The organism is Rhabdochromatium marinum (assembly GCF_016583795.1).
Classification (GTDB): Bacteria; Pseudomonadota; Gammaproteobacteria; order Chromatiales; family Chromatiaceae; genus Rhabdochromatium; species Rhabdochromatium marinum.
The window spans coordinates 1-57,671 of record NZ_NRRS01000009.1; the positions used below are offsets into that span (position 1 = coordinate 1).

At 60.6% G+C, this 57,671-nt stretch carries 46 protein-coding genes (1 of these 46 running past the window's edge); 22 read left to right on the forward strand and 24 right to left on the reverse strand.

What is annotated here, in order from left to right; all coding sequences use genetic code 11:
* Nucleotides 1-94: 94 nt before the first annotated feature.
* The 3 genes from CKO36_RS04320 to cbiE form a co-directional block, all read right to left on the reverse strand.
* Complete coding sequence (locus tag CKO36_RS04320; protein ID WP_200281026.1) at nt 95-1,795, reverse strand: N-6 DNA methylase; 1,701 nt, start codon at nt 1,793-1,795, stop codon at nt 95-97.
* Nucleotides 1,795-4,356: a methyl-accepting chemotaxis protein gene (locus CKO36_RS04325; protein ID WP_200281029.1), complete on the reverse strand. Its 2,562-nt coding sequence runs from the start codon at nt 4,354-4,356 to the stop codon at nt 1,795-1,797. Before CKO36_RS04325 ends, CKO36_RS04320 begins: the two co-directional genes overlap by 1 nt.
* Before the next feature lie 104 nt (nt 4,357-4,460).
* Nucleotides 4,461-5,723, reverse strand: a complete 1,263-nt coding sequence (gene cbiE, locus CKO36_RS04330; protein ID WP_200281180.1) for a precorrin-6y C5,15-methyltransferase (decarboxylating) subunit CbiE — start codon at nt 5,721-5,723, stop codon at nt 4,461-4,463.
* Nucleotides 5,724-5,862: 139 nt separating this feature from the next.
* Between cbiE and CKO36_RS04335 the strand changes: the two genes are divergently transcribed.
* Together CKO36_RS04335 and cobM are read left to right on the forward strand one after the other, a co-directional pair.
* Complete coding sequence (locus tag CKO36_RS04335; protein ID WP_200281032.1) at nt 5,863-6,486, forward strand: precorrin-8X methylmutase; 624 nt, start codon at nt 5,863-5,865, stop codon at nt 6,484-6,486.
* A gap of 22 nt (nt 6,487-6,508) precedes the next feature.
* A complete protein-coding gene (gene cobM, locus CKO36_RS04340; protein ID WP_200281035.1) occupies nt 6,509-7,312 on the forward strand; it encodes a precorrin-4 C(11)-methyltransferase in 804 nt (267 codons plus the stop codon).
* On the opposite strand, the gene cobF is transcribed toward cobM, so the two are convergent.
* Nucleotides 7,309-8,082, reverse strand: a complete 774-nt coding sequence (gene cobF / locus CKO36_RS04345; protein WP_200281037.1) for a precorrin-6A synthase (deacetylating) — start codon at nt 8,080-8,082, stop codon at nt 7,309-7,311. The genes cobM and cobF overlap by 4 nt on opposite strands.
* Before the next feature lie 61 nt (nt 8,083-8,143).
* The gene (gene uvrB / locus CKO36_RS04350) at nt 8,144-10,165 is read right to left on the reverse strand and encodes an excinuclease ABC subunit UvrB (protein WP_200281040.1); all 2,022 of its coding nucleotides are present in this window, start codon (nt 10,163-10,165) and stop codon (nt 8,144-8,146) included.
* Nucleotides 10,166-10,312: 147 nt separating this feature from the next.
* Here uvrB and pufB point away from each other — a divergent pair, with 147 nt between their 5' ends.
* From pufB to CKO36_RS04365, 3 genes are all read left to right on the forward strand, one after another.
* Nucleotides 10,313-10,438 (forward strand): light-harvesting antenna LH1, beta subunit, encoded by a 126-nt coding sequence (gene pufB, locus CKO36_RS04355; protein ID WP_200281042.1) that lies wholly within the window; start codon nt 10,313-10,315, stop codon nt 10,436-10,438.
* Nucleotides 10,439-10,496: 58 nt separating this feature from the next.
* Nucleotides 10,497-10,667, forward strand: coding sequence for a light-harvesting antenna LH1, alpha subunit (gene pufA / locus CKO36_RS04360; protein ID WP_200281044.1), 171 nt, complete (start codon nt 10,497-10,499; stop codon nt 10,665-10,667).
* A gap of 167 nt (nt 10,668-10,834) precedes the next feature.
* Nucleotides 10,835-12,037 carry a pyridoxal phosphate-dependent aminotransferase gene (locus tag CKO36_RS04365; protein WP_207161387.1) on the forward strand — a complete coding sequence of 401 codons (1,203 nt, stop codon included), beginning with the start codon at nt 10,835-10,837 and terminating at the stop codon, nt 12,035-12,037.
* Nucleotides 12,038-12,044: 7 nt separating this feature from the next.
* Here the strand turns inward: CKO36_RS04365 and xseA are convergent, their stop codons facing one another.
* Nucleotides 12,045-13,346: an exodeoxyribonuclease VII large subunit gene (xseA, locus tag CKO36_RS04370; RefSeq protein ID WP_200281046.1), complete on the reverse strand. Its 1,302-nt coding sequence runs from the start codon at nt 13,344-13,346 to the stop codon at nt 12,045-12,047.
* Between the two features lie 113 nt (nt 13,347-13,459).
* Between xseA and CKO36_RS04375 the strand changes: the two genes are divergently transcribed.
* Nucleotides 13,460-14,197, forward strand: coding sequence for a response regulator (locus CKO36_RS04375; protein ID WP_200281048.1), 738 nt, complete (start codon nt 13,460-13,462; stop codon nt 14,195-14,197).
* On the opposite strand, the gene CKO36_RS04380 is transcribed toward CKO36_RS04375, so the two are convergent.
* From CKO36_RS04380 to pyk, 5 genes are all read right to left on the reverse strand, one after another.
* On the reverse strand, nt 14,194-16,494 hold the full coding sequence (locus tag CKO36_RS04380; protein WP_200281050.1) for a M1 family metallopeptidase: 2,301 nt from the start codon (nt 16,492-16,494) through the stop codon (nt 14,194-14,196). The two genes, CKO36_RS04375 and CKO36_RS04380, sit on opposite strands and share 4 nt — an antisense overlap.
* A 137-nt stretch (nt 16,495-16,631) precedes the next feature.
* Nucleotides 16,632-17,558 carry an Rpn family recombination-promoting nuclease/putative transposase gene (locus CKO36_RS04385; RefSeq protein WP_200281052.1) on the reverse strand — a complete coding sequence of 309 codons (927 nt, stop codon included), beginning with the start codon at nt 17,556-17,558 and terminating at the stop codon, nt 16,632-16,634.
* Between the two features lie 43 nt (nt 17,559-17,601).
* Nucleotides 17,602-18,420: a 4-hydroxy-tetrahydrodipicolinate reductase gene (gene dapB / locus CKO36_RS04390; protein WP_200281054.1), complete on the reverse strand. Its 819-nt coding sequence runs from the start codon at nt 18,418-18,420 to the stop codon at nt 17,602-17,604.
* A gap of 115 nt (nt 18,421-18,535) precedes the next feature.
* On the reverse strand, nt 18,536-19,456 hold the full coding sequence (locus CKO36_RS04395) for an alpha/beta fold hydrolase (protein ID WP_200281057.1): 921 nt from the start codon (nt 19,454-19,456) through the stop codon (nt 18,536-18,538).
* Nucleotides 19,443-20,891 carry a pyruvate kinase gene (gene pyk, locus CKO36_RS04400; protein ID WP_200281060.1) on the reverse strand — a complete coding sequence of 483 codons (1,449 nt, stop codon included), beginning with the start codon at nt 20,889-20,891 and terminating at the stop codon, nt 19,443-19,445. Before pyk ends, CKO36_RS04395 begins: the two co-directional genes overlap by 14 nt.
* 472 nt (nt 20,892-21,363) lie before the next feature.
* On the opposite strand from pyk, the gene CKO36_RS04405 reads away from it, so the two are divergent.
* A complete protein-coding gene (locus CKO36_RS04405) occupies nt 21,364-21,648 on the forward strand; it encodes an RNA recognition motif domain-containing protein (protein ID WP_200281063.1) in 285 nt (94 codons plus the stop codon).
* Between the two features lie 159 nt (nt 21,649-21,807).
* On the opposite strand, the gene CKO36_RS04410 is transcribed toward CKO36_RS04405, so the two are convergent.
* The 4 genes from CKO36_RS04410 to CKO36_RS04425 all read right to left on the reverse strand — a co-directional run bounded on the left by CKO36_RS04410 (nt 21,808) and on the right by CKO36_RS04425 (nt 26,278).
* Nucleotides 21,808-22,224 carry a hypothetical protein gene (locus tag CKO36_RS04410; protein WP_200281066.1) on the reverse strand — a complete coding sequence of 139 codons (417 nt, stop codon included), beginning with the start codon at nt 22,222-22,224 and terminating at the stop codon, nt 21,808-21,810.
* Nucleotides 22,225-22,232: 8 nt separating this feature from the next.
* Nucleotides 22,233-23,306, reverse strand: a complete 1,074-nt coding sequence (locus tag CKO36_RS04415) for a phytoene/squalene synthase family protein (RefSeq protein ID WP_200281069.1) — start codon at nt 23,304-23,306, stop codon at nt 22,233-22,235.
* The gene (locus CKO36_RS04420; RefSeq protein ID WP_200281071.1) at nt 23,287-24,843 is read right to left on the reverse strand and encodes a phytoene desaturase; all 1,557 of its coding nucleotides are present in this window, start codon (nt 24,841-24,843) and stop codon (nt 23,287-23,289) included. Before CKO36_RS04420 ends, CKO36_RS04415 begins: the two co-directional genes overlap by 20 nt.
* Nucleotides 24,844-24,955: 112 nt before the next feature.
* A complete protein-coding gene (locus tag CKO36_RS04425; protein WP_200281074.1) occupies nt 24,956-26,278 on the reverse strand; it encodes a TRZ/ATZ family hydrolase in 1,323 nt (440 codons plus the stop codon).
* Between the two features lie 126 nt (nt 26,279-26,404).
* On the opposite strand from CKO36_RS04425, the gene mtnA reads away from it, so the two are divergent.
* Nucleotides 26,405-27,475, forward strand: coding sequence for an S-methyl-5-thioribose-1-phosphate isomerase (gene mtnA, locus CKO36_RS04430; RefSeq protein WP_200281077.1), 1,071 nt, complete (start codon nt 26,405-26,407; stop codon nt 27,473-27,475).
* A gap of 26 nt (nt 27,476-27,501) precedes the next feature.
* On the opposite strand, the gene CKO36_RS04435 is transcribed toward mtnA, so the two are convergent.
* The 5 genes from CKO36_RS04435 to CKO36_RS04455 all read right to left on the reverse strand — a co-directional run bounded on the left by CKO36_RS04435 (nt 27,502) and on the right by CKO36_RS04455 (nt 32,335).
* Nucleotides 27,502-27,948, reverse strand: coding sequence for a hypothetical protein (locus CKO36_RS04435; protein ID WP_200281080.1), 447 nt, complete (start codon nt 27,946-27,948; stop codon nt 27,502-27,504).
* Nucleotides 27,949-28,095: 147 nt separating this feature from the next.
* A complete protein-coding gene (gene mtaB, locus CKO36_RS04440; protein WP_200281082.1) occupies nt 28,096-29,415 on the reverse strand; it encodes a tRNA (N(6)-L-threonylcarbamoyladenosine(37)-C(2))-methylthiotransferase MtaB in 1,320 nt (439 codons plus the stop codon).
* Between the two features lie 63 nt (nt 29,416-29,478).
* A complete protein-coding gene (locus tag CKO36_RS04445) occupies nt 29,479-30,054 on the reverse strand; it encodes an Hsp20 family protein (protein ID WP_200281084.1) in 576 nt (191 codons plus the stop codon).
* Between the two features lie 196 nt (nt 30,055-30,250).
* Nucleotides 30,251-32,065, reverse strand: a complete 1,815-nt coding sequence (locus tag CKO36_RS04450) for a sodium:solute symporter family protein (RefSeq protein WP_200281086.1) — start codon at nt 32,063-32,065, stop codon at nt 30,251-30,253.
* Nucleotides 32,066-32,077: 12 nt separating this feature from the next.
* Nucleotides 32,078-32,335, reverse strand: a complete 258-nt coding sequence (locus CKO36_RS04455; protein ID WP_200281088.1) for a sodium/substrate symporter small subunit — start codon at nt 32,333-32,335, stop codon at nt 32,078-32,080.
* A gap of 475 nt (nt 32,336-32,810) precedes the next feature.
* Here CKO36_RS04455 and thrC point away from each other — a divergent pair, with 475 nt between their 5' ends.
* From thrC to CKO36_RS04495, 8 genes are all read left to right on the forward strand, one after another.
* On the forward strand, nt 32,811-34,199 hold the full coding sequence (thrC, locus tag CKO36_RS04460) for a threonine synthase (RefSeq protein ID WP_200281090.1): 1,389 nt from the start codon (nt 32,811-32,813) through the stop codon (nt 34,197-34,199).
* A gap of 29 nt (nt 34,200-34,228) precedes the next feature.
* Nucleotides 34,229-35,821 carry an alpha-isopropylmalate synthase regulatory domain-containing protein gene (locus CKO36_RS04465; RefSeq protein ID WP_242469390.1) on the forward strand — a complete coding sequence of 531 codons (1,593 nt, stop codon included), beginning with the start codon at nt 34,229-34,231 and terminating at the stop codon, nt 35,819-35,821.
* Between the two features lie 61 nt (nt 35,822-35,882).
* The gene (locus CKO36_RS04470) at nt 35,883-36,266 is read left to right on the forward strand and encodes a DUF6394 family protein (protein ID WP_200281095.1); all 384 of its coding nucleotides are present in this window, start codon (nt 35,883-35,885) and stop codon (nt 36,264-36,266) included.
* A 41-nt stretch (nt 36,267-36,307) separates the two neighbouring features.
* On the forward strand, nt 36,308-38,020 hold the full coding sequence (locus CKO36_RS04475) for a potassium channel protein (protein ID WP_200281098.1): 1,713 nt from the start codon (nt 36,308-36,310) through the stop codon (nt 38,018-38,020).
* Between the two features lie 45 nt (nt 38,021-38,065).
* The gene (locus CKO36_RS04480; RefSeq protein ID WP_200281101.1) at nt 38,066-38,662 is read left to right on the forward strand and encodes a hemerythrin domain-containing protein; all 597 of its coding nucleotides are present in this window, start codon (nt 38,066-38,068) and stop codon (nt 38,660-38,662) included.
* Complete coding sequence (gene hemH / locus CKO36_RS04485) at nt 38,659-39,750, forward strand: ferrochelatase (RefSeq protein ID WP_200281104.1); 1,092 nt, start codon at nt 38,659-38,661, stop codon at nt 39,748-39,750. The genes CKO36_RS04480 and hemH overlap by 4 nt, the downstream gene beginning before the upstream one ends.
* Before the next feature lie 25 nt (nt 39,751-39,775).
* Nucleotides 39,776-41,608: a GspE/PulE family protein gene (locus CKO36_RS04490; RefSeq protein WP_200281107.1), complete on the forward strand. Its 1,833-nt coding sequence runs from the start codon at nt 39,776-39,778 to the stop codon at nt 41,606-41,608.
* A 74-nt stretch (nt 41,609-41,682) separates the two neighbouring features.
* Nucleotides 41,683-42,102, forward strand: a complete 420-nt coding sequence (locus CKO36_RS04495; protein ID WP_200281111.1) for a gamma-butyrobetaine hydroxylase family protein — start codon at nt 41,683-41,685, stop codon at nt 42,100-42,102.
* Here the strand turns inward: CKO36_RS04495 and CKO36_RS04500 are convergent.
* Nucleotides 42,099-43,322, reverse strand: a complete 1,224-nt coding sequence (locus tag CKO36_RS04500; RefSeq protein ID WP_200281114.1) for an argininosuccinate synthase — start codon at nt 43,320-43,322, stop codon at nt 42,099-42,101. The two genes, CKO36_RS04495 and CKO36_RS04500, sit on opposite strands and share 4 nt — an antisense overlap.
* Before the next feature lie 244 nt (nt 43,323-43,566).
* On the opposite strand from CKO36_RS04500, the gene CKO36_RS04505 reads away from it, so the two are divergent.
* From CKO36_RS04505 to CKO36_RS04525, 5 genes are read left to right on the forward strand one after another with little or no spacing between them, the layout of a single operon-like run.
* Nucleotides 43,567-45,780 (forward strand): phosphoketolase family protein, encoded by a 2,214-nt coding sequence (locus CKO36_RS04505; protein WP_200281117.1) that lies wholly within the window; start codon nt 43,567-43,569, stop codon nt 45,778-45,780.
* Nucleotides 45,781-45,782: 2 nt separating this feature from the next.
* Nucleotides 45,783-47,138, forward strand: a complete 1,356-nt coding sequence (locus tag CKO36_RS04510; RefSeq protein ID WP_200281119.1) for a four-carbon acid sugar kinase family protein — start codon at nt 45,783-45,785, stop codon at nt 47,136-47,138.
* Entirely contained in the window at nt 47,122-48,606 is a 1,485-nt protein-coding gene (locus tag CKO36_RS04515; RefSeq protein WP_200281121.1) for an FAD-linked oxidase C-terminal domain-containing protein, read from the forward strand. Before CKO36_RS04510 ends, CKO36_RS04515 begins: the two co-directional genes overlap by 17 nt.
* Before the next feature lie 22 nt (nt 48,607-48,628).
* Nucleotides 48,629-49,810 carry a glycolate oxidase subunit GlcE gene (glcE, locus tag CKO36_RS04520; protein ID WP_200281123.1) on the forward strand — a complete coding sequence of 394 codons (1,182 nt, stop codon included), beginning with the start codon at nt 48,629-48,631 and terminating at the stop codon, nt 49,808-49,810.
* A 23-nt stretch (nt 49,811-49,833) separates the two neighbouring features.
* Complete coding sequence (locus CKO36_RS04525; protein ID WP_200281125.1) at nt 49,834-51,159, forward strand: heterodisulfide reductase-related iron-sulfur binding cluster; 1,326 nt, start codon at nt 49,834-49,836, stop codon at nt 51,157-51,159.
* Between the two features lie 66 nt (nt 51,160-51,225).
* Here CKO36_RS04525 and CKO36_RS04530 read toward each other — a convergent pair whose 3' ends face one another.
* From CKO36_RS04530 to CKO36_RS04540, 3 genes are all read right to left on the reverse strand, one after another.
* The gene (locus tag CKO36_RS04530; RefSeq protein ID WP_200281127.1) at nt 51,226-53,460 is read right to left on the reverse strand and encodes a CAP domain-containing protein; all 2,235 of its coding nucleotides are present in this window, start codon (nt 53,458-53,460) and stop codon (nt 51,226-51,228) included.
* A gap of 139 nt (nt 53,461-53,599) precedes the next feature.
* Nucleotides 53,600-56,197 (reverse strand): ATP-dependent chaperone ClpB, encoded by a 2,598-nt coding sequence (gene clpB, locus CKO36_RS04535; protein WP_200281129.1) that lies wholly within the window; start codon nt 56,195-56,197, stop codon nt 53,600-53,602.
* Between the two features lie 171 nt (nt 56,198-56,368).
* The gene (locus CKO36_RS04540) at nt 56,369-57,457 is read right to left on the reverse strand and encodes an EAL domain-containing protein (RefSeq protein ID WP_200281131.1); all 1,089 of its coding nucleotides are present in this window, start codon (nt 57,455-57,457) and stop codon (nt 56,369-56,371) included.
* Nucleotides 57,458-57,558: 101 nt separating this feature from the next.
* On the opposite strand from CKO36_RS04540, the gene CKO36_RS04545 reads away from it, so the two are divergent.
* Nucleotides 57,559-57,671 carry the 5' portion of a hypothetical protein gene (locus CKO36_RS04545; protein ID WP_200281133.1) on the forward strand. The gene runs 2,437 nt beyond the window's last position, so only the first 113 of its 2,550 coding nucleotides appear in the window; the start codon lies at nt 57,559-57,561; the stop codon falls past the right edge of the window.

Consider the following 57,671-nt stretch of genomic DNA (forward strand, 5'->3'; position numbering starts at 1 on the left):
TTGAGCAAGTGCTTGAACGCATGCCTTGGCCGGCTTGGCCGGCTCGACGACGACCTCGACCGGCAAAGCGCCCCTACCTGATGCCTGTGGCGGCTTAGCAACAATGGACCAAGGCATGATCAAGGCCGAACTTCACATACAAATCATTCAGCCATTTTGGATTGCGCTCCTTGAGCTTCACCTTGCCGCCCGGCTCCTTTTTGTAATCCTCCATCAGCTGACCCATCCAGCCGGCGGAAATGCCACCTTCGCCCAAATAGGGTGGATTGCCGATCACACACATAATCGGCAAATCGCGTTTGATGGCATTCGCCCCCTTGGCCTCGCGAGTCAACCACTGACTGAATAACAGCGTCTGGTTGGCCGGTGCGCCTTCCTCCAAGGCATTGGTCAGGTACACCGACAAGCGCGGCGGACTCGGACTTGGCTGATAGCCTAATTCCGCCAAAATCATGTCCAGCTTCAGATGACACATGGCATAGGAGGCCATTAGGATCTCCAAGCCATGCAGACGCGGGATCAAATCCTGCTCAATATAGGCCGACCACATCCCCGGCGCGACATCCTTCACCTTGGGCGCAATCTGCTTGATCACCTCGGCGAGAAAAGTGCCAGTCCCGGTGGCCGGATCGAGCATCTGCACCCGATGCACCGCCTTTTTGATGGTCTGACGCCGCCCTTTTTTGTCGGTCTGGCCAGTGTCCCAGTCGATGGTAATCTTGGAGGTATCGGCCAAGCCATCGGCCAATCCAAACTCACGCTGCAACACCTCATCGACCGCCCGCACAATAAATTGCACCACCGGCTCCGGGGTGTACCACACACCGCGCGCCTTGCGCTTGGCTGGGTTGTAGGCGGCCAGAAAGGTCTCGTAAAAATGCAGGAAGGGATCCTGTTGACCGGTCAGCCGGCCGAAATTGGCCAGGATGGCTTTGACATCGGCGGCCTGGAACACATCGGCCAGATCATCAATGATCCAGGCAATGCGGTCATCCAGATCAATGCCGGCGATATAGCCAAACAACGAGCGCAGAAAAGGATTGGACTTGGGCAGCAGGGTCAGTGCCTGCTGGCGGCTGAAGCTGGTCAGATCGGTGTCGTGCAGACGCGCGGCGAACAACCCATAGGCGATGGTCTCAGCATAGAGATCAGCGAAATCCGCCGGCTGAATGTCCTCGATCAGATGCTCACGAAAGGCGTGATATTGGCCTGACAATTCATGCGCACCCTCAGTATCTGCACTCAGGGTGTTGTAGAGAATATCCTTGATCAGCATCGCCTTGCCGGCCATGCGCTCGGCCAGCTCGCGCGGGCTGGTGATGCTTTGCGGCTGCTGGGCGATGAAGTTGCGCAGCAGATGCTCCAGGGCCGCGAACTGATCCGGCTGCGGCTGCGGCTCGGGAGCCAGGGCGCCAATGCTGGCCGAGGCGATCCGCGCGCCATCGTGGTAAAAGTCCCAATCGAGACCGTTAGTGTAGATCAGATTCGGCAGTGCCTGGCGGTAGCGTTCCTGCTGGGCCTTGTTGGCGCCCTTCATGCCGCGCAGGGCAACGCCGAGATCCTTGGCCTCCAGATGGCCGATGACGATGTCGCCGCGCGAGATGATGAAATCTGGCGCGCCGCAGGCGACGCGCTTGGGCTCGTTGAGCGCGGTGATCTGATCATCAAGGGCATGCAACAATTGCTCAATGGCCGAGCGGTAAGAATGCTCGGTGGCCTGGCCGGTGCGGTGCAGACGTTGCACCTGATGGATAAAGGTCTGAATCGGCATCGGCATGGGTGTGTTGCCAGCCATTACACCTTAAACCGCCCGACGCGCTGGAGTTGATCGGCGGCCAGCTGCGCCAGCTCCTCGGCCGCATGGTTGATCTCGCGGGAGCCGGTGGCAATTTGTTCAATCGCTTGGGCGCCGCTGACCAGGTTGCGATCGACTTCCTCAGCCACTGCACTTTGTTCCTCGGTGGCACTGGCGATTTGCATGTTCATATCGCGAATACGCGCCACTGCCTCAGCGATGCTGACCAGTCCCTGAAGGGACTGCTCGGCCATCTCAGCATTTTTGTTCACCTGAGTGCGCGCCTGCTCCATGGCGTCGACCGCCTGGCCGCTGCCTTGCTGCAAGCGCTCGATCATGGTTTGGATTTCGGTGGTGGATGTCTGGGTGCGGCCAGCTAGGGTACGCACCTCGTCAGCCACCACCGCGAAGCCGCGGCCCTGGTCACCGGCGCGCGCGGCCTCAATGGCAGCATTGAGCGCCAGCAGATTGGTTTGATCAGCAATGCCGCGAATCACATCAAGCACTGAGCCGATGTTCTCGGCATCCTGCGACAGCCGGCTAACGGTGGTGGCGGTGGATTGAATCTGCTCAGCCGTGGCACGGATGAGCTGCGTCGCTTCGGTTACGCCGGTCTGGCCCTGCTGGGTGTCCTGGTCGGCGGCGCTCGCGGCCTCGGCGGCTTCGGCGGCGTTTTTCGCCACTTCGGCAACGGTGGCAGTCATTTCATTCATGGCCGTGGCGACCTGATCGGATTCCGACTGCTGGCGTCCGATCTGGTCGCTAGTGGCGCTACTGGTGGCGGTGAGCTGCTCAGCGGCCGTGGCAACGCGCTCGCTGGCACTGATCACCTGGGCGATCAGGTCACGCATGCGTTTTTGGAAGCGATTGAAGGCTTCGGCCAGCTCGGCGAGTTCGTCGTGCCCATCCTCGGGCAGATTGTTGGTCAAGTCGCCATCGCCATCGGCGATTTCGCGCATGGTAGCGCTGGTTGTTTTCACCCGGCGCACGATGGCAAGGGATAGCCAGGACATACCGGCTACACCGGCCAGCACACTGAGGATTGAGACGATCATCATCACCGCAGCGGCTTGCCGCGTCTTGGCCGCCGCCTCCTGCCCCATGGCGAGTGCCTTGGCCATTGGCACCTTTACCTGCACCGCCCAGGGTGTGGTGGCACGGCCAAACTCAATGGGTTCCAGGGTAAAGATTTCCTCTTCACCCGAGGGTAAGACGGAATTGATCTGTAGCGACTCGCCGCGCGCAACTGCCTGAGCAACCTGATCGCCTTTTCGGTGCAACGCTGAAATAGTCTTGCCAACCAGTTGCGGGTTGCGACTGCTCGCCACCAGCGTGCCATTGTGGGAAATAACCGCTACGCTGGCTGCACCATCGAAAAGATTCTGCGCCGCCTGCTCAACCATGCGCTGTAGCTCGTTCAGGCGCATATCGATACCCACCATGCCGCGAAAATCCCCCTCGAGCATTACAGGGGCGACCAGCGAGGAGATCATGGTCTCCTGCCCCTGGCTCTGCTCCGTACGTGGGTCAATAATCGCCTCTTGGCCAGTCTGCTTGGGAACCTGGTAGAAATCGCCCGCCCCAGGAGCGTCGTAATCGGTCACGGCGGCCAACACAGCGGCACCATTGGTGTCGCGAGTCCAAGCCGTCATGAAACGCCCGCTGTCATCCGTGCCCCGGGTATTGACATAGAACTCGTCCTGGGCATCGAAAGCATTTGGTTCCCAAACGGTGTAAACACTGACAAAATTCGGGTTTTCTTCCAATACAGATTTCAGCATCTGATTGATGTCTTTGCGCGAGTAGAAGGCGACGCGATGCGACCAGATTCCGGAACCGATCACCCAATTCCACTCCGGGATCAGGCGGCCAAAAGAAAGCTTGGGTTGGAGATCCGTGCTGCCCGGAAACGGCCAGCTATAGTGCACCCAGCCCTCGCCATCATCAGCGATTTGTTCATCCAAGGCGGCGAACAGATTTTGGTTGCGCCCCATGGCATTGTTCCACTTGGGATCATCCAGGATCTGACCCTCAAGCTGAGAGGCGTTTGGGTGCATCACCATGCGCGGCACCGGTGTGTGCCTGTCCTGTACCCAAAGATAATTGTCGTCTTCGTAGCGCATGGATCGCAGTATATCGAGTGCCGCCGCCTGCGCTTGCTCGCGCGTCATCTCGCCGCGCTGCTCGGCGGCGATATAGCGCCCGACGGTGGACTTGGCCAAATCCACTGCTGTTTCGAGCCGCTTGAAGCGATGGCGCAGCCGCTCCCAATCCTCATTGGTGAGTTTGTCATCGGCCGGACGCACCGCCGAGACATAGGCTTGCGCCAGCGTTCGAACCGCATCGAGTGGCACCTCCAGCGCGGCATCAATACTTGCCGCCTCCCGACTGGCCGCATTGCGCGCCAGGTCGTGTGCGGCCTCCAGTCCATCCATGTGTTGATTGTCAGCCATGGCCTGCATGCGCGTGACGGCATATCCGGTGATGACTGTACCCAGGATAACCAGTGCAACGCCGGACCAGAAGGCGATGCGAAAGCCAATGGAATAGCGATTGAGCATAATGCCTAGCGTCCTTATTTCTTAGAATGAACGGCTCGGTCAGGGTACGGTTGGCAAGGGGGGATGGCAAGCCTGGTTGCCACCACCTAATCACACCATGAATGTCATTCCCGGCACTGCTCCGCTGCTGGTCCGGGCTTCTCAATCGTCAGCAGGGTGATGGGGAATGCCGGGCGCCAGGCATCAAAGCCTCCGAGTGGCGTGGCCTGGGACACAGACAAGCGGGTGAGTTCGCCACCGAGTTCGGTGCGCAGGGCCACCAGGGCAGTCTCGCTTTGCAGCGTGACGGCATTGGCAACCAGGCGTCCGCCGGGGCGCAGTGCTTGCCAGCAATGCTCAGTGACACCTGCACAAGTGAGCCCTCCGCCAATGAAAATGGCATCCGGTGCGGGCAGTTCGGCCAGGGCCTCCGGTGCGCGGCCGGCGACCAGACGCAGCTCGGGGACGCCGAGTGCTTTGCTGTTGCGCTGGATCAGTGCCTGACGGGCAGGGTGCGATTCAATGGCAATGGCCTGACTGCTGGCCTCGGCGCGCATCCATTCAATGCCGATCGAACCGCAGCCAGCGCCGACATCCCACAGTAGTTCACCGGGCTGGGGAGCCAGTCGTGCCAAGGTTGCGGCGCGCACGTCGCGCTTGGTGAGTTGACCGTCGTGCTCGAATGCGCTGTCTGGCAGACCAGCGCGACGCGACAGCCGCGCATTCCCTGGGCCGCGACATTCGATGCCCACCAGGTTCAGTGCCGCGCCGGGGACTTCCTGCCAGTCGGCGGCCAGCGCTTCGCGCCGGCGCTCGTCCGGGCCACCCAGGCGTTCCAGAACGATCAGACGGCTGGGGCCGAACCCGCGCGCACACAGCAGGGCAGCGATGCGCGCCGGTGTGTCAGCATCCGCAGAGAGGACCAGCAGGCGCGCGCCCGGAGCCAGATAGAGGTTGAGCCGTGTCAGCGCGCGCCCATGCGCCGGGATCACCCGGGTTTCCTGGAGCGCCCAGCCAAGCCGCGCAGCCGCCAGCGACAGCGAGGACACCGCTGGCAGGATGCGCCATTCGTCGGGTGGATATTCTGCGGCCAGACGGCTGCCGATGCCGTAACACATCGGATCGCCACTGGCCAGTACGCAGACCGGGCGCCCGCGCGCGGCGCGCACCTGTGCATAAGCGGCAGCGAAGGGGCTGGGCCAGGGGCGGCGCGCCTGCTGGGGGCGTTGCGGCACCAGCGCCAGATGGCGTTCGCCGCCGATCAATAACTCGGCTGCGGCGATGGTATCCTTTGCAGCCACGCTGAGGCCGTCCCAGCCATCCTCGCCAATGCCGACGATGCTCAGCCAGGGGGTGGATGCTTGCAGGGGTGAGGGCGGTGCGGTCATCGGTGGGGCAAAACTCGGTGTCAGGGGGGGAAGCATGGATCGGCTGGCGGGACGGCGTCCCGGCGGGTATATTGCCCCATTCCAATGGCTGGCGTCGCCCCCTTGGCTTCTTTTCCACCCCTCCACCTGAGATCCCCTGATGCTCGACTACAACCGCGACGGTGCTGCGATCTATCGCGAATCCTTCGCCATTATCCGCGCCGAGACTCATTTGGCGCGTTTTCCCGCTGATCTTGAGTCTGTGGCCGTGCGGGTGGTGCATGCTTGTGGCATGCCCGATGCGGCTGATGATCTGCTGTTTTCCGCTGATGCTGGCACCGCCGGACGTGCGGCGCTGGTGGCTGGTGCGCCGGTGTTGTGCGACAGCCGCATGGTTGCCGAAGGCGTCATCCGCGCGCGTCTGCCGGCGGAGAATGCCGTGCTCTGTACCCTGCATGATCCCCAGGTGCCAGCGCTGGCCGAACAGCTCGGCAACACCCGCACCGCCGCCGCGCTGGAACTGTGGCAGCCGCATCTGGCTGGTGCTCTGGTGGTGATCGGCAATGCGCCCACCGCGTTGTTTCGGCTGCTGGAGCTGCTCGATGCTGGCGCGCCACGACCGGCGTTGATTCTGGGTTTTCCAGTGGGTTTCGTCGGTGCAGCGGAGTCCAAAGCGGCGCTGGCTGAGGACAGCCGTGGCGTGCCCTATGTGACGATACGCGGTCGTCGGGGTGGCAGTGCGATGGCCGCAGCGGCGGTCAATGCCTTGTCACGAGCGGAATAGTGCGTCATGGGTAAGGTCTGTTATGGGTAAAGTTTGGTTTGTTGGCGCCGGTCCGGGAGCGCCGGATCTCATCACAGTGCGCGGCACCCGCTTGTTGGCTGAGGCCGGTGCCATTCTCTACACCGGCTCCCTGGTGGCGGAAACTGCGCTGCAATGGGCGCAGCCGGACTGCGAGGTTGCCGACTCCAAGTCGATGGATCTGGCCCAGGTCAGTGCCTGGCTGCTGGAGCGGGTGCAGCGGCATGCCACCGTGGTGCGCTTGCAGACCGGTGATCCGTCGCTCTACGGGGTTATACCGGAGGTGGCACGTCCGCTCGATCAGGCGCAAATTCCGGTGGGCATCTGTCCGGGGGTGTCCTCGGCCTTTGCCTCGGCGGCAGCAGCCGGCGAATGTCTGACCCTGCCCGAGGTGACGCAGACGGTGATTTTCACCCGTCTGGCCGGGCGCACGCCAATGCCGGAGGGCGAGTCCCTGCGCGGACTGGCCGCGCATGGCTGTAGTCTGTGTGTTTTCCTGTCCATCGAGCGCATCGCCGAGGTGGCGGAGATTTGCCAGCAAGCCGGCTGGGCGGCGCATGCGCCGGTAGTGGTGGTGCACAAGGCCACTTGGCCCGATGAAGAACAGGTGCTGCGCGGCACGCTGGCCGATATTGCCGCGCAGTGTCGCGAAGCCGGAATCGAGCGCCAGGCGATGATTCTAATCAGCCCGGCGCTGGGTGCGCGTACGCGCGCTGAGCTGACGCCATCCAAGCTCTATGACAGCGCTTTCCCGCGCCGCTTTCGACCGGGTGGAAAACCGAACAGCAAAGCGGATGGACATCTTTAGTCTGCGCCTTCCCGCCGCCGGCGCAGCAGATAGGTGTCCATGATCCAGCCCTTTTGCGCGCGCAACTGCTCGCGCCGAGCCAGCACCGCCTCGCTGATGTCATCCAGTGGGCCGGCGGCCAGGGCCTGATCCGCGCAACCCAGGTAAGCGCCCCAGTAGAGATCAAGATCCTGTCCGGCGAGATGCTGAAACTCGGCATGATTGTCCAGCATGACCAGGCTGTTGTGGATGCTGGCCGGATCCTGCTGAGCAATGGCCCGGCCGGTGGTGATGCTGATGGACTCGCCGATGCGATTGACCGGAATCCGATGTGCGGCGGTGAGCGCCTGCACCGCCGTGATGCCGGGAATTACCACCAGCTCCAGCTGTTCCGGTGCCATGGCCACCAGCTCGCTGATTAGGCTCACGGTCTGGTCATAGAGCGAGGGGTCGCCCCAGATCAGAAAGGCCCCGCGCTGGCCCTCGGCCAGTTCCTGCTCGATCATTTCGGCGATCAGCTCGCGCTTGCGTGCATGCCATTGACGCACCCCTTCGCGATAGCCCTCGGCATCCATGCGTCGCTCTGGGCTGGTGCGGGTGGCCACGCGCGGATTGGCTCCGGGCAGGTAGCGCGCCAAAATTGCCCGCCGTGCGGCGATCAACTCGTCCTTACCGCGCCCGTCCTTTTCCAGCATGAAAAAGCAGTCAATCAGGCGCAGCGTCTCAATGGCCTGCATGGTCAGGTATTCCGGCCCACCGGGGCCGATGCCGATCAGATAAATTGTTTTCATGTTCTCCACTTTTTGTTTATTTTTTCCTGTATCAGTTTTTCCTGTATCAGTTTTTTTGGCATCAAGTGATTCCTGCCGTCAGCGCTCGCGCTCGTAGTGCCTTGATTTGATCGCGCACGGCGGCGGCCTGCTCAAATTCCAGGGCTTTAGCATGGCGGAACATCTGCTTTTCCAGCGTTTTGAGGGTTTTTGCCAATTGTGCCGGGGTCAGTGTGCTGGGCTCGATCTCGGTGGTTGACTCGCGGCTTGAGCGGCGCCCGCGTGAGGGGCCGTCCGCTGCCACGCCTTCCAGCACTTCAGCCACCGCTTTGCGAATGGTCTGGGGAGTGATGCCATGCTGCTCGTTGTGCGCGATCTGTTTGGCGCGGCGGCGTTCGGTCTCTTCGATGGCGCGCGCCATGGATTGCGTCACCTGTTCAGCATAGAGAATCGCTTTGCCCTGCACATTGCGCGCCGCCCGGCCGATGGTCTGAATTAGCGAGCCGGTTGAGCGCAGAAAACCCTCCTTGTCGGCATCCAAAATGGCGACCAGCGACACCTCGGGCATGTCGAGCCCTTCGCGCAGCAGGTTGATGCCCACCAGCACATCGAATTCGCCCAGGCGCAGATCGCGAATGATCTCGACGCGTTCCACGGTGTCGATGTCGGAGTGCAGATAGCGCACCTTGATGCCATGCTCAGACAGATAATCGGTCAGATCCTCGGCCATGCGCTTGGTCAGGGTGGTGGCCAGCACCCGCTCGTTGGCGGCAACACGCAGGTGGATTTCTGAGAGCAGATCATCGACCTGGGTTAGGGCCGGGCGCACCTCGACCTCCGGGTCCACCAGTCCGGTGGGGCGCACCACCTGCTCGATCACCGCACCGGAGTGCTCGATCTCGAACGGACGCGGCGTGGCGGAGACATAGATGGTCTGCGGCTGGCGAGCCTGGAATTCCTCGAAGCGCAGTGGGCGATTATCCAGTGCCGAGGGCAGCCGGAAGCCGTATTCGACCAGATTTTCCTTGCGCGAGCGATCCCCCCGGTACATGCCGCCGAGCTGGGGTACGGTGACATGGCTTTCGTCGATCACCACCAGGGCGTTGGCCGGCAGGTAATCAAACAGCGTTGGCGGCGGCTCGCCGGGGCCGCGCCCGGACAGATAGCGCGAATAGTTCTCGATGCCGGAGCAGTAGCCGACTTCCTGCATCATTTCCAGATCATGCCGGGTGCGCTGTTCCAGGCGCTGGGCCTCGACCAGCTTCTGTTGGTCACGCAGCCAGGTGAGGCGCTCGCGCAGTTCGTCCTTGATGTGCTCGATGGCGTTCAGGATCACCTCGCGCGGGGTGGCATAGTGAGTTTTGGGGAACACTGTATAGCGCGGCACCTTGCGTCGCACCTCGCCGGTCAGCGGATCAAACAGCGATAATTCCTCGATCTCGTCATCGAACAGCGCCACCCGTAGAGCTTCCTCCTCGGATTCCGCCGGGTAGATGTCGATGATGTCACCGCGCACCCGATAGGTGCCACGGCTGAGCTCAATTTCATTGCGACGGTATTGCAGTGAGGTGAGCTGGCGCAGGATGGCGCGCTGATCGACCAGGTCGCCGCGCGACAGATGCAAGACCATTTTCAGATAGGCCTGCGGATCGCCCAGACCATAGATGGAGGAGACGGTGGCGACAATGATGACATCCGGGCGCTCCAGCAGCGCCTTGGTCGCTGACAGGCGCATCTGCTCGATATGTTCGTTGATCGAGGCATCCTTTTCGATGTAGGTGTCGGTGGCCGGTACATAGGCTTCCGGTTGGTAGTAGTCGTAGTAGGAGACAAAATACTCCACGGCATTGTGCGGGAAGAAGTCGCGCATCTCGCCATAGAGCTGCGCGGCCAGTGTCTTGTTGGGGGCCAGCACCATGGCTGGGCGTTGCAGCTCGGCGATCACATTGGCGATGCTGAACGTCTTGCCCGAGCCGGTGACACCCAGCAGGGTTAGGCCGGCCTCGCCATCGCGCAGTCCCTCGGCCAGTGCGCGAATGGCGGCCGGTTGATCTCCGGCGGGTTGGAAGGAACAGTGCAGTTCAAAGGGCTTGGATAGGGGCATAAAAAAAACGTAAATTTGTCTTGACATATTTTGCTGTCAGGCTAAACTGACACCCATGGAGCGAGCAGGCTTAATGGACTAAGCGCCCGGTTTCAAGTATTTCGGGCCGTCTTCCTAGTAACCAATCCATCATTGGAGACCCAAAACATGTCAGGTCTTACCCCCGATCAAGCAAAAGAATTCCACGAGCAGTTCAAAGTCACCTACACCGCATTTGTCGGTCTGGCCGCAGTCGCTCACATCCTGGTTATCGGCGGCAAGCCTTGGTTCTAAGCCTTAGGCACTGCTGATAAATTTGCTTCGTTAATCCTACTGAACAAAGGAAATCGTTATGGCCGACATCGCAAGACCACAAAATCCGCAAGACGACTGGAAAGTATGGATGGTTGTTAATCCTTCCACTTGGCTGATGCCAATGCTCCTGTCTCTGCTGGTACTGGGTATTGCTGTTCACGCTGCTGTGTTCGCAATTGCTCCTGCTGGCATGCTGTTCGTCAACTAAGACGCAGCCGATCCAGTGGCGCTAAACCATTGCTCCAATGGGTGCCCGCAGGGCACCTAAGTGGTCGTTGGTTTAGCGCCAGGTAAAAAGCTCCGCAAGGAGCTTTTTTTATGCCCGCGATCCTGACCTGAAGATTCCGCCCAACTGCTTTTAGGTGTCAAACAACCATGACGATCAAGCTTTCTGCCCGGGTCCAGGCCGTCAAGCCATCGGCCACCCTCGCGATCACCGCTCGTGCCAAAGCCCTGCGCGCGGCCGGCAAAGATGTCATTGGCCTCGGCGCTGGCGAGCCGGATTTCGACACGCCGGCGCATATCAAGGAGGCCGCAATCAAGGCTATTCGCGATGGCTTCACCAAGTACACTGCAGTCGATGGCACGCCAGAACTCAAGGCGGCTGTGGTGGCCAAGTTCGAGCGCGAAAACGGTTTGCATTTTGCCCCTGATCAGATTCTGGTCTCCTGCGGCGGCAAGCAGAGCTTTTTCAACCTGGCCCAGGCGGTGCTGGATCCGGGCGATGAGGTGATTGTTCCGGCACCCTACTGGGTCTCCTATCCGGATATGGTGCTGCTCGCCGGGGCCGCTCCGGTGTTTATCAATGCTGGAGCCAATCAAAACTTCAAGATCACGCCGATACAGTTGCGCGCGGCGATGACTGAGCATACGCGTCTGGTAGTGATTAACAGCCCGTCGAATCCTACCGGCATGGCCTACACGGCCGAGGAACTCAAAGCGCTTGGTGAGGTGCTGCGCGAATTCCCGCGTGCGCTCATTGCCACCGATGATATGTATGAACACATTCGCTGGCACATGGATGAGCCCTTTGTCAACATCCTCAATGTTTGTCCGGATCTCGAATCCCGGACTCTGGTGCTCAATGGCGTGTCCAAGGCCTATTCCATGACCGGATGGCGGATCGGTTATGCCGGCGGCCCCGAGCCTATCATCAAGGCGATGAAAAAAATTCAGTCGCAAAGCACCTCTAACCCGACCTCAATCTCACAGGTCGCCGCCCAGGCAGCGCTGGAGGGCTCTCAGGAGTGTGTGCAGGCGATGGTGACGGCGTTTCGCACCCGGCATGATCTGGTGGTCGCGGCGCTCAACGCCATGCCGGGAGTGGAGTGCCTGGCCACCGACGGCACCTTTTATGTCTTTCCGCAGGTGCAGGGGCTGATTGATGGTCTGGCCGGGGTCAACAATGACCTGGAACTGGCGGAGTACCTGATCGAGCAGGCCGGTGTGGCACTGGTGCCGGGTTCGGCCTTCGGTCTCAGTGGCTGCGTGCGCCTGTCCATTGCCACCAGTCGCAGCAATCTGGAACAGGCGCTGGAGCGTCTGGCTGCGGTGGCGCAGCAGGCCCAGGGCGGCTGAGACGGGCTTACTCCTCGCTCAGGCGCGCTTCGACCCGCGCCCGTAGCTGCCCATCGGCCAGGCGAATCTTAACAGTGTCGCCTGGTTGTATCTGTTGCTGACGGGTGAGGATGCGACCGTCGGTCTGGGTGACCAGCGCGTAACCGCGTGCCAGGGTAGCGAGCGGACTGCGGGCGTCCAGGGCGGCGCTCGCCTCAATTAAGCGTTGCCGCCCGCGTTCGATGCGGCGCTGCTCGGCGCCGATCAGGCGCTGTTGGAGCGGCTGCAACGGCTGACGCCGGCGTTCGAGCACGCGTTCCAGCGCCTGGCGAAGACGCTGCTCCAGGTGATCGAGCCGCTGCGTCTGTTGCTGCAAGCGTACCTGCGGATGCAGCAGGCGCAGATGGCGCTCGCTGTTGGTCAGCAACCGCCTGGCCTGTTGCAGACGTGCCTGGGTGGTGGCAGTGAGGCGTGTGTGCAGCGCCAGCAGGCGCGTACGCACTTCCTGTTGCGCCGGAGTGGCGCACTCAGCTGCCGCCGAGGGGGTCGCGGCACGCTGATCGGCGGCAAGATCCGCCAGGCTGATATCGACCTCATGCCCGATGCCGGTGATGATTGGAATCCTGACCGCGTGAATGGCGCGCACCAAGGCCTCGTCATTAAAGGCCATCAGATCCTCAAAGGAGCCGCCGCCGCGCGCCAAGATCAGCAGATCGCAGTCAGCGCGCGCCGCAGCGCATTCCAGGGCGGCAACCAGGGTCGCGGCCGCCCCCTCGCCCTGCACCTGCGCCGGATAGATCAGCAGGGGGGTGAGCGGCCAGCGGCGCCCCAGGACGGTCAGCACGTCATGCAGCGCTGCACCACTGGCGGAGGTGATCAGGCCAATCTGGCGCGGCCAGCGCGGCAGCGCCCGTTTGCTGGCCGCGTCAAACAGACCGGCAGCGGCGAGGCGTTTTTTCAATGCTTCCAGGGCGAGACGCAGGGCGCCTTCACCGGCCGGTTCCGCGTGCTCGATAATCAGCTGGCAATCGCCGCGTGGCTCATAGAAGCCCAGCCGCGCCCGCACCAGCCACTGTTGGCCGTTGCTCGGGGTGACGGAGGCGAGCAGGCGCTTGTTGCGAAACATCACGCAGCGCAGCTGCGCGGCCTGATCCTTGAGGCTGAAGTACAGATGCCCGGAGGCGGGGCGGGCCAGGTTCGACACCTCGCCCTGGACCCACAGCAGCGGGAAGCTGCCCTGCAGGACGGCGGACAACTCGCGGTTCAGCCGCGAAACACTCCAAATGTCGCGGGTGAAGTCAAGCTGTGCTGGAAAATTGTCGTATGTCATGTTGCATCGGTCAGGGGTTGGTTGCCAGTGATGGGTGGGCATGCTAAACAAGGAGATTGAATCACCCGCATGGGTTAATTCGAATAGTGCCGTTGGCCGTAGGGAGGTGGCATGTGAAATATGAGCAATACGATGCTGAAGCCCTGGATTTGACTGAAATGATGGCGCTCCCCGTGCCTGAGATCGCCGATAACAACGCAGACATTGCCGAAGGCGAACAGCTGAACGACATCCCGCCCGCGCCCATTCGGGTGCTGCTGGTGGATGATCACCTGATGGTACGCGATGGATTGGGCGCCCTGTTGCAGCATGCAACGGATATTAAACTGATCGGCTGTGCGAGCGATGGTGATGAGGCGGTGCGCTTGTGTCAGGAATTGGACCCGGATGTGGTGGTGATGGATGTCTGCATGCCCGGCATGAACGGCATTGATGCATCCGAGCGTATTTGTACTCTGGCCTCCGGGGTACGGGTCATCGCCCTTTCGGCGCATGGCGATCAGCCCTTTGTGCAGCAAATGGCGGCCGCTGGTGCCAGTGGTTTTGTGCAAAAGCACCAGTCGGCCGAGGATCTGTTGCGCGCGATTCGCCAGGTGAAGGCCGGCGGGGTGTTTTTTTCCAGTCTGCCTGCGCCAGCGGAGGACTTGGCGGCCAACCGCTTGTCCACTCGCGAGCGTGCGCTGTTGGAGGCGATGTCGCGCAATACAGCGTTGCGCGCGGTGGCGGACGCCATGGGTATTAGCACCAAAACAGTGGATACCTATCGGCGGCGCATCATGAAAAAGCTGGGCTTTAACACCCCCGATGAGCTGCTGCGCTATGCAGCTGCGCTGGGGGCGCGACCGGATTAGTGCGCAACCAGGGGCTGACGCGGGACCGGTGCCAGTGTCTCGGGGCTGGGGTTGCGAAACCAGTGCATCAGCGGCGAGTCCTGCACCGGCCATTGCCCCTTGAGTGTATTGGTCGGCGTGCGGCCGGAAAACACCAGATAACCGTATTGGCCGTAGTGAGGCAGCTTGCGCGCCAGCCCGGCCACGGCATCCGGCTGCTCGCTGGCCAGCCAGCCGAGCGGGCGTGGGCCTGAGGCAGCAGGCGCCTCGGCGTTGTCGGAGCTGCTGGAGGGCGCTGTTGTGAGGGAACGGGTCAGTACCAGGCTCAGATCCTGAGGGTTGCGCTGATCTGGGCTGGGCTGATTTGGGCTGAGCTGTTCTTCGATGCTCAGCTGGTGCGCCTCAGGATCCAGGCTGAAATGGGCGCTGGCGTGGCGCATGGCCGATAGCCAGCGATTCTCCCAGCCCAGCAGCCAGATCGGACCCTCGGGGAGTTGGTCAAGCTCGGTATCCAGCACTAGGCGCCACTGTGGTTGTCCCTGCTGCCAGGCTGTCGCCAGTTGTTGGTATGCGCGGCGCAGTTTGGGGGGCGCTTGGGCTGGCACAATCAGGGTGCCGCTGGGGGCGCCGAACAGGGTGCTCAGACTGACCGGGGTTTCGCCAGGCTCCAAGTGCCGAAAGCAGTCAAACAGCGGATCAACAGCGAGCCGCAGCGGCGCTTGATCCAGACTGAGGCTGAAGGGCTGTTCGCGCGCGCTGGTGAATTCAACCCAGCGCTCATGGGGCTGGCCCTGGAGGTCATGCACCACAACCGGCACCTTGAGCGGTAAGACGGCGGCGGACTGGACTTGGCGCAGACGGGCGCTGACGCGATACCGCCCGTCGGCCTGCTGGTGCGAGGCCACTTGGTCCAGACTCAGGCGCAGCGCTCCAGGGCGCTCGACCCAGGCGGTGAAGAAGTCCGCCAGATCGCGCCCGCTGACGGCCTCGAAAGCGGTTTGCAGATCCGGCCAGCTCGCGACGCGAAAACGATTGTCGGCATAGAAGCGGCGCAGTCCGGCAATGAAATCCGTAGCGCCCAAGGTGTGGCGCAGCATGTGAAAGACCATGAGCGCTTTGCCATAGCCGATGGCCTGGGAAGCCTGATTGTGGCGGGCGCGAAAGGCGCTGAGTGGAATCTCGGCATTGGCAGCGGCGCGCACATAATCGGCATAGGCTTTGAGTTGCTGATGGCGATACTGGCTCGCCTGTCCGGCCAGGGCTTTGTTGAGATGATCGGCTAGATAGGCTGTGAGCCCCTCGCTCCAGTTGCCCTGATCCCAGTCGATGAAGACGCCATTACCCCACCAGTTATGCAGGATCTCGTGCGGGTAGGAGGTGTGCAGGATGAAGGGCAGGCGCAACACGCGCGGCCCCAGCAGGGTGAAGGACGGCATGCCATAGCCGCTGTCCCAAACATTCTCCACCACTGCAAATTTGGCATAGGGATAGGCGCCGATCAGCTGACTGTAGCGCGCAAGGTAAGGCCCGGTAGCGTCCAGGTAGCGCTTGGCCAAAGCCGGGTCATCGCTGCGCAGCCAGGCCTGGAGCTGAATCCCGTCAGCGGTGTCCTCATAGAGCTGAAAGGGCGCGGCAATCAGATAGATTTCATCCTGGGGATGGGATTCGTGCCACTGCACCCGGGTGCGGGGACCATGGGCGTGCGTCTCGATGCGGGCCTGCTGTGGTCCCGCGCCCTGGGACAACGCCAGCCAGCCAACTGGCACATCGACCTGGAGGCTGAAGTTTTCCATGACGCCGGTCAGGTCACCGGCTGGATCGCCGCCTAGATTATTGGTCAGGCGCGGATACCAGCCGGTGAAGCCAGTCAGAAAGACACCCTGAGCGTCAATGGTGCCGGGCGATTGCTGGTGCGATCGGCCCATGCCTTCGCGCACGTTTTGCAGCGCCTGGCGGATGCGACCGCGATAGTGCAGCTTGAGCTGAGCGGTTGGGGTGCGCCAGTGCACGCGATAGCGAGTCAGGTGGCCCTGGTTGCCGATAGCTTGCAGCTCCCCAGGGCCGATGAGTTCGGGGTGCAGCTGGCGGTGCAGGGAGAACTCAAGGCTACGCTGGGGCTGCGGCAGGCGCAGCTGATCGGTGGCGATGAGCTCCCCTTGGCTGGGTATGAGTTCAACTTCCAGTGTGTGAGTAACCAAGGGGGGCGCATCCGCCGCCGTGGCGGCGCGAGCCAGCAGCATCAGGCTGAGCGCGGCGGTCAGCAGCCGTCTGACAGCGGATGAGACCGGGGAAGCGGGGTGGCGGGTTATGCGCGTCATTGGTTGGTTTCCATGGGGTGTCCCGTCCCGGAAGATTATTTACCACAGGAGCTACCGTTGGTGAATTTGCGTGCCTGCTGAAGTGGCCGGCGCGCGGCGCATCGATGTCTGGGGCATTGCCCGCACAAAGCTGATGCTCAGGATCCCTCACGCAGGGCCGCAATGGTCCGTACATCCAGGCCTGTTTTCACGGCGATGGTTTCATCATCGAGAAGATCAAGCAGGTTGCGTGCAACATTCAAAGTAGCTTGCTCCACACCTTGCTGTAAGCCTTGCTCCAAACCTTGCCGCAAGCCTTGCTGTAAGCCTTGCTTCAGGCCTGTATTCCATCCGTCCGCTCGTGCGGTATCAAACGAGTTTTTCATGTCCCGATAGTATTTCAGGCTATCCTCGTAGATTTGCATTTCCTCGCGGCTGAAATTAGCAATTTCAGCGACTTCGAAGAAGCGCTCAAACACCTGTTCGCGCAACGCATCGGGAACACGGTCGAGTCGATTAAGATGCTTGATGGCATAGAGCCATTTGTCAACTTGGGTTTCGAGCTGATCGAGGCCTTTGTTGAACTTGGGCATCTCCAGGTAAATAAAGGTTAGCTTATCGTAAAATACCTCATGGGTGACCATGTCCTGAAGCTTGATGTCATAGCGGTATTTGTCTGTATCCTGTGTATCCTCATCAAAGACAAAGTCCAGAATGCCGATGGTGTAAACGGCATTTAGGCGAAAATCCCCATCACCTCTCCTGCCTTGCTGCTGAATTGGGAAGGTTGAATAAAAAACACTGCGGTCCTTAAAAAAATTCTGCTTCGCTTTTTGCAGCTCAACAATAAATTTCTCGCCGCGCTCATTTTCGCAATAGAGGTCAAAAATGGCTTTTCGATCCAGCGTTGTGTGTCCGATCTGCTCGTCTTTCAGGTAGGTCAGATCGACGATCTGACCCTGTTCCTCGTACAGCAGGGCATTGAGAAAATCCCGCAGCAGGTCCTTGTGTGGTTCTTCGCCGAACAGCCGCTTAAAGCCGTAGTCGGTAAAGAAGTTCACATAACGATCGGTTAAATAGCTCATGACAGGTTGCTCTTTGCCACTGGGCTACTGGCGCTGGATGCCGCTACTGGCGCTGACGCAGGCCGAGCACATCCTGCATGTCAAAGAGTCCGCGTTCGCGCTCGCTGATCCACAATGCCGCGCGGGTGGCACCGCGGGCAAAATTCATGCGGTTGCTGGCCTTGTGGGCGATTTCGATGCGTTCGCCTTCGGTGACGAACCAGACGCTGTGTTCGCCAACGATGTCGCCAGCGCGAATGGTCTCGAAGCCGATGGTTTGGGAATCGCGCGGTCCGGTGTGGCCTTCGCGACCGTAAACGGCGACCTCGGCGAGATCGCGTCCAAGTGCTTCGGCAATGACCTCACCCATGCGCAGGGCGGTGCCTGAAGGGGCATCGACCTTGTGGCGATGATGAGCCTCAATGATTTCGATGTCTGCCTCGGGACCCATGATCTGCGCGGTGAGTTCAAGCAGCTTGAGGGAAAGATTGACGCCGATGCTCATATTGGGCGCCACCACCATGGCAATGTCGATGCAGGCTTCGGTGATGGTTTCGCGTTGATCAGGTGTCAGCCCGGTGGTACCAACCACCATGCGGCAGCCGGCATCGCGGCAGAGTTCCAGGTGGTGCATGGTCGCCTTGGGGGTGGTGAAATCGATTAGTACGTCGAAATCGGCCAGCACCTCATCAAGATCGGGGCGAATGGGGGCGCCGACTTGACCGATACCGGCGAGCTCTCCGGCATCGACGCCGATCAGGCCGCTGCCGGCCAGTTCGGTGGCTGCGCCCACGCATAGTCCCTGGGTTTCATGAACTGCTTGCACCAGCGTGCGTCCCATACGGCCGCCGGCTCCGGCAACGGCTACGCGTATCTCCGACATTAGGCTTCTCCTGCATCTGTGAACTGTAAACTTTGAACTGGGGGGCTTTTATGCTGGATGGCTATCTTAGCGGAAATCCCGTCGCCACAACTTATGACGTGGGTGGAGAATGGCCTCAGTCGTGATCGATGTCGATTTGCCGATCGCTTGCGCCATCAATGGCCTGCTGGAGTGCGCGCAGAATGGTCGGTGCAAAATGAATCGGCACCGAGTAGTGTCCCTGTTCGGGCAGACTATTGAGCGTGAGTTGGGGCAGATGGGCCTGATACCAGTGCGCATGCGCCACGGGTACTGTGGCATCGGCGTTGCCGTGCCATAGCGTGATGGAGGTTTGGATCGCGTCGAAGGGAATCTGCCAGTCGTGGGTGTAGAGATAAAGATCCCGGCGGGCGCCACGCGCAGCTCGCGCCATAGCATCGCCGATAGTGCTGTTAAGAATCGCCTGATGGTCGCCTTCGGCCAGGGCAGCCTGATCCGCCGCTGGCGCACCCAGAGTGCGCAGGCGCTCGACCAAGCCTGGCCAGCGGGCGAGGATCCGTGGCGTGGGGCCGCCATAGACGCGCTGGGCCAGTCCGGGCCATCGTCTGGCCAGTGCCAGACTGGCGCGGGCCGGTGGGTGCATGGCACGCAGCAGCTCGGCTCGGTAGACGGGGCCGAGTGCACAGATCAGGGTACAGGCGGTGAGTCGGGCGGCGAGTTGCCAGGCGCCTGTCAGGGCATAAGGGCCGCCACCGGACAGACCGATGAGCGCAAAACGATCCAGATGCAGGTGGTCGGCCAGACAGCTCAGGTCTGCTGGCCAGTCACTGATCTGACGCCCGGGTTGATCATCGGAGCCGCCATAGCCGGGGCGATCCGGCGCGATCAGGCGCAGTCCCAGCGCACGGGCGGGGATGTGCAGTAGCTCGGCTTCACCGCCGGAACTCGGGAAGCCGTGACAGTAGAACACCGGGCGGCCGTCGGGCTGGCCGAATTCACGGTAGGCGAGGCGCCGCCCGTCCGGGGTGCGGCAGGCGGGGAAGTTAGCATCTGGCATCGTCGCGCGTCCGTTCAAGTTCAATGAGTTCCAGGCGATGATTGCCGCACGGATACTCAGCCGAAGGCCCTTCAGCCAGCAGGACCAGGCCTTCATGTACACCGATATCTTGCAGCCAGGCACGCACGAAGGTGCTCCATTCGGCGCGGTCTTCTTTGACATCAATGGGCTGAATGCCGTAAGAGAATTCCAGGGCCTGACAGGTGGCGGGCAGAGGGCTGAAGGCGACGATCCAGTGCGGCAGGCGGAAGCGGGCGATGTTGCGGGCCGTGTGACCGCTGCGCGTTGGCACAATAATGGCGCGTGGGGAACTGCGCTCCGCCGTGTGATAGATGCTGCGGGCAATCAAATCCACCGCGCGCAGGCCACCTCCATGCCCATAGGCACCCAGCGTCTGAGCGAGTGCGCGGTTGTCGCGCTCCGGCTCGGTGGCGGTGGCGATGCCGGCAAGCATGGCAATGGACTCAACCGGAAAGCGGCCCATGGCCGATTCCGCCGACAGCATCACGCAGTCGGTGCCACCCAGGATGGCATTGGCGACATCAGTGGCCTCGGCACGGGTCGGGCGGCGAAACATCACCATGGATTCGAGCATCTGAGTGGCGGTGATCACCGGCTTGCCGCGCAAATTGGCCAGCTCAGTGATGCGTCGCTGCGCTACGGCAATGCTTTCGATGGGGATTTCCACGCCCAGATCCCCGCGTGCCACCATAATGCCGTCGCTGACCTCGAGAATGGCTTCCAGATTGTCCAGGGCGTCGGCGCGCTCGATCTTGGCGATGATAAAGGGCTGATAGTTGATGGCCGCCGCTGCGTCCCGTACCGCCTGAATGTCAGCGGCGGTGGCGACAAAGGACTGACTGACGGCATCCAGGCCCTGCTCGGCGGCAAAGTGCAGCCAGTCGTGGTCTTCGTCGGTAAAGGCACTGATGCCCAGATCAATGCCGGGCAGATTCAGCCCCTTGCGCGAGCGCAGCTCACCACCGGCGCGGACCTTGCACACCACCTCGGTTGCATTGACTTCAACCACCTTGAGCAGAATAAAGCCGTCGTTCAGGAACAGGCGGTCACCCGGTTTAACGGCACTGGGCAGGCGTTTGAAGGTGACGCTGGCGCGCTCGGCGTTGCCAAGGATGTCTTCGGTGGTCAGGGTGAACAGATGATCGCGCACCAGATCTACCGGCTCCTCGGCCAGATCACCAATGCGCATTTTGGGGCCGGGCAGGTCACCCATGATAGCGACACGCTGGCCGGTGTCCCGCGCCGCTTCGCGAATGCGCGCGATGCGCTCGGCGTGCGATTGTGGATCACCGTGGGAGAAGTTGAGTCGGGCAATGTTCAGTCCAGCGTCGAGCATGTGGCGTAATACGGCCGGCTCATCGGAAGCCGGGCCGATGGTGGCAATGATTTTGGTCTTATGAGAGCGAAATTGCATGATGATGTTCCGTTTGCGTGATAAGTCAGTTCATCAGCGCTGGGGGGCTGATGATGGAGTTTGGTGTTGAAGTCGAACTATTAGGCTATTCAAGCGCAGGCCATAAAATTTCTCTTTGCACCGGTAGGGTTTTCGCGTATTGTACGGCTGAATTACCTGCCGCTACATCGGTGACTGATCCTCTCGCCCAGTTGATTCCCTCCCCCTGCCATTCGATGCGTTTTAGCCTGTGAGTGCCCGGCGGTTGCCGGATCAGCGCCTGAATTGATTCTAAAAACGATACGCGCGAGTATGGGGTTCAACCGGACGCGGGCTTACCGTCGCAGGGATGCTGGCTCGGGTGCTGTCTGTAAAGCTCATGGAGTTTTGTCCGCCAGGACCCAAGCCATGAGCCTTCACTTTGCTCGGTGAGTGCATTGGCCGAGTGAGGCGCACGTTCAGCAATGCACATTTTTTTGATGAGATGAGACTGATGAATATCTACGTTGGCAACCTCGCCTATGGCGTGACTGAGGACGAACTGCGCGAAGCCTTTGCCGCCTTTGGCGATGTCGAGAGCGCGAATCTGATCACCGATAAATTTACCGGTCAATCGAAGGGGTTTGGCTTCGTTGAGATGCCAAATAACTCTGAGGCCGATGCGGCCATTAAGGCATTAAACGAAACACCACTGAAAGGTCGGCCGGTTCGTGTTAATCAGGCGAAGCCGCGTGCCGAGCGTCCGGCGCGTGGTGGTGGCGGTGGCCAGCGTTGGTGATGGCCCTTGGGGGTTGATGGCGGTTGTTTTCCATCCGCCAACTCGCCTCGGCTCCAGGGTTTGTAGGCCCGGAGCCGAGGCGAAAAAACGCTAAGATTTCTGTAACGCGAATTGTCTGCTGGGCAATTCGCGTTTTTTATTGAAGTGATCGGCAGATGTTCAGGTAGCGCGGCTGTCGTCTGCCGACTGCGTTGGCGCCTTGTCGGCCTGAGCAGCCGGCATTAGGGTCATGTTGTCGTAGGTTCTCATCATCAGGGAGAACGCATAGGCGGCGGCGAAAAACAGCAGACCCAGGATATCGACGATGGAAATTCGCCGGGGCCCGTCCATCAGGAATGCAATGGCGGCCACCGCCAGGGCGAGCAGCAGGACTCCAATGGCAACCACCGGGGCGCAGCCGCTGGCAAACTGTTGCAAGCGTTGGTTTGACGGGGCTGCGTCGGAATCCGGAGTTTGCTCGGAACTCGCCGATCCGCTGTCTGAGTGCAAGCTGCGCAAATAGCGGCGGCGCTGAAACGCCTGGTAGAGAAACCAGGCGCCCACCAGCGCGAACAGAATGCCAATGACAGGTGGCATGGTAATAATCAGCCGTTGCTGACAGCCGCCGCCTGGTTGAAGCCTGCGTCGGCACGCTCACGCTCTTCCAGCTCCTGGAACAGATCCAGCACCCAGAGCACCTTGGCGCCCACACCGCCTTCGACAGCGTCAGCTTCGGGCTGGGCGAGTGCATCGACCAGAAAGCGGTTTTCTTCCAGTGGCTCGGCGGTGCAAACGGCCTTGATGGGCAAAGGCGTCACCGCCATGGCACGTCCGAGCAGGGTGAGTTTGCGAGCTGGGCTGACAAAGGCGCGCTGGGAGATGGAATCATAGCCATTGCGCACGATTTCCTGGCCGATCTCGGCATAGAGCAGGCGGGCGGCATAGATGCCCGGTCGGCAGGCACTGGGCAGCTTGGCAATGCCGGCCTCGGCGCGCTGATAGAGTTCATCGGCCTTGTCGAGCAAACGCTTGACGATATCGCCAATGGCGTCGTTGAAGACTGGACGCTGGAGCCAAGCCTCGGGATCCAGTCCCGCCTCGCGCATCCAGTCCAGCGGCAGGTAGATGCGGCCGTTGCGCGCATCCTCGCCTACATCGCGGCAGATGTTGGAGATTTGCATGGCGGTGCCGAGATCGCAGGCGCGGGCCAGCACCGAGGCGGAGCGCACGCCCATGATGGCAGCCATCATGCCACCGACAGCGGCGGCTACCCGGGCGGAATAAGCGTAGACGCCGGACAGATCCTGATAGACCCGCCCTTCGGCATCCCATTCAAAGCCTTCCAACAGCGCTTCGGGCAGGGCGCGGGGGATGTCGAAACGCTCAATGGCACCGGCAAAGGCGCGATCGGCTGGATCATTGATCGGTTGGCCGCGATAGGCGCGGTCGAGTCGGTCGCGCAAGCCAGCGAGGGCGACTTGATGATCGTCGGGATTGTCGTCAATGGCATCGTCGGCCAAGCGGCAGAAGGCGTAGAGGGCCGTGGCTGGTTCGCGCAGCCGCTTGGGCAGAAAAAAGGACGCTGCGTAGAAAGACTTGGAACCGTTACTCAGGAGTTTCCGGCAGGCGAGCAGGTCGGCTGGGTCGGCAAAGTTGGAATCACGAATGAACAGAGGCATCAGGGACCACCGTATCGAGCACGCGCGCGGAGGAAATGACACCAGGGACGCCAGCGCCGGGATGGGTTCCCGCACCAACAAAATAGAGTCCGGCGACTTCCTCGCTCAGGTTGTGGGGACGGAACCAGGCGCTCTGCAGGAGCACTGGTTCCAGGCTAAAGCCAGCGCCCATGGGGGAGAGCAGGCGTTGTTCGAAATCTTTGGGTGTTGTGACCAGGGAAACCTGGATGGCATCACTCAGGCCCGGCAGGACGGTGTTTTCCAGATAGCCTGCGATGGCCTGGCGGAAGGGTTCGGCGCGCTCGGCCCAATCGACATCGGCACCGAGATGGGGTACCGGCGCCAGCGCATAGAAGGTATCGCAGCCGGGCGGCGCCACCGAGGAATCGGTCGCCGTTGGGCGGTGCAAATAGAGGCTGAAATCCTTGGCCAGTACCTTGCGATGGAAGATGTCGTTGAGCAGGCCGCGATAGCGTGGGCCAAGCAGGATGCTGTGATGAGGGACGTCCGGGTACTGGCGCTTGGTGCCGAAGTACCAGACAAAGAGTCCGTTGGAATACTTGGCCTTCTTGAGCTTGGCATCGGTCCAGCGCTGGCGTTTGACTGACGGTAGCAGGTGCTGGTGGGTCCAGGCGACATCAGCGTTGCACACCACGATTTCGGCCGGGACATATTCACCATTGGTCAGGCGCACGCCATTGGCCTTGGGTTTGCCTTTCCCGGCTTTGGCTTGGTTGGGTTTAGCCGTGGTGATTTCCGCCACTTCGGCCTGATAGCGAATCTGGTTGCCCTGGCCCTCAATGAGCTTGACCATGGCATTGACAATGGCGCCGGTGCCGCCGATGGCGGAATGTACGCCCCAGTGGCGCTCCAGATAGGAAATCAGGGTGTAGATGGAGGTGACCGAGAAAGGATTGCCGCCGATGAGCAACGGATGGAAGCTCAGGGCTACGCGCAGGCGCTCGTCCTTGACGAAGCTGGACACCATGCTATAGACGCTGCGGTAGCTTTGCAGCGCGACCATCTTGGGCACAATGCGCGCTATGTCGGTCCAGTGCGTAAAGGGCACGTGGCCGAGTTCCTCGAAGCCGACATGGAAGATTTTTTTGCTGGCGGCGAGGAAACGCTCGTAGCCGACGACATCGTCCGGGGCGAGACGGCGCACCTGCTCGCGCATGGCCTCGGCATCGCCATTGGTGTCGAAGGTGTCACCATCATCGAAACGAATCCGATAGAAAGGATCCATCGGACGCAGGTCGATGTCATCCGCGAAGCGGCGACCGCACAGCTGCCAAAGTTCTTCGAGCAGGAAGGGAGCGGTGATGATGGTTGGCCCGGCATCAAAGGAAAAGCCATCAATCTGATGGACATAGGCACGCCCGCCCGGAGCGTCAAGCTTCTCCAGGACGGTGACGCGATAGCCGCGTGCGCCGAGGCGGATAGCGGCTGCCAGGCCGCCAAAGCCACTGCCGATGACGACGGCTAGGGGTTTGGCGGACGAGGGGGTAGATGCAGGGTTGGACGCTGTGTTGCTCAAAGTGTCAATTCACATGGATGTCAATCTATCCTGACAGTATAGCAGCAGATCCAGGCACAAGGCTACTGCAGATGTGAATTGTCATCCGGGGCATCCGATTCGCGAGGGGCTGTCAGTGCAGGTGCGCCTCGGCAATGCGCTCGCCCCAAGCGCGAGCCTCGGTGATTATGCTGTCGGATTCGAGCGTCAGAGGTGCGCCGTCACGCAGGAGCTGTTGGCCGTTGATCCACACATGACGTACCTGATGGCTGCTGGCGGCATAGACGATTTGCGAGACGGCATTGTAGAGCGGCTGAGTGTGTGGATCGCGCAGGTCGAGCGCGACCAGGTCGGCGGCCTTGCCGGGTTCGAGAGAGCCGGTTTCGCTCTCCAGACCCAGGGCGCGGGCGCCGTGGAGTGTGGCCATGCGCAATGCAGTGGCCGCTGGCAGGGCGGAGGCCGACTGGCTCACCCCCTTGGCCAGCAGGGCGGCGGTGCGCAGTTCGCCGAGCAGATTGAGATCGTTGTTGCTGGCAGCGCCATCGGTGCCCAGGGCGACATTGACACCGGCCTTGAGCAATTGAGTGACCGGACAGAAGCCGCTGGCAAGCTTGAGGTTGGATTCGGGGCAATGCACCACCTGCGCGCCGGTGGCCGCTAGGCGCTCGATTTCGGCATCATTGAGCTGGGTCATGTGAATGGCGACCAGCAGCGGGCTCAATAATCCGAGCCGCTCCAGGCGCGCGAGCGGGCGCTCGCCATGATCGCGCAGGGATTGGGTGATTTCATCGCGGGTTTCGTGCAGATGAATGTGGACGGGGACTTGCAGTTCCTCGGCTAGGGTGGCAACCCGCTGCAACGGTTCCTCGGAGACGGCATAGGGGGAATGGGGCGCAAAGGCGGTGCGAATCAGAGGATGATGTTGATAGCGCTCATGCAGCGCCAGGCCACGACTGAAGTATTCCTCCGGATGCTCGGCATAGCGGGTCGGAAAATCCACCACAATCATCCCGGCCAGGGCGCGCATGCCGGCTTCGGCGGCGACTCGGGCGGTGACTTCGGGGTAGAAATACATATCGTTAAAGCAGGTGATGCCGCCGCGCAGCATCTCCAGCAGTGCCAGCCGGGTGCCATCGGCAACAAAGTCCGGATCGACCCAGCGGCCCTCAGCCGGCCAGATGTGCTCGTGCAGCCAGGTCATCAGTGGCAAATCATCGGCGAGACCACGCAGCAGCACCATGGGCGTATGGGTATGGGCATTGATCAGGCCGGGGATCAGGGCATGGCCTGCAAGCGTCAGGGTCTCCTGGGCCTGAATTTGTTCCCGCGCCTCGGCTCTGGGCAGGATGGCCGCGATGCGCCCGCGCTCAATGGCGAGGCTGTGCTGCGCGAGGGTGGGGTCACCATCGGTGACGGGTACTATCCAGTCGGCATGGATCAGGAGTTCAGCGTCCATTCTAGGGCCTCTTGCGGGTGGGAAAGAAAGAACCGGCTTGAGTCACCGGGCGTTCGGGTCAACAATGATGCCGTCGTTATTCGTATTCTAAATCTTTCTTCCAATCTTTCATTCAGAGTCGGAAACATGGAAACCACGCAAGCCTTGGTCGCTCATCCGGATCATGCGGTGCTCTGGCACCACGAGCGACTGTATTTACTCGATCAGCGCTGGCTGCCGGAAACGGAGACCTTCATCGCCTGCGAGACGCTGGAGGCCACGGCCCAGGCCATTACCGACATGGTGGTGCGCGGGGCGCCGGCCATCGGAGTGGCGGCGGCTTATGGGGTTGTGCTGGCAGCGCGGGCGCGCTTTCAGCAGGCCGGTCGCCAGTGGCGCGAGCCTATCGAAGCTGACCTGCAACGTCTCGCCCAGGCGCGTCCTACGGCGGTGAATCTGTTTTGGGCTATTGAGCGCATGCGGGCCTTTATTGCATCCCTCGATCATATCGATCCGGTGCCAGCGCTGCTGGCCGAGGCGCAGCGCATCCATTGCGAGGATGTGGCGGCCAATCAGCGCATCGGTGCGCTGGGTGCGGCCTTGATTGAGGCACCAACGACCATCCTGACGCATTGCAATGCTGGAGCGCTGGCAACGGGGGGCTACGGAACCGCGCTCGGTGTGGTGCGCAGCGCCTATGCTGAGGGCAAGATCACCCGGGTCTATGCCGATGAGACGCGTCCGTGGATGCAGGGCAGTCGTTTAACCGCCTGGGAGCTGATGCGGTCGGGCATTCCGGTGACCGTGCAGGCCGACAACGCGGCGGCCAGCCTGATGGCTGGTGGTGAGCTGGGCTGGGTGATTGTCGGCTCTGATCGTATTGCCGCCAATGGTGATGTGTGCAACAAGATCGGCACCCTGGGGCTTGCCATCCTGGCGCGCCATTATGGGGTGAAGTTCATGGTCGCCGCGCCGACCTCGACCATTGATCTGTCCGTGGCCAGTGGTGCGGATATTCCGATTGAGGAGCGGGCTGCCGAGGAGGTGCTGGCCTGCGGAGGCAAGCGACTGGGGCCTGAGCAGGCGACAGCCCGCAATCCGGTGTTTGATGTCACGCCAGCGTCATTGGTGGATGCTATTGTGACCGAGTGCGGGGTGATTCAGCAGCCGGATGCGGCGAAGGTCCGTCAGTTGATGGCGGGTGATAACAATACGTGATTGGCTCGTTATACCTTAAGACTTTGTCAGACCTCAAGAATATAGGCCATGGTCTTATAAAAGAAATCCATCCATTGTTCTTCGTTTTGGAAGGAAATGTACTGTGCCCGACCGCTGTGGGGCTCGCGTGCCGAGGTATAGCACAGATTGCCATCGCTGGAGATGTCTACTGAAAAACTCCTGAAGCCACCGGGGACCAGAAACTTGATGCCATGCGGATATTGCGCGCCACCGAGTTGCTCGGTGACCAGGCCGGCCAAGCGGTCGTTGCGCCGATCAAAATCATCCGGCCAAATTTGCTTGAGCAGGTCGATTTTGACAAATTCGTTCTGTATTTCGCGAAAAGCGCTCAGCAGCGGTTCGGCGGCCTTGGCGCGCTTCATGGCCAGCGTGTCTTTGGTTTCCTTCTCCAGCATCTGAGATTCGCCGGTTTGGCTGGCTCTTTGGCGAATTTTACTCAGAGTGTTGCTCATCCTTATCTGCTCCAGAGAGGGGTTATGGCCGTCACCAGCGTGCGCGGTTGGCGGCTTGTATGGCTGGGAACCGAGGCCAGAGGCTTTGTGCATAAGAAGTATAGCGCGAGTGCTCGCGAGTGCGAAAATACTGCGTCAGGAAATTTTTTATTCGCGCGAACCGAGCAGTGCCTTGCCGTCGGCGCTGATGCCCGTCAGCTTCAGGGCATGGATCTGATTGACCCAGGTGGAGTCTTCAGGGCGCCGACGTTCCTGGGGTGCGCGGCGAACCGGCAGATAATTGAGCGTATAGCCCAGGGCTTCCTGGTCGCCGGCCGTACTTGAGGTGCCCTCGAAGAGCACCGGCATGGTGCGTCCCAGATAGGTGCGCAAGGCTTCGGTTTTGAGCCGCTCGGCCAGTGGTTGCAGTTGTTGCATGCGCGCACGCTTCACTGTGGCGGGCACCTGTTCCGGCAGTGTGGCGGCCTGAGTGCCGGGGCGGCGCGAATAGCTGAAACTATGCAGATGACTGAAGCCGATCTCGGCCACCAGTGTTAGGGTTTGTTGCCAGTCGGCCTCGGTCTCGCCCGGGAAACCGATGATGATGTCGGTGGTCAGGTTAAAGTCGCGGATCGCAGCGCGCGCCTGGGTCACCAGCTCACGATAGGCCGCCGTGGTACAGCGTCGGGCCATACGGCGCAGGATGCGATCCGAACCGCTCTGCAGGGGCAGATGCAGATGAGGCGCCAGGCGCGGATTCTCAAACAGCCGCCAGAAGCGTTCACCCAGCCCCCAGGGTTCGACTGAACCCAGGCGCAGGCGCGGAATTTCGGTGTCATTCAGCACGGCTTGGATCAGCTCCTCAAGCCCATCGCCATGCCCGGCTCCATAGCCGGCGATCTGCACGCCGGTGAGGACCGCCTCCTTAATGCCGCTAGCAGCGGCGGTCTGCACTTCGGTGACGATCTCGGTCAAGGGCCGGCTGCGCTCGGGTCCGCGGGCCAGGGTAGTCACGCAGAAGGTGCATTGATAGCGACAGCCGTCCTGAATTTTGACGAACGCCCGCTGACGCCCGCGTGCGAACAGCGCGGCGGCCTCGGTCTCGGCCGTCGCGGGCATGATGGGCAGAGCCAGTTCCTGCTGGGCAATCTCAACCAGACGATCCTTGTCGGCATTGGAAACCAGCAGATCAATGCCACTCAGATCCACCTCTGTCCGGTCCAGGGCCGTGGCGCAACCGCTGACGATCAGCCGTGCATAGGGATTGTAACGTTGCATGCGGCGCAATAACTGCCGCGACTTGCGCACCGCTTCTTGGGTGACGGCACAGGTATTGACCACCACAAGATCAATGGGCGCATCCGCTGTGCGCTCGGCGGCGGAATCGTTGTGGCAAGGTTCATGGCCGAGCGCCCGAAATTGGCGTGCCCAGTGCTGCAATTCGGCTTCGTTGAGTCGGCAGCCAATGGATTCAAGGCGGATGCGCATGGGGCTTTAGATCATGTAGCTGGTCGGTGGCGAGCAATCGCTGTGCAGCTGAGCTGTGGCGGTTCAGTTCCGGGGCAGGATCACCACGACAGCCTGGTTTTCATCGCTGCGTGTCATGGCGCTGAGATTGGCATCCGCTGGGACGCGAATCCGGCGCTGGAAACGACGACTGGAGACGCTGAAGTGGCGGCTATAGCCGCGACCCTGGGTGGGCGATTGTTCCGAGCGGGTGATCTGTGTCTGCGCGCTGCGGATGATCAGGCTGTGGCCACGCGCCTCAATTTTGATGTCCTGGGGCTGTTGTTGCGGCGTCAGGCGGATGGTTAGGCGATAGCCTGCGTCCGTCATGTCTTTAATCAGCGTCGGCATCTGACGTGAGCGGGGTGCGGCTCGACCGGAGTAGGTCGGACGGGGCATACGGTGCTGATAACCCGGCTGGTGCTGATAACCCGGCGACATCGGGAATTGACCGGGGATCGCGCCAGGGGTTGGCCCATACCCATACCCTGGTCCATATTGAGGGGCAACGGGCGGTGCGACCTGTGCCAGGCTCGACGCGCTGGGTAGTGCGCACAGCAAGGCCGTGAGTAGAAGACTGGCGACGGACGTTGGGGTGGCAGGGCGTGTTGTGGTCATCATGGGTGGAGTTTCCAGAGTGTAAGGATCAAGGGGCAAAAGAACTTGGGGGTATTACAGCCGAAAAAAAACGCCAACGGAACCCGTTGGCGTTATCGGTTTGCACGGTCACTGGGCCGCCCTGATGCCTCCCGGCGTCGGATTCAAGCGCGAGGCCTGATGTTCCGAGCCGGGAAGCCGGGGCAGACGACGCCGGGGATCAGTGATCCAGGGCGGCGCTGAGGTGCGGTGCGGCACCCGAGCCACGCGGAACGCGCACATCCTCGACCAGGGCCTGGATGCTCTCGGGTGGTTCTGCGGTCAGGCGTGACACGGTCAGGGCCACAGCGAAGTTGATGACGGCTCCCACAGCGCCAAAGGCGTTCGGCGAGATGCCGAAGAACCAGTTGGGATCCATGCCCATCATGAACTCAGTACCGGGAATGAACAAAAAGCCCTTGTGTTGGAAGACATAGAGCAGGGTCACGGTAATGCCTGAAGCCATACCCCAGATGGCGCCGGTGTTGTTCATACGCTTGTCAAAGATACCCAGCATGAGTGCCGGGAAGATCGACGAGGCCGCCAGACCAAAGGCAATGGCCACGGTTCCAGCCGCGAATCCGGGTGGATGCAAGCCCAGCAGACCTGCCACCACGATCGCACCCGCCATGGAGACGCGGCTGGCGTTGAGTTCAGCCTTCTCGGAGATATTCGGCTTGAACACACCTTTTAGCAGGTCATGGGAAACAGCCGAGGAGATGGCCAGCAGCAGACCGGCGGCGGTTGACAAAGCAGCAGCGAGACCACCGGCGACCACCAGGGCAATTACCCAGTCGGGCAGATTGGCGATTTCCGGATTAGCCAGCACCATGATGTCGCGGTCAACCTTGACCATTTCGTTGCCTTTCCAGCCATAGCTTGCGGCTTGAGCGGCGAAGCCCTCGTTCTTGTCGTTGTAGTACTGGATACGACCGTCGCCGTTCTTGTCTTCAAATTCCAACAGACCGGTGGTTTCCCACTTCTTGAACCAGTCGGGGCGATCTTCATATTTCAGGTTGCCAGTCTCGGTGCCAATCGGGCCAATCTGGATGGTATCCATCAGATTTAGACGTGCCATGGCGCCCACTGCCGGTGCGGTGGTGTAGAGAATGGCGATGAACACCAGTGCCCAGCCAGCGGAGTAGCGGGCGTCAGCCACTCTGGGTACGGTAAAGAAGCGGATGATGACGTGAGGCAGGCCGGCAGTACCGATCATCAGGGACAGGGTATAGGCAAACATATTCAAGGTGTTGCCCATCGTTTGGGTGGTATATTCCTTGAATCCCAGGTCGATGATGACCTGGTCGAGCTTGTCCAGCAGACTCATACCCGAAGCCACACCATTCTGGATGTATTCACTGCCAAGGCCCAGCTGTGGCAGCGGGTTGCCGGTGAGGTTCATAGAGATAAAGATAGCCGGAACGGTGTAGGCCAGAATCAGCACGCAGTATTGGGCAATCTGGGTATAGGTGATGCCCTTCATGCCGCCAAGTACGGCATAGAAAAACACGATGCCCATGCCAATGTAGAGACCCGTATCATAGCTGGTCTCCAGGAAGCGCGAGAAGGCGACGCCGATGCCTTTCATCTGCCCGATTACATAGGTGATGGAAGCCAGAATCAGACAGATGACAGCGACAATACGCGCGGCTTGCGAGTAGTAGCGGTCTCCAATGAATTCGGGCACGGTGAACTTGCCGAATTTGCGCAAGTATGGGGCCAGCAGCAGTGCCAGCAGTACATAACCACCGGTCCAGCCCATCAGGAAGACCGAGGCGCCGTAGCCGTTGAAGGCGATCAGGCCGGCCATGGAGATAAAGGACGCCGCTGACATCCAGTCGGCGCCGGTGGCCATGCCGTTGGCGACCGGATGAATGCCTTTGCCGGCGACATAGAATTCAGCTGTGGTGGCGGCACGCGCCCAGATGGCAATGCCAATGTAGAGGGTAAAGGTCAGGCCCACCACCGAATAGGTCCAGATCGAGAGATTGTCCATTGACGTATCCTCTTATTGTTCGTCGACTTCAAATTCCTTGTCGAGCTTGTTCATGCGGTGGGCATAAACGAAGATCAGTACCAGGAATACATAGATGGAGCCCTGTTGAGCAAACCAGAAGCCCAGAGGATAGCCGCCGAGGCTGATGCTATTGAGGGTCGGTGCAAGCAGGATGCCGAACCCGTAGGAAACAATAAACCAGATTACCAAGAGTATGGCGAGTAAACGCAGATTGGCCTTCCAATAGGCCGTACGATTTTCAGGTGTCACCTTGGTGTCCCTCCTTCTTGTGAGACGTGTTTGAATGAGGGGCGAGGTGATCGAAAACTTAAGGCAGGCAGACGGACATAGTGTCGAGTCTGGCCCAAGGCAGCCGGCTGGTCAGCGTGACGATCATTCCTGCAACGGAGCAAGCCATGGAAACGTTTTCGATCAGGCAGACACCCCCCTCAGGATTTTATTAAGCCAGTCTATCAAGCCATTACAGCTTATAATCGCCAGCGACCTCTCTGCCTGGAAGCACTGACGGTGCGGCATTCTCTGACCCGCGCCTAGTTCCTGTCAATGGTGGAAAAATGTCCTGCGCATGAATGACGACACCCGATTCGCCTGGCACTGGAAGCCAGTGTACGTCTTAAGATGCTAGGATGACTCCCCGCACTGGCGTCTGCATCCGCCATGTGGGCAGCTGGTGGGCCGGGCGGCGAATATGGGCGGAACAATCGATTAAATTATTGATATATCTATGAAGTATCTGAGTACCAGAGGTGGCGTGGAGCCGGTTGGCTTTGCCGAGGCGGTGATGATGGGTTTGGCGACCGACGGCGGTTTGCTGGTTCCCGAGTCGCTGCCCAGGATCGGGCCTGAATCCTTGCAAGAATGGTCAAAGCTTGGTTTTGCTGAGCTTGCCTGCGAGGTTATGCAGCGCTTTGTAGGGGATGATTTATCGGCCTCGGAGCTGCAGGATCTTGTGCAGCGTTCTTACGCGAGTTTTCAGCATCCCGAGATCACGCCTCTTGCGCAGGCCGGTGAGCGGCGCATTCTGGAGCTGTTTCATGGTCCCACAGCGGCGTTTAAGGACGTGGCCTTGCAGTTCCTGGGCAATCTGTTTGAGCACTTTCTCGCACGCAGTGGCGAGCAGCTTAATATCATCGGTGCCACCTCCGGGGATACCGGCTCAGCGGCTATTGCCGGGGTGCGTGGCAAGGAGCGGATTCAGATCTTCATCCTGCACCCGAAAGGCCGGGTGTCGCCGATTCAAGAACGTCAGATGACCACGGTGCTGGATGCGAATGTGCATAATCTTGCGGTGCGGGGCACCTTCGATGATGCCCAACGCATCGTCAAGGCGCTGTTCAGCGATCCGGATTTTAAGACCCGCTATCGTCTGGGGGCTGTGAATTCGATTAACTGGGCGCGTATTCTGGCGCAGACGGTTTACTACTTTTACGCCTGGGGACGACTCAGTGGTGGCAATCCTGACCACCGGGTCAGCTTCGCGGTGCCAACCGGCAACTTCGGCGATGTCTTTGCGGGCTATCTGGCCAAACGCATGGGGCTGCCGATTGAACGGCTGATTCTGGCCACCAATCGCAATGATATTCTGACCCGCTTTGTGCATCATGGGCTGTATTCGCTCACCGAGGTGCATCACACCCTGAGTCCTGCGATGGATATTCAGGTGGCCTCGAACTTCGAACGCTATCTGTATTATCTGTTGGATGAAGACGCCGGGGCGGTGAGTGCCCGTGTGACGGCTATGCAGCACGACGGTCGGATTGAGTTCAGCCAGACCGAACATCGCCGCGCGGCGGCGGACTTCGTCGCCGGTGCAGTCAGCGATGCCGATACCCTCGATCAAATGCGCGCCACCTACCGCGAGACCGGCTATCTACTCTGCCCGCATACCGCTGTTGGGGTGCGCGCGGCAGCGGCCTGGCCAGAGGCGGTGTGCCTGGCCACGGCGCATCCGGCCAAGTTTAATGAAGCCGTCCAGGAAGCCGTTGGCCTGGATGCACCGGCGCCGGCCTGTCTGCAAGGCTTGCTGCATCTGCCAACGTGCTGCGAAGAGGTTGCAGCGGAGGATGATGCGGTGCGTCAGCACATCATCAATACCCTGGCGAAGGTCCACTGATGTCATTACTAGAGGACGTTGATTCCCTGATGAACCGCAGTATTCAGATTCTGGATACCACCCTGCGCGATGGCGAGCAGACGCAGAGCGTTTCCTTTTCGCGCGATGAAAAAACCAACATTGCCAAAGTTCTGCTCGAACAGGTGCGGGTGGATCGCATCGAGGTCGCCTCGGCCCGCGTGTCCGAAGGTGAGCAGGCGGCGGTGGCGGCCATGGTGGATTGGGCGCGTGACAAGGGGCTGGATGGGCGCATTGAAGTGCTGGGCTTTGTCGATGGCGGCAAAAGCGTCGACTGGATTTGCGCCGCCGGTGGCTCAGTGATCAATCTGCTGGCCAAAGGCAGCGAAAAGCACTGCCACACCCAGTTGGGCAAGTCGCTGCATGTGCATGCCACCGAGGTATTGGAGACGGTGCGCCTGGCCACCGAGCAGGGCCTGCGGGTCAATCTGTATTTGGAAGACTGGTCGAACGGCTATGCCGATAATTCCAGCTATGTCTTTGAGCTGATGGGATTATTACAGGAGGCGGCCATTGAGCATGTCATGTTGCCCGATACCCTGGGCGTGATGACACCCGAGCGGGTGTTTGCCGCCATGCGCGACATGATTGAACGGTTTCCGGCGACAAAATTCGATTTTCACCCGCACAATGATTACGGTCTTGCGACGGCAAACGTGCTGGCTGCCGCCCGTGCCGGGGCCGCTGCCGTGCATTGCACGGTCAACTGTCTGGGCGAACGCGCCGGCAATGCCTCCCTGGCTGAGGTGGTGGTTAATCTGCGCGACCAGCTCGGACTCGAGCTGGGCATTGATGAATCACATCTGGTGCGCGCCAGCGAGCTGGTGCAATACTTCTCCGGCAAGCGGGTGGCGGAGAATGCGCCGGTGATCGGCGGGGATGTTTTTACCCAGACCGCTGGCATCCATGCGGACGGCGATAACAAAGGGCGCCTGTATCACACCAAGCTCTCGCCTGAGCGCTTTAGTCGTCGGCGCGTCTATGCGCTGGGCAAGCTCAGCGGCAAGGCTTCGCTGCTGAAGAACCTGGAGCGGTTCGACATCGCGCTTTCGGAAGTCAATCAGCGCAAGGTACTGGCCCGCATCGTCGAGTTGGGGGATTCCAAAAAAACCATCACTGCTGAAGACCTGCCTTTCATCATTGCTGAAGTGCTGGAGAGCAAGGACTACGATCATGCCGAGCTGCTGGCGTGCAATGTCTCCAGCAGCTTTGGGTTGGAATCAACCGCCAGCATCAAGGTGCGCATTGATCAGGCCGTGCTGACCGCCACCGGCAGCGGCAATGGGGGATTCGATGCCTTTAATAAGGCTTTGGCGCGCATTGTCAAAGGCCTTGGTCTGAGCTTGCCGACGCTGATCGACTACGAGGTGCGGATTCCCAAGGGCGGGCACTCGGATGCGCTGACCGAGTGCACCATCAGTTGGTCGGATCAGGCCTCGGGTTCGCGCGACTTTAAAACCCGTGGTGTGCATGCCAATCAGGTGTTCGCCGCCATTGGCGCCACCATGCGGATGTTGAATCTGGTGTTGCACTGGGCACGCCAGGCGCAGCAAGGGTCGCCGTCACCACAAGGGGCCGTGCAAGCGGCGGAGCGTGCGGCCTAACCTAAGGCGCGGCGGCTGTCGGGCTATTCTATGATCTGCAAGCCGTTGGAGAGGGATGGCGATGAATCTGGAAAAGGTCGTCTTTGGGTTTTTTATTTTCCTGGCGTTGACGCTTAATTTCGGTTTCTTCATCGGCGAAGTCGATAATCCCAAGCATCACCATCTGTGGGAATTTATGTTGCTGTTTGTGGTCAATGCGGTGGCCTTGATCATGAAGCTGGGGGATCGCAGTCAGGTTGATGCCATGTTGCTGGCCACCGGCCTGGTGGCCATGCTGCAACTCTCGGCGGTGGCGGTGATCTGGATTCTCGCCGCTCATGTCTGGGAGTCCGGCATGACGCCGGATGTGATGGTCAGCATCGTGTCCTTAACCGGCGGTGCCATGGTGGCCAATGTCATTTCCGTGATCCTGTTGATTGCCGAAACCGTGATGCTGCGGCGCTGAGGCGGCCGTCATCCGAGGGCGCTGCGCGGTGCAGAGGCTGAATGGATAACATTTATTTCTCAATTCTGCGCCGCATGCGCACGCCTTTGCTGGCGCTGGTGGTGGTTTACAGTGTCGCGGTTTTGGGCCTAGTGCTGGTGCCGGGGCGCGATGCCGATGGCAATCCCTGGCATCTGGGGTTTTTTCATGCATTTTATTTCGTCAGCTACATGGCCACCACCATTGGCTTTGGCGAGTTGCCCCGGGAGTTTAGCGACGCGCAGCGGCTGTGGACGCTGTTTTGTATCTATGCCACAGTGACGGTGTGGATTTACTCGGTTGGCTCGCTCATTGCTCTGCTGCAGGATGACAGCCTGCAACGCGCGCTGGCCGAGCGGCGCTTCAGCGCCCGTGTCAAGCGTGTTCAAGGGCCCTTCTTTTTGATAATTGGCTATGGCCAGACCGGACGCGATCTGGTGCGGGCACTGACCAGTGAGCGCATCCGCGCGGTGGTGATTGATGCCGATCGCGAACGCATTAATGGTCTGCGCCTGGAAAAACTGCGCGAATATGTCCCCTCTCTGCAGGCCGATGCCCAGCGTCCGGATGTGCTGCTAAGCGGCGGATTGCGGCGCCCAGGCTGTCGGGCGGTGCTGGCACTAACCTCCTCCAATGCGGTCAATCTTAAGGTGGCACTGGCCGCCAAGCTGTTGCATCCGGGGGTGACGGTGATTGGCCGGTCGGATTCCGATGACATCTCCGCCAACATGCTGTCCTTTAACACCAACCATGTGCTCAACCCCTTTGAAATCTTTGCGCTGCATCTGAAGTTGGCTCTGAGTGCGCACTGTCTGACGATTCTCAACGATTGGCTCGGGGCTCTGCATGATGCGCAACTGGGCGAACCACGCAAGCCGCCAACCGAGGGGCGCTGGATTCTGTGCGGGTTTGGGCGCTTTGGTAAAGCGGTCTATCGGGATTTGACTGCACTGGGCTGCGAACTGATGGTGATTGAGGCGCGGCCTGAGCGCACTGGCACACCGCCGACGGCTTGGATTCATGGACGCGGCACCGAGGCCGAAACCTTGGAGCAAGCCGGAATTGCTTCGGCGGTTGGCCTGATTGCCGGCACCGATGATGATGCCAACAATTTATCCATTGTGATGACGGCACGGGCGCTGAACCCGGAGCTTTATGTGGTGGCGCGGGAGAATCATCTGGTCAACCAGGAGCTGTTCAAAGCCGTGGCGGCGGACATTCGCATGCACCCGAGTCTGATTGTGGCCAATCGGGTGCGCACGCTGCTGCGCTTGCCTCTGTTGAGTGAATTTTTCACCCTCGCGCGGACACGAGACGAGACCTGGGCCTGCGCCCTGGTCAGTCGCGTGGCGGCGATGATTCAGGATCGCGTGCCTGAGGTGTGGGAATATACCCTGGATCGCGATGGGGCCCCGGCCTTCCTGCATGCCGTTGCGCTTGGATTGCAGCCCACGCTGGGCACTCTGTTGACCGATCCGCGCGCAGTGGATCAGACCGTGTCGGCTATTGTGCTGCTGCATCAGCGTTCGGCGCAGCTTGATCTGTTGCCTGATCTGGAGACCCGGCTGCAACCCGGCGATCGGTTATTGCTCTGTGGCAGTACCAGGGCACGAGCGCGCATGCGTTGGAATCTGTTTGATCTGGACACCCTGAGCGCCGCACTGGGGCAAGCCCCGCAAGCCGGATTCCTGTGGCGTTTGGTCCAGCCCTATCTTCCGCCCCACTGGCGGATCTGAACCGGCGCGCAGCGCGCCATCACGCTTGCAAAGGGGGATACCGATATGACTGTGCTGATCAATCGGCTGACGCGGGATCACCGCCGTTTTGGGCGTATCATGACGCTGCTTGACGCCCTGGTTGCGCGTTTTCATGGTGGCGATGAGCCCAATTATGAGTTGATGTGCGAAATGCTGGAATATGTCGTTGATTATGCCGATCAAGTACATCATCCCAGTGAGGAGCTGCTGTTTGCGCGCCTGACCGAGGTTCTGCAAACCGCTGAACATGAGCCACGGGCTGACGCCGTCGCCCTGACTGCGGTGGTGAACGAATGTCGGGCACAGCATCAGCGGCTGCAGGAAATGAATCATGCTTTTCGGGATGCGCTGGAGGGGATTGTGCAGGGTGAGGTGTTGTCGCGCGATGCTGTGGCCGAACAGGGACGTGCCATGATTGGCTTGTTGCGCACGCATTGTGCTGATGAGGAAACGCGGCTCTTTCCGGTTGCGCGCGACCTGCTGTCTACGCAGGATTGGGCACAGCTGGAGCAACAGGCGCCAAATGCGACCGATCCGGTCTTCGGTCAACTCGATCCGCTGCGTTTCCAAACGCTCTATGATCACCTGAAAGACGAACTCGACACCGAGGATGCCGAATGAAATACAAGAATGTGGTCGATTTTCAGCATGGCTTGCCCGAAAAACTCGGCGTGCTCATGCTGAATCTTGGCACCCCGGATGCTCCCACGCCGAGTGCAGTGCGGCGCTATCTAGCCGAGTTTTTGAACGATCCGCGTGTGGTCGAGATGCCGCGTCCGCTGTGGTGGTTCATTCTCCATGGGGTGATTCTGCGGGTACGCCCGGCGCGCTCCGCGCGTGCCTATCAGGCCGTGTGGACAGATCGCGGCTCACCGCTGCTTGACATCGCCCGGCGCCAGGCGGATGGCTTGCGCGAGCGTCTGACGCAACGCGTCGGTGAGAACCTGAGGGTCGAGCTTGGCATGCGCTATGGGCAACCATCGGTGTCCCAGGCGTTGGATCGGCTCAAGGCGGAGAATGTTCGCCGTTTGCTGGTGTTACCCCTCTATCCGCAGTACTCAGGCACCACCACTGCCTCTACCTTCGATGCCGTTACCGATGAGCTGAGCACCTGGCGCTGGTTGCCGGAGTTGCGTTTCGTCAATCACTATCACGACGATCCGGCCTATATCGACGCTCTGGCCGCCAGCATTCGTGAGTTCTGGGCCGAGCGCGGCCAGCCGGATCAATTGCTGTTTACCTTTCACGGCATACCCAAGCGCTACTTCGCCGCTGGTGATCCCTATCACTGCCATTGCCATAAAACCGCCCGCATGGTGGCCGATACCCTGGGACTGGATGAATCGCGCTGGCTGGTGTCCTTTCAGTCGCGGGTGGGACGCGATGAGTGGCTTCAGCCCTACACGGACGAAACACTCACGCTGTGGGGGCGTGATGGAGTCAAAAGTGTGCATGTCATTGCTCCGGGCTTTTCAGCTGATTGTCTGGAGACCCTGGAGGAGATCAAGGTCGAAAACCGGCGCTATTTCCTGGAGGCCGGCGGGGAGTCCTACGAGTACATCCCCTGTCTCAATGACGCCCCGGCGCATTTGGACATGCTCGCCGGCCTGGTCGCGCGCCACACCTGCGGTTGGCCGGACATGCAGGCCGGTCAGGGTGCCGTCTGTCCGCATCAGCAGCATCTGGCGCTAGCGGTGGGGCAGGAATAATTCTTTACAGTGACAGAGGCGGGCCATGAGATCAGACCCGATCCAGACAGCCCCGTTGCTGGAGGACAGGTTGCCGCCGGACGCGGCGCCGTTCAGCGAGGATTGCAAGCTGACGCTGGAACGGCTGGCCGCGGATCTGCTCGCCGACGGTGTGATTTTGCCGCAGACGGCCGATGATCTGTTGCAGCCTGGCACAGGTGCTGAGGACCAGGCCCGGCATCCGCTGGAGCGCATTGCCGCGCAACAACTGATCGAGGCCCGGGCGCCGTACCGACGCCTGGATCTGGAAGTGCTGACGGCCTGGCTGGCGCAGCATTGTGGCTTGCCCTATCTGCACATTGATCCGCTGAAGATTGATGTGACCAATATCGGTGAGCTGACCACCATCGCCTATGCGACCTGGAACCAAATCCTGCCCATTGCCTTGACGCCCGAGAAGGCCGTGTTCGCCACCTGCGAGCCTTATCTAACCGGCTGGATGCACGAATTACAGCAAGTGCTCAAGTGCCGTATCGAGCGGGTCGTGGCCAATCCGCGCGATATTGACCGCTTTCGCCGCGAGTTCTTTGGGGTCTCGACTTCCATGCGCGGCGCCCGCTCCAGACATCAAAAACAGCCGGTCGATCTGCACAATCTCGAAGCTCTGGTGGAGCTCGGCCGTTCGAGTGCTCTGGAAGCCAGTGATAGTCATATTGTGCATCTTGTTGACTGGCTGCTGCAATATGCCTTCGAGCAGCGGGCCAGTGATATTCATCTTGAGCCACGCCGCGAGGCCGGTCAGGTGCGTTTTCGCATTGATGGCGTTATGCACCAGGTCTGTCCGTTTCCTGCGGCCGTTATGAAGGCCGTGACCAGTCGCATCAAGATCCTGGGGCGCATGGATGTGGCCGAGAAACGGCGTCCGCAGGATGGGCGTATTAAAACCCGCACCCAGGACGGACTGGAAGTCGAGATGCGGCTGTCCACCATGCCAACCGCCTTTGGCGAGAAACTGGTCATGCGCATCTTCAATCCAGAAGCCTTGCAGGAAGACCTGAGCGCTCTCGGCTTTGAACCCGAGGAAAAGGCGGTGTGGCAGCGCATGATCGGACAGCCGCACGGCATCATTCTGGTGACCGGGCCGACCGGGTCGGGCAAGACGACCACCCTGTATTCGACCCTGACCCGCCTGGCTACACCGGAGATTAATGTGTGTACCATTGAGGATCCGATCGAAAATCTGGTGCCGGCGCTCAATCAGATGCAGGTCAATCATGGCATCGGACTCGGTTTTGCCAGCGGTGTGCGTACCCTGTTGCGTCAGGATCCGGATGTCATCATGGTCGGCGAGATCCGCGATCTGGAAACCGCCGAGATGGCGGTGCAGGCGGCGCTGACCGGACATTTGGTACTTTCGACCCTGCATACCAACGATGCCCCATCCGCCATTACCCGGCTGCTGGATCTTGGCGTGCCGCATTATTTGATCAATGCCACCCTGCTTGGTGTGCTGGCGCAGCGCCTGGTACGCACGCTCTGTCCCTACTGCAAGACACCCCAACCCCTTGATCCCACGCTGTGGGAATCCTTGATCCGCCCCTGGTCATTCCCGACGCCGGCCGGGATGCAGGTGTCCGCAGGATGCGAAGCCTGCCGCCAGACAGGTTATCTGGGGCGCACCGGACTCTATGAGCTGTTGACGCTAACCCCGGGCATTCGCGAGCTGATCCGTGGTGCTCTCGACGAGCCCGCCCTGCGCGCCCGCGTCTATCAGGAAGGCATGCGGCCATTACGTCTCAGTGCAGCCCGTAAGGTGGCTGACGGCCTGACCAGTGTTGATGAAGTCTTGCGCGTGCTGCCGGCGGCACGGGAGCTTTGATGGGGTAGGTTTGGAAAATCCCGCCGGCAACCACATCTAGGCTCGCAATAGTCTAAAGAAGTGAGCACAATACGATGGAAAACTCTCCGCGTCCGACTGATCTTCAACTGCACACGCTGTCCCGAGTGCTGGAGCTGCACTATGACGACGGTGCCCATTTTCGCCTGCCGTGCGAATATTTGCGCGTCTACTCGCCTTCAGCCGAGGTACGTGGCCATACCCCGGATCAGGCTAAGCTGCAAATCGGCAAGGAACAGGTCAATATCACCAATCTAGAACCCGTTGGCAATTATGCGGTGAAGATTTTCTTCGACGATGGGCACAAGTCCGGGCTGTTTGACTGGGGCTATCTCTACAAACTTGGTCGGGGCTGGCAGCCGCTGTGGCAGGATTACTTGCAGCGGCTGCGCGATGCCGGGCGCTCACGTAGTGGGGAGGATCCCTTCAATCAGCTCCAGGCACGTGGTGAAGCCCCGTCAGAACGGCCTGTTTAGAGTCGCCCCTTGCGTCCGGCCACTCGCAGCCGTAGCGCATTGAGGCGGATAAAGCCGGTGGCGTCGCCCTGATCATAGGCGCCGGCGTCTTCTTCGAAGGTGGCAATGCTGGCGTCGAACAGGCTGTCGCTGGCTGAGCGCCGGCCAGTGACCAGCACATTGCCCTTGTAGAGCTTCAGGCGCACTTCGCCATTGACCACTGCCTGAGTCTGGTCGATAGCCGCTTGCAGCATGCTGCGCTCGGGGCTGAACCAGTAGCCGTTGTAGACCAGGCTGGCATAGCGCGGCATCAGCTCATCTTTCAGATGCGCGGCCTCGCGATCCAGGGTCAGGGATTCCATCGCCCGATGCGCCTTGAGCATGATGGTGCCGCCGGGGGTTTCATAACAGCCGCGCGATTTCATGCCGACATAGCGGTTCTCGACAATGTCGGCGCGGCCGATGCCGTGCATACCGCCGATGCGGTTCAGCTCAGTGAGCACCTCGGCTGGGCTCATCGGCTGGTTATCAATGGCAACGATATCGCCGCGTTCAAAGCGCAGCGTGATCTCCTGGGGTTGGTCGGGGGCCTGCTGCGGATCGCAGGTCCAGCGCCACATGTCCGCACCGGGTTCGACCCAGGGATCTTCCAGGTCATAGCCTTCGTAGGAAATGTGCAGCAGATTGGCGTCCATGGAGTAGGGCGATTTGGTGCCGTCGCGCTTCATCTCCACCGGAATGCCGTGCTGCTCGGCATAGGCCAGCAGCTTCTCGCGTGAGAGCAGATCCCATTCGCGCCACGGGGCAATGATCTGAATCTCCGGATTCAGTCCATAAGCTCCCAGCTCAAAGCGTACCTGATCGTTACCCTTGCCGGTGGCGCCGTGCGAGATGGCATCGGCGCCGGTCTCGCGCGCGATTTCGACTAAACGCTTGGCGATCAGCGGGCGGGCAATGGAGGTGCCGAGTAGATATTCACCCTCATAGAGGGCATTGGCGCGGAACATTGGATAGACGAAATCGCGCACAAATTCCTCGCGCAGATCGTCGATATAGATCTCCTTGACTCCGGCGGCCCGGGCCTTGGCGCGCGCCGGCTCGACTTCCTCGCCCTGGCCGACGTCTGCGGTGAAGGTGACCACCTCACAGCCATACTCCTGCTGGAGCCATTTGAGGATGACAGAGGTGTCGAGTCCGCCGGAGTAGGCGAGTACGACTTTGTTGATCTGGGGTGTGGACATGACGAGACTCCCTGAAAGTTATCTGAGGAATGTTATCGAGCGAACGATTGGCTGGCATTATCGCATGCCGCCGCCTTGTATGGCTGATGCGGCAGCATCGCTGGAGGCTGTGACTCGCAAATGTTGATGGCGCAGCTAGGCCATTGCGAAATCGCATTCCTGTCCGCACCTTGGCTGGATACTTGAGTGGTCATTGTCTCCAGTGGCCGGCTGTTGTCTGCTACCGCCAGGGTTCCTTAGTCTCATGAATACATCGTCTTCAGGCGCATCCGCCTCGCTCCCCGCCTTTTGTGAAGGCCTGCTGCACTTCGGGGCACTGCCGCCTCACCACGCCGAACTGGGCCAGCAGCCGGTGCTTGCGCAGGGGCAGAATGGGCTGGACGAGATCAACCCGGCGGCGGTCTATCAAACTCGTCTGGTCGCCGATGCGCTGCGCTACACCACCCTGCAACTGTGCGCTTCCAAAGAGTCCGGTCATCCCGGTGGCTTTGCCAGTGCCGCCGATGCGGTCGCGGCTTTGACCCTGCTGGGGCACACCAACCTGATTACTGAAGTTGGCCATCACGCCCCCGGTTTCTACAGCGCCATCTTCCTGGATGGTTCGCTGGAGGCCATGGGCATCACCACGATGACCGAGCTACAACAGCGTTTTCGCGAACACGACGGGCTGCTTGGGCATCTGTCCGGGGCCATGCCGGGTCTGCTCGCCCCTGCCGGACCGCTCGGGCAGGGGCAGCATTTCGCCATGGCCGGGGCCTATCTCAACCGTGAGAAGTTGTTCCCGGTCACCATTGGCGACGGCGGCCTGGGCGAGCCCTATGTGCTCTCGGCAATGAAGCATTTTCACACCAGCTATCCGGCGGTGACCAACTTCCTGCCGGTGCTGATCTGGAATGGCTTCAGCCAGGAGCATCACTCAATGGTCTCGCGTATGAGCAATGCGCAGATGGTCAATCTGTGGCAGGCGCATGATTTTGCGCGGGTGATCCTGATTGATGCCAAGGACTTCGACGATGCCGGTCAGCCGGGGGATTATGTTGACAGCACCCGATTCAGCGACCGCGCGCGCGATGCCTTCACCCAGGCGCTGCTGGCGGGGATGCAGGAGGCCGCCGATTCGGCCCTGAACGGCACCCTGACGGCGGTGATCGTCAAACAGCTCAAGGGCGCCGGTGTGCATGTGCAGGGCGCCAAGTCGCACAACCTCTACCCCGGCGATACGGTGGAAAAACCGGCGATTGCTGCCGCGCTGCAACGCCTGGCGCTGGCACCCGAAGCCTGGGCGCTGGTACGCACCCTGATGCAGCGTGCTGGCGGCGGGCCAGCCGGTAAGACGGTGGTGACCGAGTTTGAGCGCCCATTGACGGACATTGGCACTCTGCCAACCCAGGCATTCCCGCTCGGCGAGAAAGCTGTGCCGGCCAGCGCCCTGGCGGCCATGGTGGCCGAACTGGGGCGGCGCGATCCCGAATTCGTAGTCACCAATGCCGATGGCAACGAAGCCTCGGCCATGAAGGCGATCAACGAGGCGCTCAAGATCCGCCATCCCACTGAGGATGCGCTCTACAACCAAGCCCCCGGTGGCCAGGTCTATGAGCCGCTGAGTGAGGACGCCTGCGCTGGCTTCGCCGCCGGATTGGCGCTGTTTGGCGGGCGCTCGCTGTGGCTGTCCTATGAGAGCTTCGCCATCAATGGCTGGCCGATTGTGCAGACTGTCGGCCAGGCGATGGCTGAGTTGCGCCGCAAAACCCCGGCGGTGATTACCATGTTCACTGCCGGCGCTCTGGAGCAGGGGCGCAATGGCTGGACCCATCAGCGCCCGGAACTGGAGAACTATATCGCTGGGCAGCAGCGCAATGGCAATGTGTATCTGCTTTATCCAGCCGATGCCAACATGCTGCAAGCCGCTTATGGCTGGGCGCTGGAACAGTCCAACAAATGCATCAGCCTGATCGCCAGCAAGTCGCCGCTGCCAGTTTACAGCACGCCCGAGCAGGCACGAACCGCCGTCGAGCAGGGTGCGATGACGCTCTACGAAAGCCCCGCTGGCACCGGCCAGACCATCGTCTTTGCCGTCACCGGCGACATGGTCTATCTGCCGGTATTCGCGGCCAAGGATGCACTCGAAGCCGCCGGGCACCGGGTGCGTATCGTTGCGGTGGTCAACCCACGCCGCTTGTTCCGCTCGCAGGATGTCGCCTGGTCGCACAGTGCCGAGCCGGATGCGACCTTTATGGATGACGCTCAATTTGCTGAACACTTCAACGGCGATGTGCTGCTTGGCGTCAGTGGCGGTGGCACTCTGGCACTAGAGCCGGTGTTGCTGCGCGCGCGCGCAGCAGCGCGGGATCTGATCGGCTGGCAGCGTGGGGAGACCACCGCCAGCCCGGCGGAGATCATGGCCTACAACGGCCTCAGTGGCACGGCCCTGGCCGAGCGGACCCTGGCTTTGTTGTGACCATGACCAGCGCTGTCACCAAAATCATCGTCATCGACGACGACCCGACCGGCTCCCAGACCGTTCACAGTTGTCTGCTGCTGACGCGCTGGGATGTCGAGACCCTGCTGACCGGGCTGCGCGATGCCGCGCCGCTATTTTTCATTCTCAGCAACACCCGCGGCATGGGCGCGGAGCAGGCCGCCGCAGTGACCCGGGAGATTTGTCGCCAGCTGCGCACTGCTCTGGAACAACTCGCCGCCCAAGGGCTGCGGATTCAGCCACTCGTCGTCAGCCGTTCCGACAGCACCCTGCGCGGACATTATCCGGTCGAAACCGATGTGATTGCCGAGGAACTCGGCCCTTTCGATGCCCATTTTCTGGTGCCGGCCTTCTTTGAGGGCGGACGTATCACCCGCGATGGCATCCATTATCTGCGCGTCGATGGCCAGTTGGTGCCGGTGCATGAGACTGAATTTGCTCGTGACTCGGTGTTTGGCTTCAGCACCGCCTACTTGCCTGACTATGTGGCGGAGAAAACTCAAGGCCGCATTCCCGCCGGGCAAGTGGTGCAGCTGGGGTTGGCGGCGATACAGGGTGATCTCAGTGCGCAACTGCGCGCCCTGCACGGCAATCAATGCGTGGTGGTCGATGCCGAACAGCCCTCCGACCTGGACCGTTTCTGCACCCAGGTGCTGGCCGCCACCGCCGCAGGTCAGCGCTTTCTGTTTCGCAGCGCCGCCAGCCTACTGACCGCGCTGGCCAAACTGCCGCCTCAGCCAGTGGCGGCAGCCGACATGGGGCAGTTCGCCCGCAACGGCCAGCCGGGCGTGGTGCTGATGGGCTCCCATGTGGAGAAATCCAGCCGCCAGCTCGAACGCCTGATCGCGGCCGGGCGTGCGGAGCCGGGTGTGCTTCCCCTGGAGATCGCCATCGACCGCATCGACACTGAGGGTGAGGCGCTGCTGGAACAGCTTCAGCAGCAGGTGCGCGCAGTCATCCGCACTGGGCAGGGCGTGGTGCTCTACACCAGTCGCGGCGAGCGTCAGTTTCCAACCCGCGAAGCGCGCCTGGCTTTCGGCGAGCGGGTGGCGGCCTTTTTGGTGCGGATCGTCCAGACCCTGCCCGAGGACATCGGCTTTTTGATCAGCAAAGGGGGCATCACCTCCAACGATACCTTAAGCCAGGGGTTGGCGCTGCGGACCGCCCGGGTGCTGGGGCAAATTCTGCCCGGCTGCTCGGTGGTGCGCTGCCCGGCGGAGCATCCGCGCTTTCCCGGGCTGCCGGTGGTGATTTTTCCCGGCAATGTTGGCGACGATGACGCCCTGGCGCTGGCCTATCACCGCTTGTCGAGTCCGGCTCATGCCCAGAATTCCTGACGAACGCCCGCTCAATCCGCAACCGGACATCATCGCGGCGCTCAGCGCCGTTTTGCCCGCCGGGACGGTGTTGTCCTCCGCCGCCGAGCTGGCGCCCTATGAATGCGACGGCCTGACCGCCTTTCGCCAGCGCCCAATGGTGGTGGCGTTGCCCGAGTGCATTGAGCAGGTGCAACAGGTGCTCAGGTTGTGTCATGACGCCCGGGTGCCGGTGGTGGTGCGCGGCGCGGGCACCGGGCTGTCGGGCGGTGCGCTGCCGCTGGCCGATGGGGTGCTGGTGTCGCTGGCAAAATTCAACCGGATTCTGGCCGTTGATCCCGACAGTCTGAGCGCGCGGGTACAACCCGGGGTGCGCAATCTGGCCATCAGCGAAGCCGCTGCGCCCTATGGCCTCTACTATGCCCCGGATCCGTCCTCGCAGATTGCCTGCACCATCGGCGGCAATGTGGCGGAGAACTCCGGCGGGGTGCATTGCCTGAAATATGGCCTTACAGTACACAACATTCTCAAGCTCAAGCTGCTGACCATTGAGGGCGAACTGTTTGAGGTCGGTCGCGAGGCGCTCGATGCCCCCGGGCTGGATCTGCTGGCGTTGCTGACCGGCTCCGAGGGCATGCTGGCGGTGATTGTCGAAATCACCGTCAAGCTGCTGCCCAAGCCGGAACGGGCCCAGGTGTTGCTGGCCGCTTTTGCCGACGTCGAAACCGCTGGCGCAGCGGTCGCCGGCATCATCGCCGCCGGCATCACCCCGGCGGGGCTGGAGATGATGGACAACCCGGCGATTCGTGCCGCCGAGGATTTTGTCCAGGCCGGCTACCCGGTCGAGGCCGAAGCGGTGCTGATCTGCGAACTCGACGGCTTCAATGCCGAGGTGTCCTTTGAGGTGATGCGGGTGCGCGAGCTGTTGCTCAGCGCCGGCGCGACCGAAGTGCGCACCGCCGCCGATGAGGCCGAGCGCCTGCTGTTTTGGAAGGGACGCAAGGCTGCCTTTCCGGCGGTTGGACGCCTCTCACCAGATTATTACTGCATGGATGGCACCATCCCACGCCGTGAGCTACCCCGGGTACTGCGTCGCATCGCCGAGCTGGCGGCAGATTATAGTCTGCGGGTGGCGAATGTTTTTCATGCTGGCGACGGCAATCTGCATCCGCTGATTCTCTACGATGCCAATCATCCCGGTGAATTGGAGCGCGCCGAGGAACTTGGCGGTGCCATTCTGGAGTTGTGCGTCGCGGTCGGCGGCACCGTGACCGGCGAGCATGGTGTGGGTGTCGAGAAGCTCAATCAAATGTGCGTGCAGTTCAATACCACCGAGCTTGAGCAAATGCACCGCGTGAAAGCCGCCTTTGATCCGCACGGTCTGCTGAATCCGGGCAAGGCGGTGCCGACCCTGCACCGCTGTGCTGAATTTGGTGCCATGCATGTGCATCACGGTGAACTGAAATTCCCTGAGCTGCCACGGTTTTGACATTCCGCCATGATTGATTCCCATGACTGACCCCTCTTTCAGCACTGGCTCCGACCCGGATCCCAACCCTGACGTCAGCACTGACGTTAGCATTGGCGGCAATGTCCAGGACAGCGAGGCTGCACTGGTCGCCCAGGTGCACGAGGCCCAGGCGGCGGGGCGGGCGCTGCGGATTCAGGGCACTGGCAGCAAAGCCTTTTACGGCAACTCTTGCCCGGCGGAGGCGGTGCTCGATTGTACTGGACATCGGGGCGTGGTGGCCTATGAGCCCAGTGAATTGGCCATCACCGCTCGTGCCGGCACCTCATTGTTGGAGATTGAGCACCTGCTCGCCGAGCAGAGCCAGCAGTTTCCGTTTGAGCCGCCGCATTTTGGCGACGGTACCGGCAGCGACGATATTGGCGGTGGCACCCTGGGCGGATTGGTGGCAACCGGCCTGTCCGGGCCAAGCCGTCCTTATACCGGCAGTGTGCGCGATGCAGTGCTGGGGGTGCGGCTGCTCAATGGACGTGGCGAGGTGCTGCACTTCGGCGGTCAGGTGATGAAAAACGTCGCCGGTTATGACCTCTCGCGCCTGATGGCAGGTGCCCTCGGGGTGTTGGGCGTGCTGCTGGAGGTGTCGCTTAAGGTGATTCCAACGCCGCCTGCCACTCTCACCCTAGTACATGAGTGTTCTCTGGAGGCGGCCCTGCAGCAGCTACGCCGCTGGGCTAGGCGTCCGCTGCCGATTACCGCGAGTGCCTGGTATCAGGGACGGTTGATGATCCGGCTGTCTGGCAGTGACGAAGCCCTGGCCGAGAGTCACCGCCTGTTGGGCGGCACGCCCTTGGACGTGGCGGAATCGGCTTGGCGCGTGCTGCGCGATCAGCGCCACGCCTTCTTCCTCGGTGACGCGCCGCTGTGGCGCCTGTCCGTCAGTCCCGCAACCCCGGCTGATGCCCTGCCTGGCGCCGAAGATCAACTCATCGAGTGGGGTGGGGCGCTGCGCTGGCTGACCGGCGACCAAGATGTTGCTCAGCTGCGCGCCCTCGCCCAAGCGGCGGGTGGACATGCCACCCTGTTTCGCCCAGGGCGTGGCCCCATGCCCGCTGATGGGGTGTTCAACCCGCTCGAACCGGTGGTGAAGCGCCTGCATCAACAACTCAAAAGCGCCTTTGATCCCCAGGGGATTCTCAATCCAAGGCGCCTGTACCCGGATCTCTGAGCCTCCGCATCTTAGCCCCGCCCATGCAGACGCAACTCAGCCCCTCCGTGCGCGCCACCCCTGCAGGTCGGGATGCTGAGCCCATTCTGCGCGCCTGCGTGCACTGTGGTTTTTGCACCGCCACCTGTCCGACTTATCAACTGCTCGGGGATGAACTCGATGGCCCTCGTGGGCGGATTTATTTGATCAAAAACCTGTTGGAAGGCGAGGCCGCCACCCGCGCCACCCAGGTGCATCTCGACCGCTGCCTGACCTGTCTGAACTGCGAAACCACCTGCCCATCCGGGGTTAAGTACCACCATTTGCTCGATATCGGCCGCCAGCATGTGGAGCAGGCCGTTGCACGACCGCTGCACGAACGGCTGCTGCGCTGGGGGTTGCGGACCATCCTGCCTTATCCGCACCGTCTGCGTCCGCTGTTGTGGTTCGCGCAGCGGTTGCGCCCGCTGCTGCCAGCGGTACTGCGCGACAAGTTCCCACCTCGCCATCGCCCCGTAGTGTCTGCTGCGCTGCGCCCGGCAGTGGCAGCGGTGGCGGTTGCCGCATCCAGCGTCCAATCCAGAGACGAGTCCAGAGATAAATCGAGAGTCGAGTGTTCGCTTGGTGCTTACCAACCGCGCCAATCATGCCGATTACGTCAGGTCATTGTGCTCGACAACTGTGTTGAGCCTCTGCTCACTCCGGCCACGGTCGTCGCGCTGGAGCGCATTCTCGCGGCGCTCGACATTCAAGTCATGCGCGCATCGGGGGCCGGATGCTGCGGAGCCATCGCTGCGCATCTGGCGGCTCCCGAACAAGCCAAGCTGCAGATACGCCGCAACATCGACGCCTGGTGGCCGCTGGTGGAAGCCGGAGCCGAGGCGATTCTGGTTTCGGCCAGCGGCTGCGGCGCGGCGGTGAAGGATTACGGCTGGTGGCTGCGCGATGATCCCGACTATGCCGCGCGCGCCGCGCACATCGTGTCCCTGGCACAGGATCCCAGCGAATATTTCAGCGCCGAGGAGCTGGTGCCCCTAGTTGCAAGCCAGTCCAAACGCCTGGCGTTTCACCCCCCCTGCACCCTGCAACACGGCCAGCAACTTCCCGGCCAGGTCGAACACCTGCTGCGGGAAGCCGGCTTTGAACTGCTGCCGGTGCAGAACAGTCACAGCTGCTGCGGCTCAGCCGGCACTTACTCCATCCTGCACAGCACACTGGCCAATCAACTGCGGGATGACAAGCTCCAAACACTGGAAGTTACTGACCCCGCCCTGATTGTCACCGCCAATGTCGGCTGTCAAACCCATCTGCAAACCGCAACCGCACGCCCAGTGGTGCATTGGTTGGAGTTGTTTGATCCGGACGGCTGAGCAAGAGCGGTTGGGTCTGAAATTTTCAAGCAGGCTACCCCAACCGAAGGGTACTCAGGTTGTCATTCAAGGCAGAATCGCTCCTGTTGCGGAGATGGTTCCAACGACACTCCCGGCAATAGGCGCCTGCCCAACAGCGGGAATTTCTGCTCCAAACAAGGTCGCTGTGTCGGCATAGGTTCGAAGAATTCCGGAGGCCGGATCCTCCAGCGTACCAGCAAAAGAGAAAAGAAAGGCCGCCGGTTTGCCGAGAAGCGTCAAATGCTGACCATTGGAACTCAAACGCAGGCCATCTGCGGCGAATAGCGTCTCATCAATCTTGAATCCCGCTGGCAATACCAAAAAACCTGCCTGTTTGTCGACAATCGTCACTGAACCGCCCAATTCAACGGGCACGGCATAGGTATCGCTGCCACCAAAATCCAGATAGCGTCTTGTTTCGAGCGCACGACCGACGACGGTTGTCTGTTGATCGCCGCCATCGAGGTACTCAGTCATCGGCGGTTCGGCATCAGCACCGACTTCAACCTGCGCAACCGGCCCCCAGGTGAGTCCCGAGAAGCCTGCCCAAGGGGCATTTCGAACTTGAAGACCGTAGGATCCCGCCCTCGCTGCTGCGAAGGTGAAGGTTCCGGAGCCATTACTTGGCAAAATATCGGCATCGCCGACGCGGCTCACATCGATCAACTCAATGTCGTCGATCCACCAGCCATGCCGTTCTTCGATGCCGCTGTAATAACGATCCTGCCGGGTGTAGGTAAACCTGAACTGAGCGACTTTGTTCGCTGCTGCGTCGAGAGACACATTCTTTGGGTCAAAGGCGGTTTCTCCTTGATCACCCGTGCCTTGCTGAGTCCAAATATCACTCCAACTTGCGCCAGAATCCAAGGAAATCTGTACGCGAGCCACTTGTCCCGCATTGGCATATCCAAGTCGACTCTGAAATTGCAGACGGCTGTTCTGGCTTAGCAGATATTCATTTGGCAAATGAAAAGACTGGTCTGTTCCATCTGGATGCAGAAGATGAAAAGCCTTTATCCCAGATGCTGAAGCTTCGTCGGATATCAACGCGTAACCTTCTGAGACCTCAGGGATAACCTGTGGATCGCCATTTTCCGCCCCGGTGAAAAACGCACTTGGGGTCAAATCGAAGGAGCGAATCTCATAGCGATCCGACCAGGCAAGGGTATCGAATTGGTAGTCTGCTTCGCTCCCCGCAGCAAGGTATGCCGGGCCGTCGATGCTGAGTTCTGGCTCGTTCCCTGGATCAGTTGGATCGAAAATTGTCAGCTGATACTGAAAACGGCGTGCAACACCGTCGATGACGACATTATCGATCGTGACCGACCAGAGTGTATCCCGTTCTACGGGAGGCCAATCACCAGGGTCTTGTGGATCATAGTAACCAACCGGTGCCCAGACAATGCTTTGCTGATAATCATTGTTTCGCGAGTGGACTTCGGTCGGAACCGTCTCGCCATCTTTGGTCATGGTCACGGTCGCGCCAGAGAAATCGGCATTCTCATACATGAAAGACCAGCGCGGAAAAACGACCGGGTAAGGCACATAGCCAGGTGGGGGCCAAGCGATGAAGTTATCACGACTCGCGGGCCACAGCAGTCCATAATCCCTTTCTGGGAAATAGGTGACATGCCGCGCCCGATGTTCCCCGACCTTCGGGATGTCCCCAGTTCCTATTACTTCAATGGTTGGCAGCAGTGTTTTGTAGCGATGCCCCGCGCGTGTATTGTTATCGCCGTTGTCGCGGAAAGCCGAGTAAATGGAGCCGGGTCCATTGGTACCGCCAGAGAGATTGGAATTATCCGCTGCTTCCGCTCCATCGGCGGTGTAGCACAACCAGCTTGGTGGCGGTGAGTGATTGAGTTCATCATTGGCGCTCATCATTAACGCACCAAGCTGCGCTTTCTCATTGGCAGCCTCATCAAGGTTAACATCCGTGTGAACACCGGCCATGGCTCTGAAATAATTATAGCGGAGCAAGGTGGCGGCTTGAAAATCGGCGGCAATCGTCCCCGCCACACAGCTATCCACGTCTCCATTCCAAGTGATGGGTATCTTTTCTGAGGCAAGAAAAACCGCGTTGTAGAAGCCACGCGTCAACCCCCGGATGGAAATATCCAGCTGACCGAAAGAGCCAGTAACCGGGAAAGCCGCTGAGGTCGTCCAACGCCCTTCAGAGACATCAAATCCATCGGCATCCGCCCACTTGATCACTGACACCGTCAACATAACTGCAAACAGCGTTTTCGCGCTAATTGCCACGCAACGACAGGTCAGCATAGTTCGCAAAGTTCTTTGCATAAAATATTTGCCTCTACAGGTAAAATGCTGGTTCTAACCATACCATTGACCCATGTCATGGGGCGGATTGGTGTGGCAGCCTGCGCGAGACTGACCTGTCCTTGGTGGTCGTTGCCGGTTATTGTGGCATTGCGTGCCCCGGTAGCGAATGAAATTGCAGTTGCCCGTTCTGAAGATTGATGTCGATCAGATCACCGGGTTTGAAATGGCCGGCCAGAATCTGCTGGGCGAGCGGGTTCTCCAGCTGGGTACGAATGGCCCGTTTCAGCGGTCGGGCACCATAGACGGGATCGAAGCCGGCTTCACCCAGGTGATCAATGGCCGCGTCGCTGATTTGCAGGCCGATGTCGCGTCCAGCCAGGCGTTCGCGCAGGTAGTGGAGCTGGATGCCAGCGATGGCGCGAATCTGCTCAATATCGAGCGGGTGGAAGACCACAATTTCATCAAGACGATTGATGAACTCGGGGCGGAAGGCCTGGCGCAGAATGCCCATGACGGCCGCCTTCATCTCGTCATAATTGGCCTCGCCGGCGGTTTGCTGGATGACATCCGAGCCGAGATTGGAGGTCATCACAATGGCGGCGTTGCGGAAGTCCACGGTGCGACCCTGACCATCGGTGAGCCGGCCGTCATCCAGCACTTGCAGCAGCACATTGAAGACATCCGGGTGGGCCTTCTCGATCTCATCGAGCAGGATCAGGCTGTAGGGCTGTCGGCGCACGGCTTCGGTCAGATAGCCGCCTTCATCATAGCCAACATAGCCGGGCGGGGCGCCAATCAGGCGCGCCACCGAGTGCTTCTCCATGAACTCGGACATGTCGATGCGCACCAGGGATTCCTCGGTATCGAACAGAAAGTGCGCCAGCGCCTTGCACAGCTCGGTCTTGCCCACCCCGGTGGGGCCGAGAAACAGGAAGGAGCCAATGGGGCGGTTGGGGTCGGACAGCCCGGCGCGGGAGCGGCGGATGGCATTGGACACGGCACGCACGGCTTCTTGCTGGCCGACCACCCGTTGCTGCAGGGCTTCTTCCATGCGCAGCAGTTTGTCCCGCTCGCCTTCGAGCATTTTTGACACCGGGATGTTGGTCCATTTGGACACAATCTCGGCGATTTCCTCATCGCTGACTTTGTTGCGTAGCAGGCGGTTGCTGCTCTGTTTGCTGTCACTGGCGGCGGCCAGGCGCTTTTCGAGTTCCGGAATACGTCCGTATTGCAGCTCCGACATGCGGGTCAAATCGCCCGCGCGGCGCGCGGTTTCCAGCTCCACCCGGGCGCGATCGAGTTCTTCCTTGATGTGTGCGGTGCCTTGGACAGCGGCTTTTTCGGACTGCCAGATGTCATTGAGGTCAGCAAACTCGCGTTCCAGCTTGGCGATGTCGTCTTGCAGATCGCCGAGGCGCTTCTTGGAGGCCTCATCCGCTTCTTTTTTCAGCGCCTCGCGTTCGATTTTGAGCTGAATCAGACGGCGGTCAAGTTTGTCCATTTCCTCGGGCATGGAGTCGATTTCCATGCGAATCTGCGAGGCGGCCTCATCGATCAGATCAATCGCCTTGTCCGGCAGCTGGCGATCCGTGATGTAGCGGTGCGACAAGGTGGCGGCGGCGATGATAGCCGGGTCGGTGATCTCAACCGCATGATGCACTTCGTAGCGTTCCTTGAGGCCCCTCAGGATGGCGATGGTATCTTCCACGCTTGGCTCTTGCACCAGAACCTTCTGGAAACGGCGTTCGAGCGCGGCGTCCTTCTCGACATACTTGCGATATTCGTCCAGGGTGGTGGCGCCGATGCAGTGCAGCTCACCGCGCGCTAGTGCGGGCTTGAGCATGTTGCCGGCGTCCATGGCGCCCTCAGCCTTGCCGGCGCCGACCATAGTGTGCAGCTCATCAATAAACAAAATGATGTTGCCTTCCTGGCGGGCGACATCATTGAGTACCGCCTTCAGGCGTTCCTCGAACTCGCCGCGGAACTTGGCTCCGGCAATGAGCGCGGCCATGTCGAGCGCCAGTAGGCGCTTGGTTTTGAGGCCCTCGGGCACTTCACCGTTGACGATGCGCTGCGCCAGTCCCTCGACGATGGCGGTTTTGCCCACCCCCGGCTCGCCGATCAGCACTGGGTTGTTCTTGGTGCGCCGTGCGAGCACCTGAATGGTGCGGCGGATTTCATCATCGCGTCCGATCACCGGGTCGAGCTTGCCCTGTTCGGCGCGCTCGGTCAGATCGATGCTGTATTTCTCCAGGGCCTGGCGCTGTTCCTCGGCGTTGGGATCCTCGACCTTCTGGCCGCCGCGCATGTTGTCGATGGCGCGTTCAAGCGCGTTTTTGCTCGCTCCGGCGTCGCGCAGGGCACCGCCGAGTTCGCCCTTGTCCTCCAGCGCCGCGAGCACGAACAGCTCGGAGCTGATGTACTGATCATTACGCGTCTGCGCGAGCTTGTCGGTGACGTTGAGCATCCGGTTCAGGCTGTTGGAGAGGGTCACATCTCCGCCGGTGCCCGAGACCTGGGGCTGGCGCTCCAGCGCTTCACCCAGCGCCGAGCGCAGGCGATTGACATTCACATCCGCTTGCGTGAGCAGGTGACGTACACTGCCACCGTCCTGATCGAGCAGCGCGATCATCAGGTGCAACGGCTCAATGAACTGGTGGTCGCGACCGACGGCGAGACTCTGCGCATCGGCCAGCGCCATCTGAAACTTACTGGTCAGCTTATCCATTCGCATGGTGGTTCTCCGGTAATGCTTAGGGTTATTACCTCGGAACTAGGGGAGGGCAGCCGATTATTCAAGCAGGAGTGATGCCAATCAAGCAGGAGTGATGCCAATTTGGTTGAGACTTTATTAGAACGCTGGATGGTATCAAGGTGTGCCCAATTATAAATCTGTATTAACCTTTTAGCTGTTCATTTGCGCGCTGGGCCTGCCAAAATAGTAGCCTTGGTAATACTGTACACCCAGATCACGCAGTACGTGGAATTCTGACTCGGTTTCCACACCTTCCGCGAGTGTTGCTACCCCCATATCGAGCAGGTAGCGCTGGAACATTTCCAGCATCTGGCGTTTGGCTTCCGGGGCAGTGTCGATGTCGCGGATTAGCGCGATGTCAAACTTAACGTAATCCGGTGGCACTTCTGTTAGCTCGATCAAGCGCGCCTGGCCGGCGCCAAAGTCGTCGTAGGCAAAACCGATGTTCAGCGCTTGCAGGTCATCGCGAATACGTCGGATCAGGGGCAGGTTAGTCGCAGCGGCTTCATGCATCTCAAACACGAGCTGAAGTTGTGGAAAAGCCGTGCGGATGCTCTGAACGCAGCGCAGCAGACGTTCCGGATTGGCGAGTTCGCCGGGGTGGATGTTGAAGAAATAGCGTCCTTCAGGGCGCAGCGTGTTGGCGATCTCCAAGCCTTTTTGACGAAAGAGTTCGCTCAGGTGTACTTCCATTTCTAGGCTTTCGGCAATCTGAAACAGGGCTAATGGCGCCTGTGGCAAGTTGTCCAAGGCGCCGCGGCCGAGCATTTCATAGGCGAAGGTTGTGTCGCTGGCATCCACGATTGGTTGGAAGGCAGCGGTGACCGCTCCCTTGAGCAATAACAGTTGCAGTTCGCGCGCGCCGCGTGGCAAATTCTCGGGCAGGGCGCCGCTACGCACACTGGTGCGGTCGCTTAGGTTGTCGTCGGTGGGCTTCTGTTCAATCAGGCGGTATTCCTGATCGGCGAAGTGCAGCACATCACCGGCGAGCAGCCCTTGTTCGCGTTCGATGCGCTGATGATTGACATAGCAACCGTTGGTTGAACCCAGGTCGCGCAGCAGAAGCTGATTCTCAATGCAGTCGAGTTCGGCATGACGGCGTGACACCTCGGTGCTGTCGAGGATCAGCGCGCAGTCCGGGTGGCGACCAACTAGAAAGGGGAACTGATACAGGTGTATGCGTCTGAGGCGTTTGGATTCACCAACATATCCTTCAAGATACCAGCTGTTTCTGACCATGCCTGTGTTACCCCTTTGAACTAGCCGATTTTTGATGATACCGATCATAATTCATACGGCTATACTGTTTATTATCCTTGAAAACCAGCGAGTCAGTTCTGATGAAAAAATCGACCCGTGCGTTCCTTGTGCTGTCATCTTTTATAGGGCTGACGCTAATCTTTGGCTCGGCTCAGGCTCAATCAACCACTTGTGCTGATTCCTGTTTGCTCGG

What these genes read in the sequence shown, in the direction of transcription:
- CKO36_RS04415 (WP_200281069.1), bottom strand. Translation starts at nt 23,306, where the DNA reads ATGCCTCTGTTCATTCGTGATTCCAACTTTGCCGACCCAGCCGACCTG.
- CKO36_RS04475 (WP_200281098.1), top strand. Translation starts at nt 36,308, where the DNA reads ATGGATAACATTTATTTCTCAATTCTGCGCCGCATGCGCACGCCTTTG.
- hemH (WP_200281104.1), top strand. Translation starts at nt 38,659, where the DNA reads ATGAAATACAAGAATGTGGTCGATTTTCAGCATGGCTTGCCCGAAAAA.
- CKO36_RS04525 (WP_200281125.1), top strand. Translation starts at nt 49,834, where the DNA reads ATGCAGACGCAACTCAGCCCCTCCGTGCGCGCCACCCCTGCAGGTCGG.
- pufB (WP_200281042.1), top strand. Translation starts at nt 10,313, where the DNA reads ATGTCAGGTCTTACCCCCGATCAAGCAAAAGAATTCCACGAGCAGTTC.
- uvrB (WP_200281040.1), bottom strand. Translation starts at nt 10,165, where the DNA reads ATGCCCCTATCCAAGCCCTTTGAACTGCACTGTTCCTTCCAACCCGCC.
- pufA (WP_200281044.1), top strand. Translation starts at nt 10,497, where the DNA reads ATGGCCGACATCGCAAGACCACAAAATCCGCAAGACGACTGGAAAGTA.
- CKO36_RS04335 (WP_200281032.1), top strand. Translation starts at nt 5,863, where the DNA reads ATGCTCGACTACAACCGCGACGGTGCTGCGATCTATCGCGAATCCTTC.
- CKO36_RS04530 (WP_200281127.1), bottom strand. Translation starts at nt 53,460, where the DNA reads ATGCTGACCTGTCGTTGCGTGGCAATTAGCGCGAAAACGCTGTTTGCA.
- CKO36_RS04435 (WP_200281080.1), bottom strand. Translation starts at nt 27,948, where the DNA reads ATGAGCAACACTCTGAGTAAAATTCGCCAAAGAGCCAGCCAAACCGGC.
- CKO36_RS04465 (WP_242469390.1), top strand. Translation starts at nt 34,229, where the DNA reads ATGAACCGCAGTATTCAGATTCTGGATACCACCCTGCGCGATGGCGAG.
- pyk (WP_200281060.1), bottom strand. Translation starts at nt 20,891, where the DNA reads ATGCAATTTCGCTCTCATAAGACCAAAATCATTGCCACCATCGGCCCG.
- cbiE (WP_200281180.1), bottom strand. Translation starts at nt 5,723, where the DNA reads ATGACCGCACCGCCCTCACCCCTGCAAGCATCCACCCCCTGGCTGAGC.
- CKO36_RS04320 (WP_200281026.1), bottom strand. Translation starts at nt 1,795, where the DNA reads ATGGCTGGCAACACACCCATGCCGATGCCGATTCAGACCTTTATCCAT.
- glcE (WP_200281123.1), top strand. Translation starts at nt 48,629, where the DNA reads ATGACTGACCCCTCTTTCAGCACTGGCTCCGACCCGGATCCCAACCCT.
- xseA (WP_200281046.1), bottom strand. Translation starts at nt 13,346, where the DNA reads ATGACATACGACAATTTTCCAGCACAGCTTGACTTCACCCGCGACATT.
- mtnA (WP_200281077.1), top strand. Translation starts at nt 26,405, where the DNA reads ATGGAAACCACGCAAGCCTTGGTCGCTCATCCGGATCATGCGGTGCTC.
- CKO36_RS04425 (WP_200281074.1), bottom strand. Translation starts at nt 26,278, where the DNA reads ATGGACGCTGAACTCCTGATCCATGCCGACTGGATAGTACCCGTCACC.
- CKO36_RS04480 (WP_200281101.1), top strand. Translation starts at nt 38,066, where the DNA reads ATGACTGTGCTGATCAATCGGCTGACGCGGGATCACCGCCGTTTTGGG.
- cobF (WP_200281037.1), bottom strand. Translation starts at nt 8,082, where the DNA reads ATGAAAACAATTTATCTGATCGGCATCGGCCCCGGTGGGCCGGAATAC.
- mtaB (WP_200281082.1), bottom strand. Translation starts at nt 29,415, where the DNA reads ATGCGCATCCGCCTTGAATCCATTGGCTGCCGACTCAACGAAGCCGAA.
- CKO36_RS04365 (WP_207161387.1), top strand. Translation starts at nt 10,835, where the DNA reads ATGACGATCAAGCTTTCTGCCCGGGTCCAGGCCGTCAAGCCATCGGCC.
- cobM (WP_200281035.1), top strand. Translation starts at nt 6,509, where the DNA reads ATGGGTAAAGTTTGGTTTGTTGGCGCCGGTCCGGGAGCGCCGGATCTC.
- CKO36_RS04515 (WP_200281121.1), top strand. Translation starts at nt 47,122, where the DNA reads ATGCCCAGAATTCCTGACGAACGCCCGCTCAATCCGCAACCGGACATC.
- CKO36_RS04540 (WP_200281131.1), bottom strand. Translation starts at nt 57,457, where the DNA reads ATGGTCAGAAACAGCTGGTATCTTGAAGGATATGTTGGTGAATCCAAA.
- CKO36_RS04500 (WP_200281114.1), bottom strand. Translation starts at nt 43,322, where the DNA reads ATGTCCACACCCCAGATCAACAAAGTCGTACTCGCCTACTCCGGCGGA.
- CKO36_RS04410 (WP_200281066.1), bottom strand. Translation starts at nt 22,224, where the DNA reads ATGCCACCTGTCATTGGCATTCTGTTCGCGCTGGTGGGCGCCTGGTTT.
- CKO36_RS04405 (WP_200281063.1), top strand. Translation starts at nt 21,364, where the DNA reads ATGAATATCTACGTTGGCAACCTCGCCTATGGCGTGACTGAGGACGAA.
- CKO36_RS04325 (WP_200281029.1), bottom strand. Translation starts at nt 4,356, where the DNA reads ATGCTCAATCGCTATTCCATTGGCTTTCGCATCGCCTTCTGGTCCGGC.
- CKO36_RS04445 (WP_200281084.1), bottom strand. Translation starts at nt 30,054, where the DNA reads ATGATGACCACAACACGCCCTGCCACCCCAACGTCCGTCGCCAGTCTT.
- CKO36_RS04495 (WP_200281111.1), top strand. Translation starts at nt 41,683, where the DNA reads ATGGAAAACTCTCCGCGTCCGACTGATCTTCAACTGCACACGCTGTCC.
- thrC (WP_200281090.1), top strand. Translation starts at nt 32,811, where the DNA reads ATGAAGTATCTGAGTACCAGAGGTGGCGTGGAGCCGGTTGGCTTTGCC.
- CKO36_RS04490 (WP_200281107.1), top strand. Translation starts at nt 39,776, where the DNA reads ATGAGATCAGACCCGATCCAGACAGCCCCGTTGCTGGAGGACAGGTTG.
- CKO36_RS04380 (WP_200281050.1), bottom strand. Translation starts at nt 16,494, where the DNA reads ATGACGCGCATAACCCGCCACCCCGCTTCCCCGGTCTCATCCGCTGTC.
- CKO36_RS04450 (WP_200281086.1), bottom strand. Translation starts at nt 32,065, where the DNA reads ATGGACAATCTCTCGATCTGGACCTATTCGGTGGTGGGCCTGACCTTT.
- CKO36_RS04510 (WP_200281119.1), top strand. Translation starts at nt 45,783, where the DNA reads ATGACCAGCGCTGTCACCAAAATCATCGTCATCGACGACGACCCGACC.
- clpB (WP_200281129.1), bottom strand. Translation starts at nt 56,197, where the DNA reads ATGCGAATGGATAAGCTGACCAGTAAGTTTCAGATGGCGCTGGCCGAT.
- CKO36_RS04470 (WP_200281095.1), top strand. Translation starts at nt 35,883, where the DNA reads ATGAATCTGGAAAAGGTCGTCTTTGGGTTTTTTATTTTCCTGGCGTTG.
- CKO36_RS04385 (WP_200281052.1), bottom strand. Translation starts at nt 17,558, where the DNA reads ATGAGCTATTTAACCGATCGTTATGTGAACTTCTTTACCGACTACGGC.
- CKO36_RS04505 (WP_200281117.1), top strand. Translation starts at nt 43,567, where the DNA reads ATGAATACATCGTCTTCAGGCGCATCCGCCTCGCTCCCCGCCTTTTGT.
- CKO36_RS04395 (WP_200281057.1), bottom strand. Translation starts at nt 19,456, where the DNA reads ATGCCAGATGCTAACTTCCCCGCCTGCCGCACCCCGGACGGGCGGCGC.
- dapB (WP_200281054.1), bottom strand. Translation starts at nt 18,420, where the DNA reads ATGTCGGAGATACGCGTAGCCGTTGCCGGAGCCGGCGGCCGTATGGGA.